Consider the following 57671-nt stretch of genomic DNA (forward strand, 5'->3'; position numbering starts at 1 on the left):
CCTCGGTCTGCGGCGTCAACGGGCACGCCAGCACGACCGCGTCCACCCTCGGCAGCACCGAGGTGAGCTCGTCGAAGCCCACCACCTCGGCCACGCCGGGCGCGCCGGACGTGCCGCCCGGCCGCACCGCGCCGACGACCTCGACACCGAGCCCGGCCAGCACCGCGGCGGTGTGCCGCCCGACCGCCCCCAACCCGACCACCAGCACGCGCTGACCGGACAGCGTGCGGCTGGTGTAGCGGTTCCAACGGTGCTCGGCCTGCCACGCCTTGAGCTGCGGCACGTCCTTCACGAAGTGCAGCAGCCCGGTCAGCACGAACTCGGCCAGCGGCACCGCGTGCACCCCGGCGGCCGTGGTCACCGCGACCTCGGACAGGTCCAGCGGGAACCGGTCGGTGAGCCTGCCCAGGCCCGCGCTGGTGGCCTGGACCCACCGCAGCAACGGGAAGTTCTCGTTGACCTCGGCGGGCGCGCGCCGGTCGAAGTCGAACGCCACCTCGGCCGTGGAGGTGAGCGCGAACCACCGTCGCCGCTGCTCGTCGGTCAGTTCCGGCAGCACGCCCACGTGGTCGCCGGCGTAGCGCGGCACGGGCAGCAGCTCGGGCTCGTAGAGCACCTCGACCCGTGGGTCCACTGCCGCGATGCGCGCCACCAGTTCGGGTTCCAGCGGCGAGCAGATCACCACCCGGGTCACGAGGCCACCGCCTTCGCGGCGTGGTTGAGCGCGTCCACGACCCGGTCCAGCGCGGCGGACCACCCGGTCTCCTCGCGGGCGTAGCACACCCGGAACCGGCCGTGGCCCGACGGACCGAACTGGTAGCCGGGGCTGACGACCACCCCGGCCCGGCTCTGCAACACCTTCGCCACCTCCACGTCGTCCATCCCCAGCGCCGACACGTCCGGCCACAGGTAGGCGGTGCCCGGGCCGGGCCGCACGACCAGCCCGTCGACCCGGCGCAGCCGCTCGGCCGTCATCTCCCGCAGTGCCCGGAGTTCGCCGATGCGGGTGCGCACGAACTCCACGTCGTCGACCAGCCACCGCGTCAGCACGTGCTGGGAGTACGCCGGAGCGCGCAGGCACGAGATCGCCATGACCTGCTCGATGGCGTCCACCACCTCGGCGGGGCCTATTGCCACGCCGACCCGGTAGCCGCTGAGCGACTCCGTCTTCGACCCGCCGAGCAGGGTCACGGTCCGCTGCGCCATCCCCGGCTCCGCCGCGAGGTGCGTGTACGGCGTCTCGTCGTACACCAGCCGGCAGTACAGCTCGTCCACGACCACCAGCAGGTCGTGCCGCACGGCGAGCGCGGCCAGGCCGCGGACGGTCTCGGGCGTGTAGACGGTCCCGGTGGGGTTGTTCGGGTTCGAGGTGAGCAGGAGCGTGACGCCCTCGTTCACCACGGCCTCCTCCAGCGCGGTCAGGTCCAGCTGCGGACCGGCGGGGTCCTCGACCATGCCCACGCGCACCACGCGCGCGCCCAGGAACCGCAGCATCCGTTCCACGAACAGGTATTCGGGGTCGGCCAGCGCCACCACGTCCCCGGAGTCGACCAGGGCGCTCAGCGTGGCGAACAGGCCGCCCTGGGTGCCGGTGGTGATCACGATCTCGCGGTCCGGGTCGACGTCGACGCCCAGCAGGCCCGACACCGACCGCGCGCACGTCGCCCGCACCTCGGCGTTGCCCCGGTACCCGGTGTAGGCGAGTTCCCCGTCTTCCGCCGCGGCGGTGAACGCGGCCAACGCCCACGGCGGCGGCGGGAAGCGGACCGTGTCGAAGTGCGTGGTGTCCAGCAGGCCGTGCCCGGCGCCGTCCAACCGCAGTTCCAGGTCCGCCTCCCGCACGGACGTGCCCAGCGTGTCCGCCCGCTCCGGCAGGTGCGTGCGCAGCACCCGCCGCGATTCGACGGGGTGACGGCTTGCCGCCATGTCGGTGTCTCCTGTCGTCTGGTTCACGCCGGGCCGGCCAGGATGGACGACCCCGTCACGCCGCGCGCCTCGTCCGAGGCCAGGTAGAGCACGGCGTCGGCGACCGCCGCCTGCCCGGTGCCGTCGAGCGGGCCGGGGTCGACGCTGTTGGCCCGCACGCCCGTGCCCGCCAGTTCCAGCGCGAACGACCGCGCCAGCCCCCAGACGCCGTGCTCGGCCGCGACGAGGTGCGCGTGGCCGGCCGCGGGCCGGTGCGCCGGGTCCGGGCCGATGAACACGATCGACCCGGATCGCTGGGCGACCATCACGGGCGCCACGGCCTTCGCCGTCTGCCACACCCCGGTGAGGTTGACCTCGATCACCGCCCGCCACTGGTTCTCCGGCATGGTCCACGCGCCGCCGCGGGACCGGACCACGGCCGCGGGCACCGCGATGTCCACCGACCCGAGGACGGCCACGCCCGCCCGCACGGCCGCGCCCAGGGCGTCGCCGTCGCGCACGTCCACGAACCGCGACACCACCCGCCGGCCCAGCGCCCGCACCTCGTCGGCCACCCCGGACAGCTCGTCGGCCCCGGCCAGGCCCCTGGGCACGGTGGCCATCCGGCTGACCACCCCGATGTCGAGCAGCACCAGGTCCGCGCCCTGCTCGGCCAACCGCACCGCGCACGCCCGGCCGATGCCCCGTGCCGCGCCGGTGACCAGCGCGACCCTGCCGGCCAGCGGCCCGCTCACCGCTCGACCCAGTGGCACGCCACGCCGTCCAGCAGCGCGGGGGTCTCGCCGGCGCAGCGGGAGCGCTGCTCGTCGGTCAGCCGGCCGAGGTGCAGCGGGCACCGCGTGCGGAACCGGCACCCCGACGGCGGGTTCACCGGGCTGGGCACGTCGCCGGTCAGGATGATCCGCTCGCGGGCCCGTTCCTTGCGCGGGTCGGGCAGCGGCACGGCCGAGACCAGCGCCCGCGTGTAGGGGTGGCGGGGGTGGTCGAACACCGTGTCGCGGTCGCCGGTCTCCACGACCCGGCCGAGGTAGAGCACGGCCACCCGGTCGGCGATGTGCCGCACCACCGACAGGTCGTGCGCGATGAACAGGTACGCCAGGCCCAGCGAGTCCTGGAGGTCCTCCAGCAGGTTGATCACGTCCGCCTGGACCGACACGTCCAGCGCGGACACCGGTTCGTCGAGCACCAGCACGCGGGGCCGCAGCGCCAGGGCGCGGGCGATGCCGATGCGCTGGCGCTGACCGCCGGAGAACTCGTGCGGGTAGCGCTCGGACCGGGCGCCGGACAACCCGACCGATCCCAGCAGCTCCAGCGCCCGGGCCCGGGCCTCGCGGCGGCCTGCGCCGTTGATGCGCAGCGGTTCCGCGACCAGGTCCGCCGCGGTCATCCGCGGGTCGAGCGAGTTCATCGGGTCCTGGAACACGATCTGGAGGTCGCGGGCGTGCCCGCGCGGCGACAGCGGCCGGCCGTCGAGCAGCACCCCGCCGCCGGTCGGCTCCTCCAGCGACATCAACAGCTTCGCGATGGTCGACTTGCCCGAACCGGATTCGCCGACCAGCCCGAGCGTCTCGCCCGCCGACAGGTCGAACGACACGTCGCACACCGCGTGCAGCTCGCCCCGGTCTCGGCGGAACAGGCCCGTGCCGCGCACCCGGTAGTGCTTCACCAGGCTCGACGCGGTGATGATCGGCGTCGGCCGCCCGGACACGGGTCCGTCCGCGACAGCGCCCACGGCGACAGCGTTTGCAGCGACGGCGCTCACGGCGACAGCGTTTGCGGCGACGGCGTCCACGGCGGGCGCGGCACGCGGCGGGAACACGTCCTGGGGCCGTCTGCCGACCAGTTCCGCGCTGAAGTGGCACGCCGCCAGGTGCTCGCCGTCGACCGGCACCAGCGCGGGCTCCTCGGTGCGGCAGACGTCGCGGGCCAGCGGGCACCTCGGGGCGAACGCGCACCCGGTGATCGGCCGGTCCAGCGGGGGAGGGGTGCCGGCGATCGGGGTCAGCCGCGCGTCCTCCCGGCCGTCGAGCCGGGGCAGGCTGCCCAGCAGCCCCAGCGTGTACGGCATCCGCGGCGAGTAGAAGACCTCCTCGACCGTGCCGGACTCCACGACCTTGCCCGCGTACATCACGACCACGCGGTCCGCCTGCCCGGCGACCACCCCGAGGTCGTGCGTGATCAGCATGGTCGCGGCGCCGGTCTGCTCGCGGGCGGTGCGCAGCGCGTCGAGCACCTGGGCCTGGATCGTCACGTCGAGCGCGGTGGTCGGCTCGTCGGCGATGATCACGTCCGGGTCGTCGGCCATCGCGATGGCGATCACCACGCGCTGCCGCATCCCGCCGGAGAACTCGTGGGGGTAGTCCGCGGCCCGGTCCCGCGCGTTGGGGATGCCGACCAGTTCCAGCAGCGCGATCGCGCGTTCGACGGCCTGCTCGCGGCCTAGCCGCGGGTGGTGCGCCCGCACGGCTTCGGCGACCTGGAAACCCACCGAGTACACCGGGTTCAACGCCGACAGCGGGTCCTGGAACACCATCGCGACGGACCGGCCGCGCACCGAGGCCATCTCGTCGTCGCGCAGCCCCACCAGTTCCCGGTCCCGGAACCGGACCGACCCGCCGACCCGCGCGCCGGGCGGCAGCAGTCCCATCACGGCCAGCGCGGTCGCGGACTTGCCGCACCCGGACTCGCCGACCACGCCCAGCACCTCGCCGGCCCGCAGCGACCAGGACACCCCGCGCACCGCGCTGACCTGCCCCTGCTCGTCGGGGAAGGCCACGGTCAGGTCGCGGATGCCGAGCACCTCCGCGGTGGTCGCCGTCGTCATCGCCTGCTCCGTGACCTGGTGTTGTCGAAGGCGTCGCGCAGCCCGTCGCCGATGAAGTTGATGCTCAGGGCGATGACCACGATGAACAGCCCGGGGAAGTAGAACAGCCACGGCCGGGTGGACACCGCGGTCTGGTTCTGGCTGACCAGCAGGCCCAGCGAGGTGTCCGGCGGGCGCACGCCGAACCCGATGAACGACAGCGCCGTCTCGGCCAGGATCGCGACCGCGACGATGATCGTCACGGCGACGATGACGGTGCCCATCGCGTTGGGCAGCACGTGCCGGAAGATGATCCGCCACGAGCCGGCGCCGAAGGTGCGCGCGGCGGCGATGAACTCCCGCTCGCGCAGCGACAGCACCACCCCGCGCACCAGCCGCGCCACGTAGGGCCACGTGAGGGCGGCCAGCACCAGGCCGATCAGCAGCCAGCCCTGGCTGCTCGCGCCGACGTTGTTCGCCAGCACGGCGGCCACCGCGATCGCCGGGAAGATCAGCACCAGGTCCGCCACCCGCATCATCAGCGTGTCGACCTTCCCGCCGTGAAACCCGGCGACCGCGCCCCACACGCTGCCGAACACCCCGGAGACCGCGGCCACGAACAGCGCGATCTCGATCGACCGCTGCGTGCCGCGCAGCACCTGGGCCAGCAGGTCGTAGCCGGTGGCGTCGGTGCCGAACGGGTGCTCGGCCGACGGCGGCTGCGAGTTGTCCGGGGTGTACACGTCGTACCGGTAGTGCCACAGCTCGCCGCCGACGAAGGCGAGCAGCACCAGCAGCACGAACACGACCAGGCTGATCGTCGCGAGCCGGTGGCGCAGGAACCGGCGCACCACCAGCCGCCACCGGGGTGTGGCCACCGGCGCCTCGCCGTCCACGTCCGGCGCGAGGGGTGTCTGCACGGTCTCAGCCAAGGCGGATCCTCCTGTCCAGCACGGCGTAGAGCAGGTCGGCGATCAGGTTGAACACCACGACGATCAACGACACCAGCAGCAGCCAGGCCATGACGGCGTAGATGTCCTTGTCCCGCACCGAGGACAGCAGGAACGAGCCCATGCCGCGCCACTGGAACACGGTCTCCGTGATCACCGCGCCGGAGAACAGCACGGCCAGGTCCAGCGCCACGACCGTGGTCAGCGGCACGAGCGCGGTGCGCAACGCGTGGCGCACCAGCACGGTGCGCCGCTTGATCCCCTTGGCGCGGGCCAGCCGCACGTAGTCGCTCTGCTGCACCTCGATCATCGACGAGCGCACGAACCGGCTCCACGGCGCGAACGACGTCATCGCCAGCACGATCGTCGGCAGCACGACGTGCCCGAGCACGTCGAGCACCGTGGGCCACAGCCCCGGAGGCGGCGGGATCGACGCCTCGCCCACCGTGTAGACCAGCGTGGTCCCGGTGGCCTGGTTCAGCTCGATCGCCTGCTGCTTCAACAGCACCGCGAGCCAGAAGGCGGGCATCGACAGCAGCAGGAACCCGACGGCGGTGAACGCGTAGTCCACTGCGGAGTACCGCTTGACCGCGCTCACCACGCCGATCACCAGCGCGAGCACCAAGGCCAGCAGCACCGCCAGGGTGACCAGCCGGGCCGAGACCAGCAGCCTCGGCCAGATCTCCGCACCGATGTCGATCCGCTTGACCGACGGGCCCCAGTCACCGCTCAGGATCCCGGTCAGCCAGCGCCAGTAGCGCTCCAGCAGGGGCTGGTCGAGCCGCATCCGGTGCGCCTCGGCGTCCAGGATCGCCTGCGACACCGGCGGTTGCTTCGCCTTCAGGTCGCCCAGCGGGTCACCCGACGCGCTGACCATCACGAACGTGACGAACGAGCCGACCAGCACGATCGGGATCGTGTGCAGCAACCGCCGCAGCACGTAAGCCAACATCGCTGCCTGCCTTCCCCTGGCGCGGCGCGGGCGTCACACCCGCGCCGCGGCCTGTCATCCGGCGATGCCCCACTCGCCACCGTTGTAGGGCGGGCCGTAGTAGGTGCCGTTGGCCCGGACGTTGACCAGGTTCGCCTTGTACGCCAGCAGGTCCGGCACCTGGTAGAGCGGCAGGATGTAGGCGTCCTCGGTTAGCTGCGCGTCCACCCCGTTGAGGTGCGCGGCGACCTCGGCCTCGTCCGTGGCGGCGAGCGCCTTGGAAAGCAGGTCGTCCACGACCGGGTTGGAGTAGCCGCCGAAGTTGAGCCCGGCCTTGGTCTTGAACGCCTGGGAGTACTGGGAGGCCACGAACGCCTGCCCGATCCAGCCCATCGCGAACAGGTCGAAGTCCTTGCCCGCCTGGTGGGTCACGGTCGCGCCGACCGAGTCGGTGGTCTGCACGTCCACCGTCACCCCGAGCTTCTTCGCCGACTCGGCGAACAGCTGGCACACCGTCTGGAGGATCTGGTTGTTCTGGATGTAGCGCATGGTCAGCGTCGGCACCGGCTTGCCCTGCGGGTCGATCAGCCTGCCCGCGTCTATCTTGTAGCCGGCGTCGGTGAGGATGGTGGTGGCCTTGGTGACGTCACCGGTGCCCAGCGTGCCGAGGTTGTCCTTGTACCCGGGCTGCTGGGGGACGTAGATCCGGTTGCGCAGCGGTGTGGCGTCGGGGGAGAACTGGCCGACGGTCTTCCCGATCGCCTGTGGGACGTCCATCGCGGTGAACAACGCCTCGCGCAGCACGGGGTCCTGCATGGCCGGGTTGTTCAGGTTGGGCAGCACCATCTGCTTGCGCAGGCCCTGCACGAGCTGGTACTTCACGCCGCCCAGCGCCTGCACGTTGCGCAGCAGGTCGACCTGGGGGTCCGGGTTGATGATCTGGACCTCGTCGTTCTGCAGCGCGGGCACCTCCTGCGAGGTGTCGGTGACGACCCGGAACACCAGGCTGTCCAGGGTGACCGGCTTGCCCCACCACTTCGGGTTGGGCACCAGCGTCGCGGCCTGGTTGGTCTGCCAGGACTTGAACATGAACGGGCCGCCGGACCAGTCGGGGAAGGAGTCCTTGTAGCGGAACCCCTCGTTGAACGACTTGGCCAGGCCCTCCGGGGTGCCGTCGTCGCCGAGCTTGCGGGCCACGTGCGCGGGCAGGATCGGTCCGAACAGCGACTTCCAGTCGCCGAAGGGCTGGCTGAACGTCACGGTGACCGTGCGCCCGTCGTCCGAGCCGACCAGGGAGGTGATGTTCTCGTAGCCCATCGTGGAGGCGACCTCGCACGTCGGGCACGTGCCCGGGCTCGATGCCCGACGCACGTAGTCGAAGTCGGCCGCGGTGATCGGCGTCCCGTCGTTCCACACGGCCGCGGGGTTGATCCGGTAGACCAGGGTCTGCGGCGACTGGCTGGTCTGCTCGGCGCTGACCAGCAGGTCCTTGTTCAGCTCGATGGTCTTGAGGTCGGGCAGGGTGACGAACGCACCGGGGTCGTAGACGTCGGCGACCAGCTGGGTGGCCACCCCGATGTCCGCGCCCAGCGGGTTCCAGTTCAGGATGTTGCGCTCCAGGACGTAGGTGATCGTCCCGCCCTGCTTGGCGGTGCCGGTGTTGACCGTGTTGGCGTCGCCCCGCACCAGGTTGGTCGTGTCCCCGCCTCCCGGCGGCCCGGCCGAACAGGCGGACACCGCCAGGGCGGCGGCGAGCACGCCGGACATCCTTCGACGATTCATGCGCTGCTCCACAACTTTTCGACGGTGGCCTGGACCGCGGTTACCAGAGTGAACAGGCGAGCCGTCGGCAGTGGCAAGCAACAATCGGTGAAGACACCCCTTAATCTTTACTAAAGGGCTGCTGAGCTGGGCGTACGGGTTAAGTAAAAGTAATCGCCCGCGTTGTCGAAGTCTGTCTTGTGTTCCGTGCACCGGTCTGCGCAGAATTCGCCCACCGAATGTTCGAGTACGCCGGACGACAGGGAGCGAATATGCCCACACTCGCCGAAACGATCCAGTGGCGCGATCACCCGGTCACCTCGTCACTGGCCTACGGCTCCGTCGACGTGCGGATCGGGACCGTGGGCGAGGGCGGTCCGGTGGGGCTGCTGGTGGCGAGCGTGCACGGCGACGAGGGGCCCTGGGGCACGCTCGCGGTCAACCGGCTGCTGTCCGGCGTGCGACGGGAGGAACTGTTCGGCACGCTGCGGGTGGTGCCCGTCGCGCACCCGCTGGCCACCGAGGCCGACGCCCGCCAGACCCACCTGGACCTGCTCGACCTCAACAGCTCGTTCCCCGGCGACCCGCGCGGTTCGCACACCCAGCGGCTGGCCGCGGTGCTGGCCGAGCACGCGGTCGACGGCGCGGACGTGGTGCTGGACGTGCACGGCGGCGGCAGTTGGAACATCAACTGCTTCACCTACCGGTTCCCCGGCAGCGAGCACGTGGCCGAGTGGATGGGCACCCCGCTGATCCTCGACGGCCCCGACCGCGCCTCCAGCCTCACCGGGCACGCCCGCGCGCAGGGCGCGGTCGCCGTGTGGGTCGAGATGGGCGGGCGCGGGGAGTTCGAGGAGGACCGCGCCGCCGCCGTCACCCGCGGGCTGCGCCGGGCGCTGGGCAAGGCCGGCGTGCTCACCGAGGCCGACCTGCCCGACGAGCCGGGCACCGTGGCCACCGGCAAGGTGCCCCTGTCGACGTCCCGGCCGGGCATCTACCAGCCGGTCCTGCGGGAGGCCGCCCTCGGCACCGTGGTCGGCCGGGACACCGTCGTGGGCCACCTGCTCGACCCGGTGTCCAGCGAGGTCGTGGAGACCTTCCGCGCCCCGTTCCCGCGCACCGCGCTCGCGCTGCTGCGCCCCACCCTGGCCCGGATCGAGTCACCCGGCCAGGTCGTCGCCCTGGTCGCCGAGATCGCCTGAGGAGTCCCCACGATGATCGACCCCACCGGCCGCTTCGCCCTCGTCGCCGGCAACGCCGAGGACCTCGGCCACGCCGTCGCCCGCGAACTGGCCGCCGCCGGCATGACCGTCGCGATGCTGTGCGACCAGGCCGACGCCGTGCGCGCGCTGGCCGACGAACTGCCCTCCGTGCACGCGTTCGTCACCGACTTCACCGACGCGCACGTGCTGCGCGACTCGGCGCAGCAGGTCCTGGAGCGGTTCGGCACACCCCGGCTGCTCGTGCACAACTCGGCGGTGTTCCGCGAGACACCCGTGCTGGAACTCGACGTGCCGGGGTTCACCGCCGAGACCGACAGCATCCTGCAGAGCGCGTTCGTGCTGTCGAAAGCCGTGTGGCCCGGCATGGTCTCGGCGCGCGACGGCAGCATCGTGTTCGTCTCGTCGGGCTCGGCGCTGTCCGGGTTCGCCAACGAGGCCGCCTACGTGGCCGGGAAGCACGGCCAGGAGGGGCTGATGAAGGTGCTCGCCCTGGAGGGCGGGGAGCACGACGTCGCCGTCAACACCATCACCACCGGCGCGCCGATCGACGGCCCGCTGGCCTACACCTACTCCGACGCCCAGCGCGCGGTCATGGTGCCGCCCTCGCGGCTCGCACCCGCGTTCGCGTTCCTGGCCGGGATCGACGCGGACTTCGCGAGCGGCCACCGGTTCAACGCCTTCCAGCTGTCCGAGGCGATCCGGGTCACCAGGGAAGGGGCGTCCACGTGATCGACGTCGACGGCAAGGTGGCGTTCCTGACCGGCGCCGCCGAAGGGCTCGGCCGGGAGATCGCCCGCGAACTCGTCGCGGCCGGGATGCGCGTGGCGCTGATGGACGTGCAGGGCGAGAAGCTGGCCGCGCTGACCGGGGAGTTGCGCGCGGCGGGCGCGGACGTCCTGCCGCTCGTGGTCGACCTGGCCGACCCGGTGGCCACGCGCGCCGTGACGGAGACGGCACTGGCGCACTACGGCCCACCCAGGGCGTTGATCCACAACGCCGCCGTGCTCAAGGAGGTGTCCATGCTGGACGTCACCTTCGAGGACTGGCGGCGCGAGATCGACATCATCCTCGGCGCGGCGTACGTGCTCACCAGGACCGTGTGGCCGCACATGGTCGCCGCACGCGACGGGAGCATCGTGTTCCTGTCCTCCGGGTCGGCGCTGTCCGGGTTCGTCAAGGAGACCGCGTACACCCCCGGCAAGCACGCGCAGGAAGGCCTGATGAAGGTGCTCGCCCTGGAGGGCCGCGAGCACAACGTCGCGGTGAACACCATGTCCACCGGGCGACCCATCGACACCCCCATGTCCGATTCCCACTACACCGAGCAGATGCGGGTCGGGATCGTGCCGCCCTCGCGGCTCGCGCCCGCGTTCGCGTTCCTGGCCGGGATCGACGCGGACTTCGCCACCGGCCACCGGTTCAACGCCTTCCAGGTGTCCGAGGCGATCCGGGTGACCCGCGGATGATCCCGCCCGCTGGCCACTACCGGCCGTTCGTGCGCGCGGGGGACACCGTCTACGTGTCCGGTCAGGTGCCTCGCCTGCCCGACGGCTCCTACCGGCCCGCCGACGTGGCCACCGAGACCGCGCTCGCCCTGCGCAACCTCTCGGCGGTCGTCGAGGCGGCCGGCGGCGGCCCCACCTGCGTGGTGAAGGTGACCGCCTACCTCGCCGACGCCGCGGACTTCCCCGAGTTCGACCGCGCCTACGCCGCCCACTTCGGCCGGTGGAAACCGGCGCGCACGACGGTCGTCGCCGGCCTGCGGTCGGTCAAGGTCGAGGTGGACGCCGTGCTGCACCTTCCCGCCACCGGCGGTGACAGCGGGTGACAATGGTGGCGCGTGGGACGTGTCGTGCCAGGATGTCGGCGGTGACCGGACACCGGGAGTGAGGTGACGCCAGGGTGCTGACGGTGAGCCTGGCGGGGTTGCGCGCGATCGAGGCCCTCGCCATCCACGGTTCGATGACGGCCGCCGCCAGCGCGCTCGGCTACACCCCCTCGGCGATCTCCCAGCAGATCGCCAGGCTGAGCCGGGACGTGCACCAGCAGCTGGTGGAGCACCAGGCGGGCCGGACCACGCTGACCCCGGCCGGCCGCGTCCTGGCCGAGTCGGCCAGCCGGATCGTCATCGAGCTGGAGAGCATGAGCGCCGAACTCCAGGCGCACAGCGAGACGGTCACCGGGACGCTGACCATCGCCGCGTTCCCCACCGCCACCCGCGGCGTGCTGCCCTCCGCGACGGAGGACCTGACGCGGACGTGGTCCGACCTGTCGCTGCGGCTGATCGAGGTCGACTCGCACCGCGCGGTGGAACTGGTCGCCCGCGGCACGGCGGACCTGGCCGTGGCGCACGACTGGACGGCGATCCCGCTGACCCTGCCGGAGGGCCTGCAGGCCCGGCACCTCGGCAACGACCTGTCCGACGTGCTCGCCCACCACGCCCACCCGCTGGTCGGGCGGACGTCGGTGGACCTGGACGAGCTGCGCGCCGAGCGGTGGCTCTACGAACCCAACTCGGTGGCGCACGACTTCCTGCTCAACGCCTTCCAGCACACCCCGAACCCGACCAGGTTCACCCACATCGTCAGCGAGTACGCCAGCCAGATCGAACTGGTCGGCACCGGCCTCGGCCTGGCCCTGGTACCCCGCATGGGTCGAGGGCCGCTCCCGCCATCGGTGCGCGTGCTGCCCGTGACCTCCCCGCCGGTGCGCCGCATCTACGGCGTCTGGCGCACACCGACCGGCCGCCGCCCTGCCCTGACCGCAGCCCTCGGAGTGCTCGAAGCGGTGTGCGCGAGGCTGGAGCACGACACCTGACACCCCGGCGCCGAGAGCTGGATCAGGGGATCGTGATGCTCCACACCTGCTCGTCCATGGGCTGCCCGCCGGCGTAGCCGCTCTTCTGCCCGGGGTCCAACGTGAAGCGTTTCCCCTTGCAATCCGGGTTCCGGTGGAAAGTGATCCTCTTGTCGGTGCGGTTGTACACCGACCGCCCCGCCCACGGCAGATTGTGGCAGCGGCGCTCGTTCTGGTGCTTCGCCCATTGATTACCCTTGCCGAGAGGCTGCGAATAGGCGCACACGTGCTTGTCCGGACAGTTCTTGTAATCCCGTTCCGAGAACGCTGTCTCCTCACCGACCGGCGTCGGGGTGGTGTGCGCATGAGCGGCGGGAGCGAAGATGGCAGCCGCAGCGGCCACGGGCACGACCAAAGCCAGGCGGAGTGAGCCGAATGTCATCACCAGGACTTCCCTTCCGAGCGGTGGAAGCGGACCTCGGGGCTGTCGAACCCCGGCGGACACCGTGTCTACTACCTGCTCCCCGGCCTCGCCGACCAGCGCGGACGTCGATCATCGCGATCCGAAGCGGCGTGTGACGACTCCTGCCACCCGAAGCCGCGACACCCCCTACGGTGGTGCCCACACCGCGCTTGTGGGGGATGGCTCCGTCGCACCTCCGAACCACCTTCGCCACAAGGGGGAACACGTCACCTCGGCAGGTTGAAATCCGATGCGGTTCGTTGTCCGTCCACCCGCTCGGGTACATCTCCAAATCTTGTGTTGCCGATCGGCGAGGCCTTGATGCCATCCTTGGCCGTTCCGGGAAGACGACGGCTGGAGGCGATGAGATTGATCTTCGGAGGCAAGCGGACAGGTGGGGAAGCGCGTTCTGGTCGGTTCCGCCGACTTTCCACGAAGGCCATCGCTTCAGCGCTGGCCGTCACGGTCTGTTCGAGCGTGACGGCCGCGTCCTCGGTCAACGCCGAAGTCGGCGACGAAAGACGATCCGTCTACGCCATAGCGCACGGCGTGAACAATTACGAGTCGCTGGACCGTGCTCTCGCGGCCGGTGCCAACGGGATCGAGACGGATATCTGCGCCAACACCGCGGAACCCGGTATGGCACCGTGGTACGTGGCGCACGACTGCGACGGGCCGCGGGGCAAGCCGAGCACGTTCGACATGTTCACGAGACTCGCCGGCTTGCCGGTGGGGCACCGGCCGCTGTTGGTGTGGCTGGACATCAAGACCCCGGACGCCTGCGCGCACGCCAGGGACCTGTGCTCCACCCGGGGCCTCGCCGACCAGGCGAAACTGCTCACCCGGCGAAACATCCAGGTCCTCTACGACCTGACCGGCGAGGACTACGAGAAGAACAAGCCGACTCTCGGCGGTCCCGGGTACGCCAACCTCAAATCGACGATCAACGCCCAGGACCACAACGGGGTTCCCCTGGAAGGTGTCGGTTTCTGGGGTGACACGGAGACCGCGTTGAAGGTGTTCGGGGACGCCGGGGTTCCGCCGGGGCAACGGGCGCTCGAAGTCGGCGACTGCGGCAGCATCCACAGCGACGAAGTCGAGCGTGACGTCGACAGCGGAGTGGCAGAACGCGACAAACAAGCGCCCGTCGAGCCGCAACTCGCCGCGGTACTGGTCTGGACTATGTACACCCAAGGTATCGAGGAGTGCGACAACGTCCTCGACAGGATCGACGGCATCATCGCCGGGCACCACAACTTCGGCCAAGACGAGCGGGATGCGGCCACGCTCAAGTCGGTCACGGAAACCGGCGGCACCGATCTGGCACAGGAGGGCCACCGCTTGTTCCGCAAGTAGCAGGGCGTGGTCGCGCCCCGTCGTGCTACGGGTGACAGGACGGGAAACCGGGCGGCTGTGGGCGCTCGCCCGGTCCCGTCGCGGCTCGCCGGACACGGCGCGGTCGGTCCGCCGCCGTGGGAGGCCTGAGGCGCATCCCCATCGGCGACTGACTACAGACCGGTGAGATGAGATATCGGGTGACAAGGGGGTCACCGAGGAGTGATCCGCATATGCAGGTCGGCGCTTCGCGGGTACAGACAGGGTTGATCGTCAACACTCCGGGAGAACCGATGTCCGACGTGAAGACCGCTGTCGTCTACTACTCCGCCACCGGCAGCGTGTACGCGATGGCCGAGGCCGCCGCCAAGGCGGCCGAGGCGGCGGGAGCCGAAGTCCGGCTGCGCAAGGTCCGCGAGCTGGCGCCGGAAGAGGCCATTGCCAGTAACCAGGGCTGGGCCGCCCACGCCAAGCAGACCCAGGACGTCCCCGAAGCCGCCCTGGACGACCTGAGGTGGGCCGACCTGCTGATCTTCGGCGCGCCCACCCGCTTCGGGATGCCGGCGGCACAGCTCAAGCAGTTCCTGGACACCACCGGACCGCTGTGGGCGCAGGGCGAGCTGGTCGACAAGGTGGCCACGTCGTTCACCTCGGCGGCCACCGCGCACGGCGGTCAGGAGACCACCATCACCGCCCTGAACCACACCTTCTACCACTGGGGCTGCATCATCGTGCCGCCCGGCTACGCCGACCCGATCCAGTTCCAGGCCGGCAACCCCTACGGTTCCAGCCACGTCTCCGACAACGGTCAGACCCCGCCCGGACAGGTCGAGCTGGACGCGGTGGCGTTCCAGGCCCGACGCGCCGTGGGAATCGCCCGCGCGCTGAAGTCCGGCCGCACGGCGTAGCCGATCCGTCCGGTCCGGTTCGCGTGACCTCGGCGGTCAGCGGGCGCTCAACGCGCGTTCAGCGGTGGTTGCCACGCTCCGACTGCTCGGCACGGTCGTGATCGAACCGATCAGAGGGGTGGCAATGGAATTCCTGAGGCGGAACGAAAGGTCGTGGAGGTCGAACAAGTACCTGGCCGGCGTCGTCGGTGTCCTCCTGGTTGTCACGTCCGCACTGGCAGGAGCCCCGGCCCAGGCCGACACCCAGGCCCGGACCGGCACCCAGGCGGCGGAGTACTACTCCATCTTCAACCGGCTGGGCGGGAAGTGCCTGGACGCCGACGTGCACAACCTGAGCAGGAACGGCGCCAAGGTCCAGCTGTGGCAGTGCAACAACCAGAACCAACAGCGCTGGTTCCTGCAGCCCGCCGGGCCGGACAAGGGAACCTACCGGGACTACACCATCACCACGTTCAGCCATGACTACCGCAAATGCCTGGACGCGCACCTGCCCGACGCCGGCAAGAACGGCGGAAGGGTGCAGATCTGGACCTGCAACGGCAGCCCACAGCAGAAGTGGACCTTCTTCTACTCCAGTCGAACGCTGGTGAACCACGTCGCGTTCAAGTGCCTCGACGCGGATACCCACAGCATCAACCGGAACGGCACCAAGGTCCAGCTCTGGGGTTGCAACGGTCTCGACCAGCAAGTGTGGACGCCATACTTCCCACCGAAATGAGCTGTCCGGTCGAATGACGAGCGCCACGGGCCCCGCGACACCCGCGGGGCCCGCCGCACAGTTCGGCACGCCGCGCACGATCGGCCCACCTGGTGACCTTGCCGCCGCCACGGCCGCGGCCTCAGCCGAGGCAGGAGCGGACGGCTGCGGACAGGTCGGCCGCGCGCGGGTCGTCGGGGCGGAAGTTCCAGAGGTTGGTGACGTAGCCGAAGCCGACACCGGCATCGGGGTCGGCGAAGCCGATCGACCCGCCGGAGCCGGGGTGGCCGAAGGACCCCGGTCCGACCATCGGCATCGGCGGGCAGGCCCGCCAGAAGCCGAGCGACATGTTGAACGAGCGGTCGGCCGGGATGTGCAGCCCCGGCGGCAGGCCGTGCATGGGCGTCTTGTCGGTCTGGATCTCCGTCATCCGCTCGACCGTCGTCGGGTTGAGCAGCCGCACTCCGTCGACGTCGCTGACGGTCGCCGCGTACATCCGTGCGATCGAGTGCGCGTCGGCGATCATGTTCGCGGCCGGGAACTCGGCCGCGCGCCAGGCGCGCGTGGTGAAGTACGCGGTCGAGCTGTCCAGGGCGCCGCCGAGTTCGCCGGCGCGGGCCTGGACCGAGTCGGCGCCCCACACGGCTTCAACCCAGGCGGTGACCGTGTCCGCGTCGAGCCCGGTCGCCTTGATCATTCCGGCGAGCAGCTCCTCCACGCTGAACGGGGCGGCGTAGTGGATGCGGGAGAGGCGGTCCTCGTGTTCTTCGGGCAGTCCGATCCAGGCGCTGAGTCCGAGCGGGGCGGCGACCTCGTCGGCGAAGAACGTGCCGAGGGACTTGCCGGTGATCCGGCGCACGACCTCGCCGACGAGGTATCCGTAGGTGACGCTGTGGTAGACGTGTTCGGTGCCGGGCCGCCACAGCGGCTTCTGCGCTTCGAGCGCACGGATGACGGGATCCCAGGCGCACGCCTGCTCGAAGGTCAGCGGTCCGTCGACGATCGGCAGACCGACCTGGTGGGACAGCAGCCAGCGCACCGGGATCCCCTCCTTGCCTGCCGCGCCGAACTCCGGCCAGTACCGGGTCACCGGGGCGTCGAGGTCCAGCTCGCCGCGCTGGACCAGCATGTGGGCGCAGATCGCGGCGGCGCCCTTGGTCGTGGAGGCGACCTGGACGATCGTGTCGTCGCACCACGGCCGACCGGCCTCGCGGTCGGCCGAGCCGTCCCACAGGTCGACCACGGGCCGGCCGCCCACGTAGACGCTGCACGCCGCGCCGACCTCGCCGTCGCCCTCGAAGTTCCGGCGGAACACGTCGGCGACCTTGCCCCAGCCCTGCTCGACCTGTTCGGAGGTGACGTTCATCGTGGTGGTCCTTTCTCGGAGATCGGGAAGTGGGGACTCAGGCAGTCGCGCGGTGGATGACGATGTCGTCGAGGCGGGTGCGGGCGTAGACCTTGACGGTGTCGGCGAGGTCGTCCCGCGCGGGCAGGGTGTTGCGCACGACGCCCTTGGTGCTGTCGGCGTCCACCTCGGCGGTGGTGCCCTCGCCGATGCCGATCTCGATGCCGCCGGAGGCGTTGGCGAGCTCGGCGTGGCCGCGCGTGACGCGGCCGATGCGGATGGGGCAGCCGGCGGCTCGGGCGGTGAGGTCGCCGTCGGCGCGGTCGATGGTGAAACTGCCGTTGGAGCCGCCGAGGGCGACGTCGGAGCGGGCGTGGCCGATCCAGACCTTCCCGGTCGTGCCCTGGTACCGGACGGTGCCCTCCACCTCGCCGATGCGCAGCCCGGCAGCGCCGCCGTCGATGTCGACGGTTCCGGCGACGTGCGCGGTCTCGACACCGCCGTCGCCGAGGTTGCCGCGCAGGGAGGCGACGCGGTCGAGCCGGACCTGGCCCGAGACGGTGTTGAGGTCGCAGTCGCCGAGCGGGCCGGTGGCGTGCACGTCGGACCAGGCGGTGTCGAGGACCAGCTTGGACCCGGCCGGCAGCTCGATCGTGATGGCGACCGAACCGGTCTTGGCGCCGGACTTGGTCGTCTTGATCGACAGTTCGCCGCCGGCGAAGCCGACCTCGGTGTTCTGGGCGACCTTGACGTCGGTCTTGTTCGCGCTGTCGACGGGCTCGACGTGCACCACGGTGTCGGAGCGCTCGCCGGCGGTGACCCGGACCCGGGCGCCGGCGGTGGTCAGCGTGGCCGTGATCGGGTTCGGCGTGGCGAAAGCAGGCATGACCGGTCTCCCCTCGGTAGTGGCTCGACCGCGATCGCCGAGCCGTTCACTGGGGACCACGATCATCGGTCGCCCTGACACCGAGCAGTCACCGCTCTGACATCGCCCATGACACGAGGTCCGGTGCGGAAGTCGCCGTCGCAGCTCCGCCCGCAAGTCGAACCGGGTCGTTGCCTCCTCGGCCTCCGTGAAGCCCAACAGGGGCAATTGGTCGCCCTGCTTCAAGCAGGGTTGGCGGGTGTCGCGTTCGTACTGTGCAGCGGCCTCGGAGCACCGATCGACGGGCCCGATCGTGTGAACCGCTCGCGGAGTTCCGGTGTGCTCCCGCTCGGGGCGCTATTTCTTGGAGGAGGCGGAGGTGGTGGCGGTGTTGCGCCTGTTGGGCGAGGTGGCCGCGTACGTCGACGGGCGGGCGCTGGAGCTGGGACCGGCCAAGCAGCGATGCGTGCCGGCGGTGCCGGCGGTCGAAGCCGACCGGGTAGTGCCGGTGGACCGGCTGGTCGAGCGGGTCTGGGGCACCGACGCGTCCCGGCGGACCCGGGCGACGCTGCACAGCTACCTCTCCCGACTGCGCCGGGTCCTGGCGGAGGTGGAGGGTGTGGTCGTCGTACGGCGGTCGGGCGGCTACGTCCTGACCACCGACCCGACGCACCCGAGGGTCGACCTCCACCACTTCCGCGCGCTGTGTGCCGAGGCCCGCGAGGAGGACGGGGACCTGCGGGCGGCACGGTTGCTGGCCGAGGCGCTGGGACTGTGGCGGGGGCAGGCGTTGACCGGCGTGACCGGCGGGTGGGCCGAGGCCGAACGCGACCTGCTGGAACGGGAACGGCTGGCCGCGCAGCACGACTTGGCCGACACCCGGCTGCGCCTGGGTCAAGGCGCGCGGCTGGTGATCGAACTGGCGGACCGCACGGCACACCACCCGCTGGACGAACGGGTCGCCGGCCAGTACCTGCCGGCCCTGTGCCAGGCGGGGCGTGCCGCCGACGCGCTGGAGCACTATCGGGAGCTGCGGGAGCGGCTGGTGGAGCAGCTCGGCGCCGAACCCGGTCCGGCGCTGCGGGACCTGCACCGGCGGATTCTGGCCGCTGATCCGTCCTTGACCGGTCCCGCCGCGGTCGCGCCGGTCGCGCCGTTGGCCGTGCCCCGGCAACTGCCCGCCCCACCCACTGCGTTCGTCGGTCGGCGGGAGGAGGTGGACCGGCTCGACGCGGCCCTGCGCGACACGGCGACGAGCACGATGGCCGTCGCCGCGATCGCCGGGGCGGGCGGGATCGGCAAGACCTGGCTCGCCCTGGCGTGGGCCCACCGGAACCGGCACCGCTTCCCGGGCGGGCAACTGTTCGTGGACCTACGTGGTTTCAGCCCCACCGAACAGCCCGTCACACCCGAGACCGCCCTGTTCGGGTTCCTCACCGCGCTCGGTGTCGCTCCCGATCACATCCCGCCCGGCCTGGAAGCCAGGACAGCGCTCTACCGCAGTCTGGTCGCCGACCAGCGGATGCTCGTGGTGCTCGACAACGCCGCGACTCCCGACCAGGTCGAACCCCTGCTGCCGGGCGGGCACGGCTGCACCGCCCTGATCACCAGCCGCCGCACGCTCCACCGGCTGATCACCCGCTGCGGCGTTCGGCACCTCGGCCTGGGCACGCTCGCCGACACCGAGGCCCGCACCCTGCTGGAGCAGCGCCTCGGGCCCGATCGCCTGCTCGGCGAACCCGATGCGGTCGTCGGCCTGCTCGCCTTCTGCCAGGGCTTCCCGCTGGCCCTGGGTGTCCTGTCCACCCGCGCCCACACCGACCCCGACCGGCCCCTCGCCGAGCTGGCCGCCGAGCTGCGCGTCCACGGCATCGACGCGCTGGACGACACCGATCCCGCCGCCGGTCTGCCCGCCGTGCTGTCCTGGTCGCTGCGCGGCCTGACCGCCCTGCAGCGCACGCTGTTCGCACTGCTGGGCATCGCGCCCGGACCCGACATCGACATGCCCGCCGCCACCCACCTCGCCGGTTTGTCCGAGCGGGAGACGCGAGGCGGGCTGCGCGCACTGGTCGACGCCTCGCTGCTCGACCACCGCCCCGACGGTCGGTACGCGATGCACGACCTCGTCCGCGCCTACGCCGTGACCCAAGCCCACACCACGCTGCCCGAACCGGTGCGGGCAGCGGCGCTGGATCGCGTGCTGTACGTGCACACCGCCCTCACGGCCCACCACCTCGTGGCGCCGCAGGCTCCGGAGATCCGGCCGGAGCCGTCCGCGTCGGATGTGCGCCCGCAACCGCTGCCCGACCACTCGACGGCGATCGCCTGGCTGGAGGCCCACCACGCCCACCTGCTGGCCGCCCAGCACACCGCCGCCACCCGCCGCCGCCACGACACCGTGTGGCACCTCGCCTGGACTCTGACCACGTTGCACTGGTGGCGGGGACACCGCCACGACGAACTGGCCGTGTGGGAAGCCGCGCTGGACGCCGCCACCCACCTGCCCGACCCGGCCCTCCGCATCCGTGCCCACCGTCGGGTCGGTCTCGCCCATTCCCGTCTGGACCGGCTCGACCAGGCCCTCGGACACCTCCACCGCGGACTCGCGCTGGCCGAACACCACCACGACACCGGTCAGCAGGCGGACAACCACATCATCCTGGCGCGAATCCGGGAGCAGCGAGGAGACCACCAGCAGGCCCTCGAACACGCCCGACGCGCCCTGGACCTGCGCCGAACCCTCGACGACCCGATAGCCGAAGCCCACACCCTCAACTCGGTGGGCTGGTACACCGCCCGCCTGGGCGACTACGACACCGCCCGCGACCACTGCCAGGCCGCCCTCAGCCTGTTCCGACGCCACCACGACCGCGCCGGCGAGGCGTACGCCCGAGCCGGCCTGGGCTTCATCGCCCACCACACCGGTCGGCACCACGAGGCCGTCCACCACTACCAGCGGACCCTCGCCCTGCGCGGCGCCGTCGAAGACATCTACGAGATCACCGACCTGCTCGACGAAGCCGGCCACCCGTACGCCGTCCTAGGCCACCACGATCAGGCCCGCGCGACGTGGCAGGAAGCCCTCAGGCTGTACCGGGAGCAAGGCCGCGACACCGATGCCCGACGAGTCCGGCAGCGACTCGACGACCTCGCCGCGGGTGGGAAGACATCGACCACAACCCGGGAGCGGACCCGTTGACCGCGCCACGCGGCCGGGCACCGGCCGGGCTACCTGCCGGTGCCGCGCGGCGTCGTGTCCTCGGTGGACGTCAGCAGGCCCTGACGATGGCCGAGTGGGACCTGGGGCTGAGGTCGAGGATTCGCACGGTCTTGTTGCCGGCGGGCACGTAAACCTGGTAAGTGCCAGGGGCGACCGAGTATCCGAAGTAGCTGCCCGCCGGGGCGGCGCCGGTTCCCGCGATGGTCCGGCCGTTGATGTGGATGGTGGTGGAGACCGCTTTGCCGCAGTTGTTGGAGATGTAGATCTTGCCCTTGGTCGCGGCGGTGGCGGAACCCGCGCCGAGGACCGTGATGAACAGACCTGCGGTGGCCAGACCGGTGAGAACGCGCCGGGTGGTCGTCATGGTGCTCCTTTGGATGTTGTGGGGGTCGGCCGCAAGATATCCGCAGGCGCCTCCGCGCACTGTCGGTCGAACGACCGACACCGCCGTGATCCGGTCGGGTGATGTGGGTCTCGGCGCCCTGCCCGTCCTCGACGACCCCGTCGTCACCGTCGTGCTGTCCAGCCGGCTCCACCGAAGCCGGCCGGTCGACCGGTCGGTGAGCGGGGCAGGGGCTGCGGGCTGAAGTCCGATCGTGCCGCTGCTGCGGCTCGTCACGCCGGTCCTTTTTGGACATCGGGCGGTCGTCAAGGCGTCGAGATCCACCATCCACCGAGTAGTTCGGTGAACGGTCATGACCGGCCCGGCCTGGCGATTGTGGTGTGCGCAGGGTGGTGGTTCTCGTAAGGTGAGGGCCGGAGCCTTGGGGACTCCGCGGGGGCATCTTTCGCGCTATCCCTTGCAAAAGCGCACCCGTACCCGCGGTCTTCGCCAGTGCCGACGTATCACCAGTCGTTGAACACTTGGGGACGACCCGTATGCACAGCACTGTTCTGTCCCGGCGCTCGCTGATCGCGCTCGCCGCGGTCACCGTCGTCTCAAGCCTGCTCGCGCCCGCCGCCTCGGCAGCCGGCACGGAGTGCACTTGGCAGGTCGAGCACCTGCCCGTGCGGGCAGGCATGGACTCTGGGAACCTCCGGATCACCGGCGTGGACGGCCAGGGCAACGTCTCCGGCTTCCACGCCCCTGGCCGGACCGATCACACGCTGGTGCGCTGGACCTCCGCCGGTGTGGAGGTCGTGCCGAGGCCCGATGGTGCCGACAAGTTCGTCACCATCGCCGGGAACGCCTCGGGTGTGGTCATCGGTGTCGTCGACCGGCCTGGCGCGAGCAGCGTCCTGATGACCCACACGCCCGGCGTCGGCTACCGCGAGCTGCCTACCCCGGCCGGGTACGACCACGTCGCTGCGGAGGACATCAACGACCGGGGCGATGTGCTCGGCCGGGCGTAGTTCGTCACCAAGCTCCCGTTGCCCACCGGCGCGTTCTCCGGCCTGGCGGACGCTGTCGGCGCGGGTGGCGTGCTCAGCGGGTTCGCCGGCGGGAAAGCGGTTCGCTGGGCCTGCCGCTAGTCCAGTGCAGGATTCTCACATCCCACACCGCAGAACGGGGGAACGAAAGCCGCCGATCGCCCATCGAAGGCGGTGACTACGAAAACCGCGGAGGCCACATGACGTATCCGCAGCAGCCGTCCGGCGGGCAGGGCCCGTCGGGCGTGCCCCCGCAGCCCGGACCGCATCACGGGTACTACGACCCGTCCGCCCAGTACGGTGGCGGCTTCGGCGCGCCGCCGCCGCGGAAGAAGAACACCGCGGCGAACGTGGTGGCGATCGCGACCGCCGTGCTGATCGTGGTCGGTGTCGGGTTCACCGGATTCGTCGCGCCCGGCTTCTTCCTGGCAGGGAACGGCACCGTCGGAACCAGCACGACCGGCACGCCGCCGTCCACCACGTCCTCCGCGCCGGATTCGAACCCCGAGGAATACCTGCTCGCGCTGGTCGACGCCTTGAACTCCGGGAAAGCCGCCACCCTGAGGGGCATCACCTGCCCGGACACGCAGCCCGCCGTGCACCGGGCCATCAGCGACGTCTCCTCGGTGAGCAAGGCCGAACTGGTGGGCAGTCCGACCACCTCCGCCGACAAGGCCGTGGGGACCGTCGAGATCACCAGTGCCAAGCGGACGCGGGAGTTCGAGGTGACGCTCATCCCGAACGGCCGTGAATGGTGCTGGCAGGACATCGCCGCCGCCGGCGGCGGCGTGGCCACCGCTGAGCCGGTGCCCAAGCCGACCAGGCCGACGAAGGCCCCGACCGACCCCGGCACCCTGACCGCCGGCGGGAAGCCGGTCGACCCCGAGGCGCTGGCCGCCATGCGGACGTTCCTCGACAGCGTCAACGCGGGCGACGCCGCGAAGGCGGCGACCCAGCTCTGCGCCGACGCCATCAAGAAGCCGCGGGACATCGAGGAGCTGGTCGGCCACAAGCCGGAGCTGGAACTCAACCCGACGATGGACGGCCGGTCGTCGGGCCCCAAGTCCGTCATCATGTACCTGCGGGGCACGGCGAAGGGGCAGGTCGTCGACGGGCACTCCGGGAACCTCTGGATGAGCAAGTACGAGGGACCGTGGTGCGTGCACGCGTTCAGCGTCGTCGTCATCTGATGCGGTCACCACGGACGATCACCGTCTGCCCCAGCAGATGAACGGGCCGCGCCCCCAGCGCAGCCACATCCACGTGCACACGCAGGTACTACACGACCAGGCAAGGCGCGATTCGCGTCGGCGCTCGCGGCCGGTGGCCGGCTGGTCAACGACGCGTGGGCGCCCGAGTGGTAGCCGAGGCCCACGCCGAGGGCAACGAGGTCGACGTGGCCATCCAGGTGGCCGCGGCTGACCGCGCGGCTGAGGCGGGCGGAAAGAACAAGACTGTTTCTCACCTGGTCCGGCGGGCACGCTCGGTGGCACTGATCGCCGAGAAGCGGGGGAGCGCAGCAGGTTGACCGGTAGCGAGATCGACATCGAGCAGGAGTACCTGACCGCCCTGTACGCCCGGCTGGACGCCCTGCGCGAAGAGGCGTCCACGGCCGTGCGGCGGGCCGAGTGTGATCGGGACGCGGCGGACGTCTGGCGAGCGGAGGTGGCCCGCCTGGACACCGTGGAGCGAGGGTTGTGCTTCGGTCTGCTGGAGCTGTGCGACGGCCGCCGGCTCCACATCGGCCGGCTCGGCTTGTTCCGGGACGACGAGCCGTTGTTGGTGGACTGGCGTGCCCCCGTGGCCCAGCCCTTCTACACCGCGACCGCGTCCGCTCCGCAAGGTGTCCGGCGGCGACGGCACATCGCCACGCGAGGCCGGACGGTCGTCGCGCTGAACGACGAGGTGCTCGACCCGGACAGCGCCGACGAGGACGGTCTGGTCGGCGAGGCGGCGTTGCTCGCGGCGGTGACCGCCGAGCGGACCGGGCGGATGCGCGACATCGTGACCACCCTGCAAGCCGAGCAGGACCGGGTGATCCGGGACGACCACCGGGGCGTGCTGGTGGTACAGGGCGGCCCCGGCACGGGCAAGACGGCGGTCGCGTTGCACCGGGTCGCCTACCTGCTCTACACGCACCGACACCTCCGCACCCGCGGTGTGCTGGTGGTCGGCCCGAGCCGGATCTTCCTGGACTACATCGGCCAGGTCCTGCCCGGTCTCGGCGAGCACAGCGTGATGACGGCGACCATCGCCGACCTGTGCCCGGACCTCCAGGTCAGCCGGGTCGACCCGCCCGAGACCGCCGAAGCCAAGGGCCGCGCGGACATGGCCGGACGTCTCGCCGACGCGGTGCGCTCGCACGTCCGGATCCCGGAGGAGCCGGTCGACGTCGAGTTCGAGCGGCAGGTGCTGCGGCTCGACCCGGCGGCCTGCCGCCGTGCCGCCCGGAAGGCCAGGCAGAGCGGGTTGCCGCACAACCACGCCCGGATGGTCTTCCAGCGGGAGGTGGTGGACGTGCTGGCGCAGCACCTGGTCGACCGCATGGAAGCCGTCGTGCTCACCGACACCGGTGAGGCGATCGACGGCGGCACCTTGGACGGCCGACTCGGTGCCGCCGACCTGCGAGCACTGGCCGCCGCAGGCGTCGTGATCGGCCAGGACGACGACGGCCCGAGAACCATGCTGGACGAGACCGACAAGGCCGCCCTGCGGGACGCACTGCTCGCCGACACCGACGTCCAGGACGCGCTGAACGCGCTGTGGCCGCCACTGAACCCCCAGCACGTCGTATCGGACCTGTCGGCAACCGATGGCTGGAGCATCGCCGACATCCCACTGCTGGACGAGGCAGCCGCCCTGATCGGCCGCGACGACAGCCTGACCACATTCGGGCACGTCGTCGTGGACGAGGCACAGGAACTGTCCGAAATGGCCTGGCGGATGCTGATGCGCCGATGTCCCACCAGGTCCATGACCCTGGTCGGCGATCTCGCCCAGACCGGCAACCCGGCAGGCGCCACCTCGTGGGACCGCGTGCTGCGACCGCACGTGGGCGACCGCTGGCGATTCGCCCCGCTCACCGTCAACTACCGCACACCGGCGGAGATCATGGCCGCCACCACCGACCTCCTCGCCGCGCACCACCCCGGTATGCGGCCACCACGGTCGGTCCGCGCCACCGGGGAGGAACCGTGGCGCCACCGCACCACCCTCGCCGACCTGCCCCGAGCCGTCGCCGATGCCGCGACCCGTACCGGTGGCCGGCTCGCGATCATCAGCCCCGGCACGCACATCGCCGCCCTGTCCGCCGCACTGTCACTCACCACACCGATGGACCTGACGGACGACGTGGTGCTCCTGACCCCCGCCCAGGCCAAGGGACTGGAGTTCGACGCGGTCCTCATCGCCGACCCGGCATCAATCCTCGACGCACCGCTCGGCCACAACGACCTGTACGTCGCCATGACCAGGGCCACGCACCGGCTGGGCGTCATACACCCTGGCCCACCACCGACCGAACTGTCGGCGATGCGGGAGGTTCCGGCTCACCTTCCCTGATCAAGCGCGGCGGCGATGGTGGTGCTCACCGGGGCGGACCGACGAAGTGGACCTCGGGGAACCGTGGCGATGGGCCGTCCAGCAGCGGTTGAGAGCGGTGTCGCAGGTGCTTGTCGGCGAACGCCGCCACGTAGGTGCGGGTGATCTCGACGACCCGGGCGCCGGGTAGCGGTCCGGTGGGCAGGCCCAGCCATTCGACGACGACCGAGGCGTCGCTGAGCGAGGCGTGCCCCACGTCCGGCACGTGCAGCCAGCGCCGCCAGCCGGTCAGGTGCGGCCACGTCCGGTCCCAGTCCGGGCGCAGTCCCGGGCTCCGGTCTTCCGCGCTCACCAAGAGGAACGGGCGGGGCAGGTCCTGGGTGAGTGCCGGCTGGAACGAGCCGTCCAGGTTGACCCCGGCGTCCACGCGCGAGTCCGCGAGCATCGTCGTCGCGGCGGCGGCTCCGCCTATCGAGTGGCCCGCGGCCATGATCCGGTGTGGGTCGATCAGGTCGCGGTACCGGTCGAGCACCCGGTCGAGCACGAACGAGATGTCCAGGGCCCGACTTGCGATGATCGCGGCACCGCTCGTCCCGCCGGCGCAGACCACGCACACGGCCACGCGCCCGTCGGGGAACGTGACCGCCGCACCCTCGTAGGTGTGGTCGACGCCGACCACGACGTACCCGCGACTGGCCAGGTCCTCGGCCGGCGTCGTCAACGTCCAGCGCGGGAACGCCAAGCCCGGCGACAGCACGACCAGAGGGCGTCGGTGATGAGGTGTGCGCAGCGGCGGCGCCCCGACCCGTGCGTGGGTGCGGATCCTGGTCAGCGCATCCGAAGGCACGTCGGTGATCCCGTACTGGGCCAGCAGGAGCCGGGACTCTTCGGCGGTGGCGTACGGGACGCGGTCGCCGCGCGCCGCAGCGGCCGGATACCACACCGAGACCATCAGCTCCCGCGGTCCGGTCGGCACCCACGGGTCCGTTCGGTCCTCGTCGACCAGGTGCAGCCGAGCCCAGCCGATCGGGTGCCGCCCGGTCGGCGCGGGTAGCACCAACTCGCCCGGTGATGCGCCGATTCGCCTGGGCTGCACCGATTCTCCCGGTGAGGCGCCGGCCGGCGCGACGAGCGCCGCGACCGTCACCACACCGGCGATCACTGCCTGGAACCTGCGTGCCACTGTCGTGCCTCCTTGTCGGGTCAGGCGTCACGGCGGTTGAACCGCGTCCAGGCAACGGCCAGGACGATCCCGACGAACGCCGCGAAGACACCGCCGGACACCCACCGGTCGAAGAACTGGCCGTAGACCACGCCACCGAGGTGGACCAGCTGCTGGCCCGCGGTGAACGGCAGGAACGCGACCACCGGCGCCAGCCAGTCGAGCATCGGGACGAAGGACAGGCTGAAGATCAGCTGCTCGACGACCAGCGGCACCACCAGGATCACGACCAGCGCCGACGGCACACCGCGGAACAGCTGCCCCAAGGCCGCTCCCAGCACCGTCCACAGCAGCACCAGGACGACATGACCGGGTAGCACCTCGTTGAGCGGCCAGTCGGTCAGGCCGGGCAGGTCACCCCAGACCAGGAGCGCCACCACGACGTTGAGGAGCAGGGACACGAGTCCGACGACCAGCGCCGTGGCGGCCAGGACGACGAGCTTGGCGGTGAGCAACGTCGAACGTCGCGGCACGGTCGTCAACGTCGGCTGGATCGTGCCGTACCGGTACTCGTGACCGGTGGCGAAGATCCCGATGACAGCGAGGAAAACGGCGATCAACGGCACCGGCACGTTGGCGCCGCCCCCGGTCAGCACCACGCCGACGACCTCGTGGCCGCGCGGCTCGTCGTGGGTGGCGACGGCGACCGAGAGCGCCATGGCGAGGCCGAGGAGCAAAGCCGAGGCGATGAGCCACCAGGTGGAGGGGAGGGTGCGGATGCGCACCCATTCGAACCGCAGCGCGTCGTTCACGCGACACCCCCGACGTACTCCTCGACCGCCTCGGTCGCGGTGATGAAAGCAGCCTCCAGCGACGCGGTCTCGGCAGTCAGCTCCCGCAGCATCACGTTGTGGCGGAAGGCGATCTCGCCGACCTCGTCAACGTCCACTCCGGACACGCGCAGCTCGCCGCCGAGGAGATCGACGGTGACACCGCCGAGGCCGCGCAGCGCGTCCGCGAGCCGGTCGGCGTGCGGGCTGCGGACCAGGACCGTCGACCGGGTGAACTCGCGGACGAAGCCGTCGACGTCCCCGTTGTAGATCATCGCACCGCGGCCGATGACCACGAGGTCGTCGGCCATCAGCGACATCTCCGACAGCAGGTGGCTGGAGACGAAGATCGTGCGGCCCTCGGCGGCCAGCGACCTGAGCACGTCGCGCAGCCAGTGGATGCCGTGCGGGTCCAGGCCGTTGGCCGGTTCGTCGAGGATGAGCGTCGGCGGGTCGCCCAGCAGGGCTTGGGCCAGCCCGAGTCGCTGCGCCATGCCGAGCGAGAAACCGTCGGGCTTCTTGCGCTTCACCTCGGCCAGGCCGACGAGTTCGAGCACCTCGTCGGCCCGGGACGCCGGGATGCCGCTGCCCGCGGCGAGCATCCGCAGGTGGTCGCGCGCCGACCGGGTCGGGTGGAACGCCTTGGCTTCGAGCACCGCGCCGATCTCCCGCGCGGGGTGCCGGATGGCGCTGAAGCGGCGGCCGTCGAACAGCGTCACGCCACCTCCGTGGTCGAGGTCGAGCATGAGCCGCATGGTGGTGGACTTGCCGGCCCCGTTCGGGCCGAGGAAGCCGGTCACCGTGCCGGGACGGACTTCGAAGGACAGGTCGTCCACGGCGACCTTGTCGCCGTAGTGCTTGTGCAGTGCCTCAGCCGTGATCACGGCGTCGACGCTAGGAAAGCGGACCGGGCCGGGGCATCGGTCTTCCGTCAGGCAGGCACCCTGACTTTCGTCGGGGGCACGACGACCGCGCCGGCTTGTACCGTGGGCCGGTGCGGAACCGGCGAGCAGACCTGATCTGGGCGCCCCTGCTGGTCCTGTCGGCCGGGTTGTCCCTGTCGCAAGTGCTGCTGTTCGACGGCGGCGGCTGGCTGTCGTTGCCGATGGTCGTGCTGGCCTATCCGGTGGGCCGGCGGATGGCGTCTCTCCCGCTCGCCCTCTGGGTGTTCACCGCCGTGGCGTCCGCCGGCCTCGTGCTGGCGTTCTGGCGCACGTCCGACCCGCTCGCGGACTGGCTCTCGGTGGTGTCCGTCGAGTTCGCCTTGTCGGTGCTGCCGTGGTGGGCCGGCCGCTACCGGCGCCTGCGCGCGGAACAGCGCGAGCGTGAGCGGGGCATCGTCGCCGAGCAGGCCCGGCTTCGCGAGCGGGCCCGGATCGCGCGGGACATGCACGATTCGCTCGGGCACGAGCTGGCGCTGATCGCGCTGCACGGCGGCGCGCTGGAGCTCGCGGCCGACCTCGCCGACGAACAGCGCCGGACCGCCGGCGAGCTGCGGGCGTGCGCCGTCCGGGCCACCCACCGGCTGCACGAGATCGTCCAGGTGCTCGGCAGCGCGGACGCGGCGGCCGACCGGCAACCGGCGGACGAGAGCATCGACGACCTGGTCCGGCGGGCCACCGCGGCCGGCCTGCGGGTGCGGCTCCGGCATGACGGCCCGGTCCCCGGGTGGTCGCCGATGGTGAGCCAGGCGGCCCACCGCGTCGTCCAGGAGTCGCTGACCAACGCCGCCAGGCACGCGCCGGGCGCGTCGGTGACGGTCACGCTCGCCCGGCAGGACGACGGCACCCGGGTCGAGGTCGCGAACGACCCGGCGGAGCGACCGGGTGGCGGCGCGGGAAGCGGGCAAGGGCTGATCGGGCTGGACGAGCGGGTCCGGCTGGCCGGCGGCCGGCTGGTCGCCGGCGCACGGCCGGACGGCGGCTGGGCGGTGACTGCGGTGCTGCCCGACGGCGGACTCGCCGGTACGCCGCCGCGGCGGAGCGAGGCCGGCCCGCCCGCCTTCGAACTCGGGGTCAGCAGGCGGCAGACCCGGCGCCGGCTGCTCCAGACCGCCGCACTGCCGCTCGGCGGCGGGCTCGCGCTGCTCGCGGTGCTCCCCGTCATGCAGGCGCTCACCGTCGCCCGGACCGGGCTCGCGGACGAGCGCTACGAGACGCTGCGGCCCGGTCAACCACGCTCGGACGTCGAGTGGCTGCTGCCACCGCACGACATCGGCCGGGCGCCGGAGGTGATCGACATGCCGCCGCTGCCGGCCGGCGCGAGCTGCGTCTACTACCAGGTGGGCGACGACCTGCTGGACGTCGGCTCGGACGTGTACCAGCTCTGCTTCGTCGACGACGTGCTGGTCTCGAAGGACCGGCTGGAGAGGGCGTAGTGATCCAGGTACTGGTGGCCGACGACGAAGCCATGGTCCGCGCCGGCGTCCGGGCGATCTTGGCCACCGACGGCGGCGTCGAGGTCGTCGCCGAGGCCGCCGACGGCCACCAGGCCGTAGAACTGGTGCGGGTGCACCGCCCGCACGTGGCGCTGCTGGACATCCGGATGCCCGGGCTCGACGGCCTCGCCGCGGCGGACGAGATCGCAGTGGTGGCACCGGCGACGCGCGTCATCATGCTCACCACGTTCGGCCAGGACGACTACATCGCACGCGCTCTGGGCGGCGGCGCGGCCGGGTTCCTGCTCAAGGCGTCCGACCCGCGTGAGGTGATCAGCGCCGTGCACGCCGTCGCAGGCGGCGCGGCGTTCCTGTCACCGACCGTCGCCCACCGCGTCATCCGCAGGTACCGCGACGTGGGTGTCTCGGCAACGCAAGCACGGCAGCGGGTGGACACGCTGACCGAACGTGAACGCGACGTCCTGGCACTGCTCGGTGCCGGGCACTCCAACGCCGAGATCGCCCACACGCTCTACATCGTCGAGGGGACGGTGAAGGCCCACGTCAGCTCCATCCTGGACAAGCTCGGCGCACGCAACCGGGTCCAGGCCGCGGTCCTCGCCTACGAGGCAGGGCTGACCTGACCAGCTCTACAAAGGACTGTCGACGCACCGCAGCCCCACACTCCGACTTGCCGGTGCGGCTGCCCGTCCGCCGCAGCCGGCTGCTGCCGGAGCAAGTTCGCGGTCGGTGTCGGCACTTCGTTCAGTCCGGGCGCCGGCACGGCGGGGCCAGGGCGCGCAGGTGCCCGAGCAGTCGCCGAGCGCCGGCCGGGGCACGCAGCACGGAGTCCCGAGGTTCCGTGCCGCACCGGCTTTCCACCAGGACTTCCCCGGCGAACTGCACCCGCAGGCCGGGCAGGGTGAGCACGACCGGCCCGTGCCCGGAGGCGGCCACCAGCGCGCACCACACGGCCAGCCCGTCAGGTTCGCGGTCTTCCGGCAATCGTGCGCAGGTGCTGGGATCGTCTCCGGCGGCGGGCACCAGGGGACCGAACCGGGCGCTGAGCCACCGGGCAGCCGGCGTCAGGGAGCGCTCGTAGTGCCAACCAGCCGGGGTGCGCGGGGACAGTCCTCCGCCGTGCCAGGGCACGACCCGGACGCGGTGCGGCGCCGTGCCGGCCAGTTCCAGCGCGGTGTTCAGGGCACGGGCTCGCCGCCACGCGGCGCCCGGACCGAGCGGGGAGATCCGCTCGGTCCACAGCGCCGTCGGGGTGCCACAGGCTCCGCACACCGCTCAGGCCATCACGTCGCCGCTGTTGGGGCCGAGCGTCTGCCCGGTGTACAGGTTCCCGCCGGGGTCCGAGGCGAGGAGGACGGCCGTGGGCGCGACCTCCTCGGCCAGCCCGAACCTGCCCAGTGGCAGCTCGGCCTCCTTCTCCCGCCGCCACCGCGCGCTCAGCCCGTCGATCAGCGGGGTGCTGATCGGCCCCGGCGCGATCGCGTTCACCAGCACGCCCTTGGCCGAGACCTCCCTGGCCAGTGCCTTGGTGAAGCCGATGACCCCGGCCTTGGCCGCGCAGTAGTGGGTCAGCCCCGCGCCGCCCTTCTGCCCGAGCTGCGAGGCGACGTTGACGACACGGCCGCCACCCGCCGCGAGCATCCGCGGCACCACTGCCCGGCAGACCAGGAACACGCTGGTCAGGTCGACGTCGATCATCCGCTGCCAGGTGTCGAGGCTCATCTCCACCAGCGGCGTCTCGTCGAGTATCCCGGCGCAGTTCACCAGCACGTCGATCCGGCCGTGCGACTCGACCACCGCCTCCACGGTGGCCGTGACCGCCTCCGGGTCGGTCAGGTCGACCACGTGCCGGGTGTGCTCCTCGGCGCCAGGCAGCGCAGCCAGGGTCCGGGCGAGCCCCGGCTCGTCCCGGTCGGCCAGCGCGACCACCGCGCCCTCGCGGGCGTAGGCCACCGCGATCGCCGCGCCGATCCCACTGGCGGCGCCGGTGATCAGGCACCGGCGCCCGGCCAGCGCTCCTGGGGTGTCGTTCATCCCGTCAGTCCTCCTCATGCCTTTTCTTCCGCGGTTGCGAGCGCGCTGTGGTCGGCTTGCCGGCCGCGGCTCGACACAGGGCTGCTCATGCCCCGCTCAGTCCGGGAACCGCACGGTGAGCCCACCGTCCACGACGAGCTGCTGTCCGGTGACGTAGGCGGCATCGTCGGAGGTGAGGAAACGGATCACCCTGGCGACTTCGTCGGCACGGCCGACGCGCCCCGCGGGGATGCCCGCCCCCGCGGCGCGCAGCCCTTCCGGGCCGAGCGAGTTCCGCGCGTCCAGCGACTGCGGCGTCTCGATCAGGCCCGGGATCACCGCGTTCACCCGGATACCGCGCGGAGCCAGCTCCACGCCGAGTGAGCGCACCAACCCGAGCACCCCGGCCTTCGCGGCCGCGTAGTGGGCATGGCCGTCCCAGCCGTAGACGCCACCCGCGATCGAGGACACCGCGACCATCGCCCCGCCGGAGGCCATCCGGGTGCGGGCCGCGCGCAGCAGCCGGAGCACGCCGGTCAGGTCGACGTCGAGCATCGCGTGCCAGTCCTCGTCGGACAGGTCCGCCAGGTCGGCCTGGCGCAGGATGCCCGCGTTGGCCACGGCGATGTCCAGCCGGCCGAACTCGCGCACTGCGGTCTCGGCGAGTTCCTCGACCGCCGCGCGGTCACGCACGTCCGCGGGCACCGCCAGCACCCTGCCGCCCTGCTCCCGGACGGCGCCCACCGCCGCCTCGGGGTCGTGCGGGTCGCCCGGGTGGTAGCCCAGCACGGTGGCGACGCCGGCACGGGCGTATGCCTGCGCGAGTGCCAGCCCGATGCCGCTGACACCGCCGCTGATGACGGCGACCTTCCCCGGCAGCCCGTCGTCGCGCGGCATGGTCTCGCGCGGCATGGTTTCGTCGGTGGACAAGAGCTTTCTCCCTACACGGTGGTTCGGGCGGACGGGGTGGGGCCGGCCGAGGGGTTCCCGGCCGGTGACTCCGTGCCGGACTGGCTGACCCGGCGGGTGCCGGACATCGCGAGCGCCGAGCCGGCCAGGCCGAGCGAACCCGCGCACAGGGCGGCCACCGTCATCGACACCCCGGCACCGACCAGCAGCGAGAGCACGGCGGAGCCGAGGATGGCGCCGATCGGGCCCATGGTGTGCGCGGTGTTCGGTCCGATCCCGCGCAGGTGGGCGGGGAAGGACTCGCCCATGTAGAACAGCAGCGCCGCGTACGGGCCGGTGAGGAAGAACAGTCCCAGCGCGTACATGCCGATGACGAACGGGGCGTCGGCCGGGCCGAGCAACATCGTGGTCATCGCCACGCTGCCGATCGACCAGCCGATGATGATGGTGCGGCGACGGCCGATCCGGTCGCCGAGGTAGCCGTGGAAGAGGTAGCCGCCGAAACCCGCGGCGTTGGCCAGGATCAGCACCAGCAACGCGCTGTCGAAGCTCACCCCCTTGGCCTCCACCAGCACCGTGGTGCCGAGCACGGAGAACACCTGGATCGCCATCCAGTTCAGCAGCCAGGCCGCGGAAAGGCTGATGGTGTGCCGCCGCAGGCCGGGGGCGAACAGCTCGCGCAGGCTGCCGCCGCGCTCGTCCTCGACGCCGGCCGCCGCGGCGACCTCGGCGGCTTCCTCGTCGCGCCCGGCCGCTCGCAGCCGACGCAGGTGCCGCAGGTTGACGAACACCGGGGACTCCGGCAGCCGCCAGGCCAGCAGCACGATCACCAACGCCGGGAAGGTGGCGAACAGGAAGACCCCGCGCCAGCCGATGCCGGGCAACAGCAGTGCGGTGAGCAGTGCTCCGAGCAGCGCGCCGACCGGCCAACCGCTCTGCACGAAGCTGTACATGAAGCCACGCTTGCCGTGGCGGCCGTACACCTCGTTGAGGTAGACGCTGTTGACCACCTCCTCGGAGTAGCCGAGGCCGGAGAACGAGCGCACCAGCACGATCGAGAGCTTGCCGCCGGCCAGCGAGCTGAGTCCGGAGGTCAGCGCGGCCCCGGCGGTGGTGATCATCAGCGCCGGCCTGCGGCCGAAGCGGTCCAGCATCGGGCCGACGGTGAGGGAGACCACGAAGGTCCCGGCGGTCACCCAGGTCGCGACCACGGTGCTCTCCGTGGCGCTCCAGCCGAAGTCGGCCGCGATCTGCGGCAGCAGGGTGCCGAAGAGGGTGTGGTCGAACACGCTGAAGACCCAGGCGAGGAAGCAGACGAGGGATACGCGGCGCACCATGCGCGGGGCGAGCGGAGCGCCGCCCGGCGGGAGGACGGCGCGGGATTTCTCGGACATGGAGGAACTTTCGGAGTGGCTCGGGAAGGGGGAGACCGGGTCAACGGCGGGGGTGCCGGGCGGCGAAGTCGTCGGCGATCTCGTCGAACCGGACCCAGCGGACGCCCTGGTGACCGGAGATGTAGTCGATCAGTCGTTCGTGCATCAGCAGGTTCTGCGGCCTGCCGGAGACGTCGGGGTGCACCGTCATGGTGAACACGGCGTACTCGGACTCCCGGTAGACCCAGTCGAACTGGTCCCGCCACATCTGCTCCAGCTCGCGCGGGCTGACGAAGCCGTGGCTGTTCGGGCTGGCCTTGACGAACATCATCGGCGGCAGGTCGTCGAGGTACCAGGAGGCGGGGATCTCGATCAGGTCGGTCTCCGCACCCCGTTGCAGCGGCTTCATCCACGTCTGCGCGGGGCGGTCGTAGTCGATCTTCGTCCAGGTGTCGCCGACGCGCACGTAGTACGGCTCGAAGTCGCGGTGCATCAGGGAGTGGTCGTACTTGATCCCGCGCTCCAGCAACAGCTCGTTGGTGACCGGGGAGAACTCCCACCACGGCGCCACGTAACCGGTGGGGCGGCGACCGGTGCGGGACTGGATCAGCTCGATGCAGTGGTCCAGGATCGCGGACTCCTGCTCCCGGCTCATCGCGATGGGGTTCTCGTGGCTGTAGCCGTGCACGCCGATTTCGTGCCCGGCCTCGACACAGGCGTCGAACTGCTCGGGGAAGGTCTCGATCGAGTGGCCGGGCCAGAACCAGGTGCTCGGGATTTTCTTGCGGCGGAACAGCTCCAGCATGCGCGGCACGCCGACCTCCCCGGCGAAGAGGCCGCGGGAGATGTCGCACGGCGAGTCCTCGCCGCCGTAGGAACCGAGCCAGCCACCGACCGCGTCGACGTCGACGCCGTAGGCCACCAGTATTTCCTTGGTCATCGTGTTGGGTCCTTCCTGGGTGGTGATGTGGGATCCGGACTCGAGACGGTCCCGGTTTCGCGGAGCCAGTCCAGGCAGCGGTCGCGGACCGCGTCGAGGTCGCCCGGGGTGGTCCCGGCGAGCACGCAGGCCAGCAGCAGCCGGGCCTGCCACGGCGAGAGGTCACCGGCGAAGACGGCGCCGGCGGCGGCGAGGTCGGCGCCGCCCCCGGCGTAGAGGCCGACCACCGGCCCCTCGCCCACCCGGCTGGTGACCACCACCGGGACGCCGTCGGAGAGCAGGCGCAGGCAGGCCCGGGTGGCTTCCGGCGTGGTGTTGCCGGAGCCGAACGCGGCGACGACCACTCCGCGCACGCCCCGGGACCGGGCGTCGGTGAAAGCCGCGGCGTCCGCGCCGAGGTACTGGCCGACGATCTCCACGCGGGGCAGGTCGCGCACCCCTGGCGCCAGCAGCGGCGGCGCGGGCCGGACGGTGGCGAGGGCCCGGACCCCGGCCTCGTCCACCTGCCCCACCGGGCCGCGGCCGGGGGCGGCGAAGGCGCGCAGGGCGAGGGTGTGCGTCTTGCGCGCCCCGACCACCGGCAGGATCTGGTCGGCGAAGGCCAGGGTCACCCCGGTACCGCGCGACTGCGGGGACGCCGCCCAGCGCAGGGCGGCCGCGAGGTTGCGCGGACCGTCCGGGGCGGGGTCGTCGAAGGGCCGCTGCGCACCGGTGAACACCACCGGCACCGGCGAGGAGTGCGTCAACGAGACCAGGAAGGCGCTCTCCTCCAGGGTGTCGGTGCCGTGGGCGACCACCACCCCCTCGGCCACCGCGACGGCGGACGCGATCCGCCCGGCGAGGTCGAGCACGTCGGTGGGCCGGGCCGCGAAGCTGGCCCTCCCGGCCACGTCGTGCGGCTCGACGCGCACCCCGGGCCGGGGCCAGACCGCGTCGGCGGCCCGCAGCAGTTCCGCCGCGCCCACCTGGACGGCGCGGCCTTCGCCGGTCGCCCGGGTGGCGATGGTTCCGCCGGTGCCCAGCAGGACGAGATGCGCCACAAGTCCTCCGCTAACGATTGCGCAATCGATTTCGTAGCATCATGTGAGCTAGCTCGTCCGAGGTCAAGGGCTGAACCCGAACATCACCTACCGGTGACTCTGGCAGCCTGGTGCGCAGCCGGCCGGGGAACCCGCCAGGATTAGCGACAACGAGCGAAGGAACTGACACGGTGAGTGGCGACTGGGGTGAACCGGGCAGTGCCGCGGGAGCCGAGCCCGTGAAGCTGGCCGACGTCGCAGCGGCGGCCGGGGTCCATCCCACGACCGTCTCCCGCGCGCTCCGCGGCGGCGAGGGCGTCGGCAGCGCGACGGCCGAGCGGATCCGGGAGGTGGCCACCCGGCTCGGCTACCTGCCCCACCCGGTCGCGGCCAGCCTGCGCACCGGACGGTCCCGGGTGCTCGGCGTCGTGGTGCCGTCGCTGACCGACATCGTGCTCGCCACCATCTACGAGGGCATCGAGCAGGGGGCGGCCGAAGCCGGGTACCACGCGGTGGTGGCCAACAGCCAGGACCGGCCCGAGGTGCAGCGGAGCAGGGTGGCCACCCTGCTCGGCGCCCGGGTGGCCGGGTTGATCCTCGGGGACGCCCGCACCGATGCCACCCTGGTCGACGAACTGGTGGAGCGGGGCACGAAACTCGTGCTCACCTCGCGCAGGCTGCCCGGCGTGCTCTCGGTGACCTGCGATGACCTGCTCGGCGGTCGGCTGGCCGCCGAGCACCTGCTGGGGCTGGGGCACACCAGGCCGGCGGTGATCGCCGGCGAGCCGTACGCCTCGACCGGGGTCGAACGCACGCGGGGGTTCCTCGATGCCTGCACCGCCGCCGGTGTCGAGGTTCCGGTGGAAGCGGTGCTGCACTCGCGTTTCGACGTGGCGGGCGGCCGGGCGGCGGCCGAGTCCCTGCTGCGGCTCACCCCCCGGCCGACCGCCCTGTTCGCGGTCAACGACTTCGCCGCCATCGGCGCGATGGGCGCTGTGCGCGACGCCGGGCTCCGGGTCGGCGAGGACGTCGCTGTGGTCGGCTACAACGACGTACCCCCGGCCGCGGAACTACCGGTCGCGCTGACTTCGGTCCGCTCCCCGATGCGCGAGATGGGCACACGTGCGGCGCAGACGCTGATCGGACTGGTCGAGGGCAGATCGGACTGCGAGTCGGTACTGCTGCCGCCGACCCTTCTCGCCCGCCAGTCCACGCTCGGGCCGACATTCGCCGACATCGCATCCCCGGGCACCTCCGCGCGTTGATCCCGGTGTCGGCACGCCGTGCCGGAAACCTGGTGGACCTGATCGGGATTGATGGTGGCGATCTCCCTCGGCCGGCGATGCGGGACCGGTCCCGACGCGGCCGATTAGCGTCCCTGTGGCGTATGCGGCGCCGGTGACGGAAGTGAAGCGGGGAATGCATGGAATTGCAGAGGTCGATGGTTTGTGCGGCTGTCGTGGCGTTATCCCTCGGGGTGACGACGGGGCCGGTGGCGTCCGCGGCGGTTCGTCCTGCGCCGGACCGGGAAAGCGCGTCCCCGCACGGTTGCTTCCGTCCCGGGAGGGTGTTGGACCTGCGGAACTGGAAGATCACACTGCCGGTGGACGACCCGCGCCAATCCGGTGCGCAGCCGCTGGAGGTCGAACAGCCCCTGCTGGGCCACTTCGCGCTGCCGCCGTGGTTCGTCGCGAACCGTTCCTGTGACGGTGTCCGGTTCCGCAACGCCGTCACCGGGCTGCACACGCCGAACAGCAAGTACGCCAGGTCCGAGTTGCACGAGATGACGAATCACGGCACCAGCGAGATCAGTTGGTCACCCGTCTCCGGGAAGCACACGATGGTCGTCGACCAGTCGATCGACCACTTGCCCAACGACAAGCCGCACGTGGTGGCGGGCCAGATCCACGACAACAGCGACGACGTCACCGTCTTCCGGCTGGAGGGTACGACGCTCTACCTGACCGACGGGGACAACACCCACTACAAGATGATCACCGACGACTACGTGCTGGGCACCCGCTTCCAAGCGAAGTTCGCGGTGGAGCACGGTCGGATCGACGCTTACTACAACGGGGTGCTGCAGGCCACGCTTCCGGCGACGTTCGCGGGCGCCTACTTCAAGGCCGGGGCGTACACCCAGGCCAACTGCTCCAATTCCACGCCGTGCGACGAAACCAACTACGGCCAGGTGACCATCTACCAGGTCACCGTGACCCACGGTCGAGCTGCCGGACAAGGCGTACGCGAATCGATGCGACGTCAGTTGGAATGAAATCCGCATTAGGGCGGAAACGGCGGACAAGCCGGAATGGTCGACCACCGTGGGCTTCGCACCGGATTTTCACAGCTTCAGATTGACATCTGGCTGTGCGGGGCGAAATGACTACACTACGTCATGTGCGGACGGGCGATGTGATCGACGGGCGCTACGAACTCGCAGACGCCCGCGGTTCGGGGGCCGGTGGTGTCGTCTGGACCGCCTTCGACCGGAAGCTGAAACGAACGGTGGCGCTGAAGAGGCCGCACGCGGTGGCCAGCCAGGCCGACCGGCTGCAGTTCCGACGGGAGGCCGAGACCGCGGCGCGGGTGCAGCACCCGAACGCGATCTCGGTCTTCGACACCGTGGACGGCGACGACTGCTGGCTGGTGATGGAGTACTCGCCGGCGGACAGCCTGGACAAGGTGCTGGCGGCCGACGGCACGCTGCCGCCGGAACGGGCTGCCCGGATCGGTGTGCAGATCGCGGCCGCGCTGGCCGCCGTGCACGCGCACGGGATCGTGCACCGCGACGTCAAGCCGGGCAACATCCTGGTCACCGCCGACGGCAGCGCGAAGCTGACCGACTTCGGCATCTCCGTCTGGCGCGAGGTGACCCGGACCGAGGACGGGACGTTCTGCGGCACGCCCGGCTACACCGCTCCCGAGGTGGCGGCCGGTCGGCCGGCCACCGAGGCGTCGGACGTGTTCTCACTGGGCGCCACGCTGTTCGCGGCGGTGGAGGGCGTTCCGCCGGCCGGTGCCGGTGGTCCCGGCGAGGTGCCGGCACGCGAACGCGGGCAACGGGAGGTCGCGTCACCGCGGCACGCGGGTCCGCTCGCGCCGCTGCTGCGCGAGATGCTGGACCCGAACCCGACCAAGCGGCCGACCGCGCACGAGGCGGGGCGGCGGCTGGAGGAGTTCGTCGGCGATTGGAAGCCGCCGTCGTGGTCCACGGCGCCCGCGCCCGGCCGGAGACCGCTGTGGCGTCGCCCCCGGTACCGGGTGGCCGCCGTGGTGCTGACCCTCACGATCGCGGCCACGGTCGTCGCCGTGGTGGCCTCGCGTTCGCAAGCCGATGTGTTCGGCGCCGAACTCGTCGGCGACGAGCACGCGGCCGACCCGTGCGCGCTGCTCGACCCGGCCGCGCTGGCGCCGATGGGCCCGACCCGGTTGCACACCGCGAAGGGCAACTTCAACCGCTGCGACGTCGTGGTCGACATCGCGGACGGGAAGGAGCTGGACGTCGAGGTCCAGTTGCTCCTGCGCAAGCGGCACCCCGTGCAGGGACTGCCGTTCGAGGACGAAGGCCCGCCCGAGGACAGCGGGAACGAGTGCCACCGCGTGGTGATGCTGGGCGAGGAGTACGGTATCCAGGTGTCGGCGAAGATGCCCGATCCCGGCGTGGACCTGTGCGCGGTCGCCGACACCGGGGCGGACACCGTCAAGCGGGTGCTCCGCCGGGGTGTGCTGCAGCGCCGGAGCACGTCGTTGCCGCCCGACTCGCTGGCCCACGTGGACGCCTGCGGCCTGCTGGACCGTGCCGAGCTCGCTGTTCTCCCGTCCGTGGACGTCAGCACCAGGGCGAGGGGGTTCGGCCACTGGTCGTGCAAGTGGTACAGCACGGCCGACCGGGTCGGCATCCACCTCCGGTACGACCAGCACGCCGCGATGTCCCCGATCCGGGGCGACCCGATCCGGCTGGGAGACCACGAGACCTACGTCCGGTCCGACGCCGCGCGCGCCGAGTGCACGGTCATCGTGCGCCACCGGCCGCGGAACCCCTCGCCGCGCCCCACGATCGACCTGATGGTGCTCACCGTGCGGGGCGACCAGACCGGCGGCGACCGCTGCGCGACGGCTTCCCTGCTGGCGGGTGCCGCCGCCGACAGGCTGCCCCGCTGACCGGGGAGCGGTCCCGGCGCGGCCCCGGACACTGCAGCGGAGGAGGTCGGATGAACCACGAAACTCTCGCCCGCGGCGTCCCCCGCACCGCTCCCGGGGCGGTGGTCGTGCTCACGCTCACCGGGCGCGTCACCGTGGGGCCCGCCGAAGGGCGCGCGATCTGCTTCGGCCGCAACCGGCCCGAGGTCGACGTCTGCGTGGGCGAGACCGACCTGCGGGTCAGCCGCCGGCACGGTGCGCTGACCCGTCGTGACGGCTACTGGTGGGTGGACAACACCGGGCGCCTGCCGATCCGACTGCCGGGCACGCGGTGGCTGTTCCGGGACGAGGACCCGATTCCGCTGCCGGTCGGCTACACGCCGCTGTTCATCCGCGGTTCCCGCGACCGGGAGCACCTGCTCGAACTCTACGTGGCGGGCGAGGACGGCGGACAACCCGCCGTCCAGCACGGCGCGCCGACCCAGCCGCCCAGGCGGTGGCGGCTGACCGAGGAAGAACGCCTGCTGCTGGTCGTGCTGGGGCAGCGCTACCTGCTGCACGAGGCCAGCCCGCAGCCTATATCGCGCCAGCAGGCCGCGGAGGTGCTGGCCGAGTTGCGACCGGACGCCAACTGGAGCGTCAAGCGGGTCGAGCACATGGTCCACGACGTGCGTGCGCGGTTGTCCGCGCAGGGGGTGTACGGATTGCGCCGGGACGAGGTCGGCGAGCCGGTGGGCAACGCGCTCAACGAGAACCTGCTGCGCGAACTGGTGCTGTCCACCACCCTGGTGCCGCCCGACCTGGCGCTGCTGGACCCGTTGCCGTGACCGGTCGCGGTGCCGTTCGAGTACGCGATCACCACGCGGGAGTGGTCCCGGGCGGGTGCCGGGATCCTGAGCGCACTGCTGTCGACGAAGCGGGGGACTCATGAGGAGAAGCAGGATTTCTGTCGTGTCGGTGCTGTTCGCATTGGCCGTGTCGGGTGCGTGCCACCCGGTGGCGTCGGCGGTCGCGGGTTCCGCGCTGCCGGTCGAGGAGGTGACCGCCAGTGCGGACGACGGCAATGTCGCGACGAACACCGTGGACGGGGATCTGAGCACCCGGTGGTCTGCTCAGGGTGATGGGGTGTGGATTCGCTACGACCTGGGTTCGACGCAGGTCGTGGGTTCGGTGTCGATCGCGTGGCACAAGGGGGATGCACGGCGCAACACGTTCGACGTGGAGCTGTCCGCGGATGGTTCGTCGTGGACGACGGTGCTGGCGCGGAAGTCCAGCAGTGGCAGCACACTCGAATTGCAGGACTACGGTTTCCCCGACGCTTCGGCGCGGTTCCTGAAGATCGTCGGTCATGGCAACACGTCCAATGACTGGACCAGCATCACCGAGACGACCGTGCACGGCGCCGACGACGGCGGCAGTGGCGACTGCCGGTACCCGGCCGAGGTGCTGGACCTGACGAACTGGTACGTCGGTCTGCCCATCGGCCAGCCCGAGAAACCGCTCAACGTCAAGCAACCGCAACTCGACACGTACGCGATCGACCCGTGGTTCACCACCACCCCGGCTTGTGACGCGGTCCAGTTCCGCGCCGCCGTCAACGGCGTCACGACCAGCGGCTCCGACTACCCGCGCTCGGAGTTGCGCGAGATGACGGACTCGGGGCGGACCCAGGCGAGCTGGTCGTCGACATCGGGCACGCACACCATGGTGATCGACCAGGCCATCACGGCGGCGCCCACGGGCAGGCCGAACGTCGTCGCCGGGCAGATCCACGACGCCGAGAACGACGTCTCGGTCTTCCGGCTGGAGGGCGAGAAGCTCTACATCACCGAAGGCAACGACAAGCTCAAGCTCGTCAAGGACGACTACGTGCTCGGCACGAGGTTCCAGGCGAAGTTCGAGGTCGGCGGCGGGAAGATCAAGGCGTACTACAACGGTGAGCTCCAAGCCACGATCTCGAAGAAGTTCTCCGGCGCCTACTTCAAGGCCGGCGCCTACACGCAGGCCAACTGCGACAAGACCTCGCCCTGCAGCGAAAGCAACTACGGCGAGGTGAAGATCTACGGCCTGAACGTGACGCACGACGTGGGCGAGGCTCCCAGCCGCACCGTGGACGTGACGAACTCGACCCAGCTGCAGAACGCGATGGGCAACGCGCAGCCGGGGGACCGGATCGTGCTCGCCGACGGTCGGTACACGATCGGCAAGATGTCCGCCAAAAACGGCACCGCCGACCGACCCATCACCGTCGTCGCGGCGAACCGCGGCAAGGCGGTGGTCAGCGACGGGCAGCTGGACGTGACCGGCTCCTCGCACGTGACGTTCGAAGGTCTGCAATGGACCAACGGCAACACGCTGAAGATCACCGGGTCGAACAACATCCGGCTGACCCGCAACCACTTCCGGCTGACCGAGACATCCGCCCTCAAGTGGGTGCTCATCGGCGGGGCGAACAGCCACCACAACCGGATCGACCACAACCTGTTCGAGGACAAGCACCAGCTCGGCAACTTCATCACCATCGACGGATCGGACACCCGGCAGTCGCAGCACGACCGGATCGACCACAACCACTTCCGCGACATCGGTCCGCGGGCGCAGAATGAGATGGAGGCCATTCGGGTCGGCTGGAGCGCGATCTCCGGTTCGAGCGGGTTCACCGTCGTCGAGGCCAACCTGTTCGAGAACTGCGACGGCGACCCCGAGATCGTGTCGGTGAAGAGCAACGACAACACCGTCCGTTACAACACCTTCCGCACCTCGCAGGGCACGTTGACGCACCGGCACGGCAACCGCGGCGCGTTCTACGGCAACTTCTTCCTCGGCGGTGGGAAGGCGGAAACCGGCGGCATCCGGATCTACGGCCAGGACCACAAGGTCTACAACAACTACTTCGAGGGTCTGACCGGGTCCGGCCACGACGCCGCGCTGCAGGTCGACGGCGGCGACGTGGACAACTCGGGCGCGCTCAACGCGCACTGGCGCGTCTACCGCGCGACCGTCGTGAACAACACGTTCGTCGACAACGCCTCGAACATCGAGATCGGCGCCAACTACAAGTTCGCCCCGGTCGACTCGGTCTTCGCCGACAACGTGGTCACCGGCAGCCAGGGCAAGCTGATCAACGAGCGCAAGACGCCGGTGAACGCCACCTACGCCGGCAACATCGCCTGGCCGACCGGGTCGGCGACCGTCGGCGTCGCCAAGCCCACCGCTGCCGTCCGGGTGGTGGACCCGCTGCTGGCCCGCGCCGGGCAGGTGCACCGGATCGGCGCGGGCAGCCCGGCCGTCGACACCGGCACCGGCGCCCACGCGTTCGTGACCGACGACATGGACGGCCAGGCCCGCACCGGGGGCGTCGACGTCGGCGCGGACGAGCGCTCGTCGGCTCCGGCCACGCGCAGCCCGCTGAACGCGGCCGACGTCGGCCCGGACGCCCCGTAGGAACCAGTCCCCGCCCGGTTGTCGGGCTCGCGCATGCCGTCCAGCGCGTTCGGCGCGGACTTCATGCGCGAGCCCGACGGCGTCGTGGTGGGCGGAGTCCGCTTCGACTGGTCGGGAGTGGTCCCGGGCACAGCCGCCACTCTGCGCGCATGGGCGATTTCGAAGTGATCATCGAGACTCTCGACGAGGTGGTCGGCAGGCACGGCAAGGTGCGTGACGACCTGACCGCGGCCAACCGGCAGAGCCGGTTGCTCGCGCGGATCGAGCCTCCGATGCGGGATCCGGCGACCGACTCCTTCATCACCGCGGCCTGCCAGGCGGGCCGAACGCACCTCGACTCGGTCAGCAGGATCGAGCAGGAGCTGCAGACGCGGATCGAGGAGCTGAAGGCGTCGGTCGACCAGTACGCGAAGACCGAACAGGCCAACCATCGACGGATGGCGGTGGACGACTGATGACAGCGCTCAGCGGGTACGAGATCTACCAGATGGTGTCGCGGGGCGCGGGCCCCGGCGGGCTGAACCAGGCGGCGGACGTGTCGAAGGACGCGCGCACGCGAATCCAGTCCCTCGGCGACGAACTGCGCCGGCTCACCGCCGAGATGCAGGCCGCGTGGCAGGGCAAGGCGGCGGACCGGGCGGCGCAGGCCGTGCAGCCGATCGAACAGGCCCTCCAGCGCGCGCAGGAGACGTTGGACAAGGCCGACGCGTCGTTGCGGACCCAGGCGGAGACCTACGGCCTGCTCAAGCAGCAGGTGCTGCCGATGGCGACGCCGCAACCGCCGGAGCTGACCCTCTTCGACGAGCTGACGCCGTGGGACACCGACAACGAGATCGCGCGCAAGGAGTGGTTCGTGGCCGACGCGAACAACCGCCGCGTCTACGCGGAGTACGCCACGGCGACGGGCCGGAACGAGGCGATGCTGCCGCAGATGTCCCAGGCGGCGGGTGGCGCACAGGGTGCGAACACCGCCGTGCAGGGCGCGGGTGGAGGCGGCGTGCAGTCCGCGACGTCCCCGCCGCCACAGGTCGGGAACGCGGGTACCACCTCGCCGTCGTCTGCGGGATCGGCCGGTGGTGAGGCAGCGTCCGTGCCGCCGTCGATGAGCGGTGGTGGCGGGACTTCGGTCAGCAGCGCCGGCAGCGGCGGCGACGGCGTTCCCGCCGGTCGGGCGCCGGCCGCTCACGGGACCACCGCTCCGAAGCAGCGAGGTGACCGGACCGCGGTCGCCGACTGGTCCGCCGGTGTGCCGGGCGGCGTGCCGGTCGCGACGCGTCCGCTGTCGGCCAGGGACACCGCGCGCACGTCGAACGTCCCGAAGGGCGACCACCTTTCCGGTGCCGCTGCGGTGCTGCCGGGTGGGATCGGCATCGGCGATCCCACCGGCACCAGGGGGCAGCGGGCTCCTCTGGGCGCGGGCGACCGCTCCGCCGCTCTCGGCAGGACGCTGCCCAACGCTCCTGCCGCGGCCGGTGCCCGTGGTGTGGCAGGCAGGGTCGGAGTTGCCGGCATGGGAGGAGCGGCGGGCATCGGGGGAGCGGCGGGCATGGGTGGCTTCGCGCCACACGCCGCGCACGCGCGTGAGGAGGAGGACAGGGAGTACAAGCGCAGCGTGTATCTGGAGGAGGACTCGGACGCGCTCATCGGCCGGCTGCCCGGCACCGTGGCGCCCGTGATCGGGGAGGACTGATGTTGCGCGCGCCGCTGGTGTTGACCGACACGGAGTTCGACGTGCTGTGGCACCACGACGACCTCGGCGAGCACCACACCGTGCTGCACGTGCCGCCCGCCGAGGCCGACGCCCTGGAAGTCGAGCACGCGCTGTACCGCGAGGGCGTGCGGGTGGACGACGCGCTGGAGGCGTTGCGGGTGCTCGCGTTCGCGGACTCGGAGTGTTTCGGCTGGATCGCGTTCACCCGTGAGGTGACGCTGCCGGTCGTGGCCGCCACGGCCGGACGGCACGGCGTCTTCGCGTTGCGGGACAACGGGCACGTGCGGATCGGTGCGCTGGACGGCGATCCGGCGGACACCCTCGCGTCGTGCCTGCCGGAGATGCCGCCCGGTCGTGGTTCGTCGATCAACGCCCGTGCCGAGGAGGCACCGGGGTCACGGGCCCTGGTCGAGCTGATGCAGCGTCCGCGCACCGGCGTCGCGAAGTTCTTCGCGGCCAAGCGCGAACGGTACGGGCGACGCCGGCGTTCGGAGTCTTTCGTCACCACGATCGACTGCCCGGACGGCCGCTGGCTGGTCGTCCGCTACGCCGACAGCCGCGGCCAGCGCTGGGTGCACGCCACGCCCGCGACCCGCCCGATCATCAGGGAGTGGCTTCACCGCCTCGGCGACTGATGACCGGGAACGCCGAAGCAGCAGGCCTGCTGTGAAGCCGGCCTGCTGCTTCGAGGTCGATCGACGTCCGGCTTCCCCGCCGGCGTCCGCCACGCCGGGTCGGCCGGCGATGTCTCCCCTGGACTGCGGTGCTCCGGATCAGCCGGTTCCCCGGACGAACGCCCACGCGGTGCGGTTGACGGTGTCCTCGCTGCCGGTGAAGCCCTCGGCCGGGCTCAGCTCGTCCTCGACGAAGTCCAGGCCCGGGTCGCCGGCCGTGCCGCCACCCCGTCGGGCCGACCCCGAACATCACGGCCGGGTCGCCGCCCGGGTCCATGACGCCGTGGACGTCGTTCAGCGTCGGTATGCCGGCTGCCCGACATGTGCCCGGCCTCGTGGCTGGTGACGTTGCCGACCGCGCGGCCGATGAACGCGATCCGGTCGCTTCCCGGCCGGAGGTAGGAGTTGATCGACCACTCCGGCCCGGCCGGTGAGCTGATCTCGTCCAGCAGCACCAGCGCGGTCTCCTCCCGGCCGAAGTTGCCGGCGTCGATGGACTGCGCGATGCCGATGGTGAAGATGCCCGTCTCGGTGGAGGTGCCGCCGACGACGACCCGGCTGACGTTCGGCTGCCCCCCACGGGTCGGCGTGGTCGCGGCTGTTGAGGATGCGCAGCGCCACCCTCGGGTTGGTGCCCTTGACGGCGATGTCCTGTTCCAGGTTCTCCCGCACCGTCGCGATGACCGCGTCGATCAACGCGTGCTCGTCGCGTGCGGCGAGCCCCCATCGCGGCAGGAAGTCCGACAGCGGCGAGAGGTCGCGCAGACCGCCGCCGAGGCCGTAGATCGACGTGTTCACCCTGGCGCCGTCGAAGTCCAGGAAGATGGTGTGCACGGAGCCGCGGGGAGCGGTTTGGGGTCACGCGGCACCCCGAAGGGGGCCGAGCCCACCATGAGGTAGAGGTCCCGACCTGGCGGGATCGTGAGCATGATGGCGGAGTCGGTCGTACCGCCCACGTTGCTGTCGACCGCCCACACGGCGCCGTCGGCGTCGAACAGCGCGAGGAACGTGTCGAGGTCGCCGGTCGGGGTCGACGTCCGCGCCGTGAACGTCACCCCGGAGGCGCCCCCGCCCAGCCGGTAGAAGTCGACGTCGTCGGTGCCGTCGCCCGCGCTGCCGTGCGGGCCGTCGCCGATGGTCCCGCTGGTGCGGACGGCCCGACGGGCGTCCACGACACCGGTGTCGCCCGCGAGCCCGATCGCGTCGTCGGTCTCGGCGAACGGCGGGAGGCGACCCGCGGCCCGGGTCGGCCCGTTCATGCCAACTGACGGCGCGGTCGCGCACCAGGTGGCCCGACACCTTGCCGGGCCGTTCCCCACCGATCCGGTGCGGTGCGCCGCCCGGCGGTCCGCTCAGCGGACCGGAACCTGGTCACGCGCCCGTCGTTCGGCGAAGCTTCGGCCGGGGTAACGACCGAACGTCTTCACCGAAGGGGGAAACGTGAGTGGGATCAGGCGTATCGGAATGATTCTGTTCGCCGCTGTGCTGGTCGTCAGTGGCGCGTTCGTGTTCCCGTCCGCGTCGGCCAGGACCGACCGCGGGCAGGCCACGGAGGCGGTGGGGTTCATGTTCGCTTCGGACCTGAACAACAGGTGCCTCACCATTGCGCATTTCAACCGGGAGAACGGCGCCGGCCTGCACATGTACGACTGCAACGGCTCCGACAGCCAGCGCTGGTCGTGGGACGGTTCGCTGCTGCGCAGCGACCTCAACGGCAAGTGCCTCGACGCGTCGTTCGGCAACGGCGACAACGGGGCGATGATCAACATGTTCGACTGCCACGGGGAACCGGCGCAGCAGTGGTACCGGAACGGCGGCGAGCTGCGCAGCCGGACCGGCAACAGGTGCCTGACCATTCCGGGCGGCAACTGGTGGACCGGTGCTGCTGTCGTGCTGTGGGACTGCACCACCGCCCGTGAGCAGCAATGGCACCTGACGTAGGCGTCGGGCACCATTGATCGTGCACGGCGGGAGACCGCCCAGGGTGGCCGGAAGCCCCTTGGGCGGTTTTCTTCGTCCGGAGAACGGCTGGCCACGATCGGTGGATACCGCAGTGGCCGCGGTGGGGGATCGAATGGTTTCGCGGGACTTCGTGTCGGCGGAAGCGGGTGATCATGCCGGAACAACAGCCGGAACAGCCGGGATCGGCCGGCGGCGGGGATCTGTCGGGGCGCGGGGTGTTGGAGGGCGCGTTCTGGCTGCTGGAGGAACTCAGGCGCGTTGGCGAGGCCGGGTTGACCCGGCTCGCGGCCGACGCGGGGCTGCCGAAGGCCACCGCGCACCGGCTGCTCGACCAGCTGGTCGCGTTGGGCGCGGTGCAGCGCCGGGCCGGGCGGTACCGGATCGGGCCCCGCCTGTACTACCTGGGAGCCGGCTGGGAGCCCGCCGCCCTGCTGCGGACGGCGGCGCGGGAACCGCTGCGGGAACTCGCCGCGGTGGCTCCGGGGGCGAGTCTGGGCCTGTCGGTGCAGGAGGCGGGGCGTTCCACGCTCGTCGGCGGGCTGCGCGGCGAGCTGGACGGGATCCGACCGTGGCGGGCCGGAACCCGGCTCCCGCCCGGCTGCGCGGCGGACATCGTGTCGGCCACCGGCACGCCCGGCGCACCCCCGCCCGACCGCTACACCACCGGGGAGTGGCGGCGCCTGGTCTCCACCGCCGCGGACTGGGGTGTGGCGCTGGACTACGACCGGTCGGGACCGTGGGAGCGGCCTGCGTCGGGGCTCCGGTCTACGCGCCTTCCGGAGCGCTCGTCGCCGCCGTCGTCCTCGCGGTGCTCGACAGTGGTCGGCTGTCGTCCGTCGCGCCGGCCGTGCACCGGGCCGCCGCCATGACCAGCGCCAACCTCACCCGGCTCCGGCCCGCTCCGGCGACACTGGAGCCCTGGTCCGACCTCCGCTGAGCGGTCGGGCGCGGGTTCGCGCCCGTTGCGCGTGACCGGACGTCGGTGCCGCCGCGGGACGCCGGCCGGTGCTGCCGACCGGTGCTCGCCCGGCAGGCGGGGGAGTCGGTGCACGAGTGCGGCGAGCACCGGGGCGGGACCGACCAGCCGACGAGCCGGACGAAGATCGAGTACAGCGGTCACGTACCGCCACGTTGCACGGTCATGCCCTGTGGTCCACAGTGCACGGTCACCGCGGTTCAGCGGTGCGGTGCAGATTTGTGCTGTCCCACAGGGCATCGACGTGGTCGGGCAGGTGCTCGCAAGCCTCGACGGGCTCAGGCCCCGGGCAGCGTCGGCGCCTTCACAGGCGCCCCTTCGTGCTGGCCGCCCTTGCAAACCACACTCTTCCCGTCCTCCGCCGGCAACGGCAACCCTCCGCCGACGATGCACTCCAGGACCGTGATCTCCTCCGGCTGCGCCATCGCGGGCGCGGCGATCCCTGCCGCTGCGCCGAGCGCCAGTACCGCCGTTGCCAGCACCGTCATCATCCGTCGCATCATTTCCGCTCCTGTTCCGCTGCGGGTCAGCGGATCCACGATTACCCGGTCCAAACGCGACAGCCACCCGACTTCACCCCACCGTGTGACACCCAGGACGTCCCTGTCCGTGGTCGGTCAGCTCATCCCGGTGGGACCGAACGCCGCCGACCGCGCGGCACGGATTAGCGGTCCGGCTTCGATCAGGTGAGGCCGGTGCCGCCGAACTCCGCTTCGACGATCTTGAACGCGATGTCGAAGTCCCTCCAGTCGGTGTTGGTGTGCACGACGACGGTGTGGTCTCCCTCGGGGGTGGTCACCGCCATGGCGCCGGTTCCCCAGAAAGCGCCGGCCATGCCGCGCAGCGTTCGGCCGCCGGTCACCGCTTCGTCGAGCTCGAACATGCCGAGGCCGTAGCGGGTGTGGGGGATCCAGCCGCTGCCCTCGGTGGAGACGGTGGTCCACAGTGCACGGTGCTGAGCCGGCGGCAACAGGCTGCCGCTCGCCATCGCCTCCATGAACCGGATGAGGTCGCCGGTGGTGGAGACGACGTTGCCGGCCGACCAGAACAGGGAGGTGTTGAACCGGGTGACGTCGAGCGGCGGGGTGCCGGGGCCCTCCATCAGCGATACCCAGTTGACCGGGGTGAGCGACGCCGGGTCGGTGCCGTCCTTGAGGAACATCGACGAGTAGGCCCGGGGGTGCGGGTCCGGGTAGCCCGTGTCCTCGGTCGGGCGGACGTAGGTGTGGGTCAGGCCCAGCGGCCGGATGACCGTGCGCTCGACCTCCTCGGCATAGGTGTTGCCGGTGACCTTCTCGATGATCGCGCCGGCGAGGTAGTAGCCGCCGTTGGAGTAGACGAAGCGCTCTCCGGGCTCGCAGACCGGTGGCTGGGACAGCCCGAGCCTGAGCAGGTCGGACGTGGCCCAGGTGTCGAGGCGGTGCTGCTCCAAGCCCGCGCGGGTGGCGTAGTTGTCCGTCGTCTGCGGCGCGAGGCCGGTGGAGAACAGGCCGCCGGTGTTGCCGAGCAGGTGTCGGATGGTGACCTTGTCGCCGTCGTAGCCGTTGACGTCCATCACGCCGGGCAGCCACTTCTCCACCGTGTCCTCAAGACCCAGCCTGCCCTCGGCCTCCAGTCGCAGCACCGCGGCGGCGGTGAAGGCCTTGCCACCGCTGGCGGCGTGCAGGTACTCGCCGGGCCGGCGCGGTGCCCCGGTTTCGAGATCGGCCACGCCGGCCGTCCCGAACCAGGTGCCGTCGGCATCGTGCACCTCGGCGACGATGCCGGGAACACCCGCTTCGACCACCGCCCAGTCGAGGAGCCGCTGAACTTCGCTGTGCGTCATACCGGTACCTCTGCTCGGGGACTCTTTCCGACATGACGAAATTTACGTTGCATACGCGATCCGGTCGATCAGCTTTCGCTGATGCAACGAGGAAACTCGCAGGTTGACAGCTGGAAATCGTTGCGCGAGCTTGACGGCTAATGCAATGATCGTGTTGCGTTGGACCGCTCTCGACGACGAGGAGGCAGGGACTCGGGTGCCGAAGGGCAGACTCACCCAGCAGGACCGGCGGCAGATCGCCGCGGGACTGCGCGACGGGCAGACCTACGCCGCGATAGGCCGCCGCATCGGGCGGCCGACCTCGACCGTCACCCGCGAGGTGATGCGCAACGGCGGGCCGGGCGGCTACCACGCCGACCAGGCCCACCGAGCCGGCACGCGACCGGTGCACCGGCATCCGACGACTCCGCCGGCACGCTCACCGAAGCGCACCGACCTCGGCGGGCGCGACCCGCGGATCGTGAACGGGGTGGCCGCGCGCACCGCGGAGCTGTTCGTCCAAACCGGACTCCCGCCGATGATGGCCAGGGTGCTCGCCACGCTCCTCACCACCGACAGCGGCAGCCTCACCTCGGCCGAACTCGTGCAACGCCTGCGCGTCAGCCCCGCCTCCATCTCCAAGGCCGTCGGCTACCTGGAGGAGAGAGCGGTCGTCAAACGCGAACGCGACCCCCACCGCCGCGCGGAACGCTACGTCATCGACGACGACGCGTGGTTCCAAGCCATCATGGCCGGCGCACGCATCGACGCCCGGATCGCCGCTGTCTCCCGGAACAGCGCCCGAGCGCTCGACCCCACCACACCCGCCGGCGCCCGGCTGGAGAACCTGAGCCGGTTCCTGCACCACGTCAGCGACGACCTGGTCCGCTCGGCAGAGCATTGGCGCCAGGTCTACTTCACCCGTCCGCCCGCTGAGGTCGACGACTCCCCGACCGCCTGACCGCCGTGCGCCGGGGCGTCAGGCATCCTTTGAGGAGGCATGGCGCCGCGAGGTGCGTCATGACGAAGGACGGCCGCGGCCTGTACCACCGCGACGTCCGGAAAAGCACCTGTAGCCCGACACACCAGGGATGGCGATGAGACCACTGACCTTCAGCGACGACAAGGGCAATCAGCAGGAGTGGCTTCCGGGTGGCCCTCGATCGGCCGTTGACGCGTTCCTGGAGTTCGTCGACCGTCACCGTGATGTGGACAACGCGTCGTTCGGCATCGAGGACGGGGAGAACGAAGAGGCGCTGGTGCTCCTGTTCGACTCCGGGGCCATCCGCCGGACCAAGGGGGCACAGAACCCGCGGACCGAGTACCGCCTCGTCAAGAACGGCGGCGACTACCGGACCCAGGCAGCCAACTTCATCCGCGGCGGTTTCACCGCTCTCGACCGCCCCGGCCCTTGGTTGCCGGACGTCGCCGGCCTCGGGCGTGCACGACTCCGATCCGAGTTCGACGGGTCTGTGCTGCGGCGGACCCATCCGCGTGAGTTGCGTCGTCGGCTGGCGGTGTTGACCTTTGTCGACGGGCGTGAGCCGGTGCCGGTGGGCGGGGTCACCCACTTCGGTTTCGGCGACGGCCGTGGTGACACGGTCAACGCGTGGTTCGCCGCGGACGGTCGGGGTTTGGTGGTGACGTTCGACCGGTCCAGCGCGCTGGACTGTTCCGGTGACGCCCGTGCGCAGGCGGGGCTGTACGAGGGTGTTGCGGCGGATCTTGTCGAGTGGGTGCGGGACGTGCCGGAGACGGACACGACGTTCACCGTCGCGCATCCCGACGGCGGCACGCTGGTGGCGGCCACCGGTGTCTTCACCTTCTCAGGGCCCTGCGCCCTGGCCGAGGGCCTGGTGTCCCGCCTGCAGGAGACCGGGCTGGGTGTGGAGGCCACCGGGGTCGGCCGGCTGCTGGAGGGCTTCCTGACGGTGGGGGACTTCACCCCCGACGCGGTCGCGGCGGCGGTGGACTGGTGGAGCGCCGAGGACATCGCGAAAGGGTTCGCCGCCGCTGCCGCGCTCGAACCGGAGCGGTCCGGGGGCGCGCCGTTGGAGCGGGAGGCGGTGGACCGGTTCTGTCAGATCTGGGCGGACTCCGGGTACAACGATCGTTGGGATGTGCACTACGTGCTGTTCGACGGCGACACCGTCGAGGAGGCGGGCGAGGACCGGGACGAGTTGTTGGGTCTGGTCCGGACACTCGGGCTCGAACGCGTCGACGCCCCGCCGGGAGCCGCCACCGGCGAGGTCTGGGTCCGCACGGACCCCCGTATCGACGCCGAACTCGGACACTGGTCATGACGTCGAGAGGTCGAGGTCGTGACGAAGCGGAGGCGCACGAGGACGGAGCGGTCGCTCGCGGCGGTTCCACCTGAGACCTTCGCGCTGTGCGGACGTCCTCGGCGTTGATCTTCAAGCGATCCGGTGGGCGGCGCCACCGTTGTGCAGGAAGCGGGCGCGGCCGTGTTCGTCGGAGCCGACCAGGGAGAAGACCTGGTGGCCGTCGGCCTTCGGTTCGGCGGTGATGATCGAGTCGTCGTTGAGGCGGACCACCTCGACGCGGTCCTCGAACCTGCGGAGGGAGGACTTCGCGATGTCGTTGCGCGGGTGGTAGGTGAGGAACGCGCGGTCGTGCTCCCTGGTGAGGGTGATGTCGTACAGGGTGGAGCGGTAGGTGCCGCACATGCGGTCCGCGTCGATCCCGGTCGGGTTCGAGGGCGGCACGGGCGGGAGTGCCGTCTCGACGCCGGCAAGCTCTTCGAGCGCCGTGCCGAGGATCTCGTAGGCCAGTGGCTCGCCGCCCGTGCTGTCGGTCAGCACGGCCACCGCCACACCCGCTGACGGGACGACGCGGAGGAATGCCTTCTGCCCCTTGGCGACACCGGTGTGGCCGACGACGCCGTCCCGGTGGAGCGTCCAGCCGAGTCCCCAGCCGATGACGCCGCCGCCGAAGTCCGGGACGGAGTCGACCTGGGGTTCGCGCAGCGCCGCCAGCGCGTGGTCGGTGAGGTGCAGGCGGACGAACTCCAGCAGGTCGCGTGCGCTGATCGCGAGGTGCGAGCCGCTGGATCGGGTGTCACATCGGGACGCCATCGGGTCCGGGGATGCGGTGCCGAGCCAGTACTTCGTCGAAGTCGCCGCACTCGTGTGCGGCCACGAGGTCGTGTGCGATGTCGCGCAGCTTGCGGTTGGTGTGCTGGGAAGCCTGCCGCAGCAGCGTGAAGCTCCGGTCGGCGTCGTGGGCGAGGTGGCGCATCAGCAGACCCTGGGCCAGGCCGATGGTGTGGCGGGTGCCCAGCGCCGTGGTCAGGTGCCGCACCATCTGCTTGCTGTGGTGCAGCACCTCGATGTTGTCCAAGGCCGCGCCGGCGTGCAGGGCGATCAGCAGGATGATGTCGTAGGAGTGGTCGTTGAACCGATGGGGTTCCCTCGACAGCAGCACTGCCGCGGCGGCGGGGGAGTGCCGGGTGGGCAGGGGCAGCACGAGGCAGCTGCGGTGGCCGTGCACGGCGAGGCGGGACGCGAACAGCGGCCAGCGGTGGTCCTGCCCGGTGTCGCCCAGGCGGCGCGGCTCGCGGTAGCGCAGCACTTCACGGACCGGGTCACCCTCGCCCGCGGCGAGGTCGAGCGGCGGCTGACCGGTGGTCGCGGCGATGTCGACCTCGTCCCCGCGGCCGACCGCGAGGAACGCCAGGTCGCAACCCGCGACAGCGCGGACCAGGTGTTCGGTGAACCGCCGCCCGACCTCCTCGTGCTCCTCGTCTTCGACCAACCGGCCCATCTCGGCCAGTTCGGAAGCCAGTGTGCGGACGGAGGCGTCCGGGTCGCGTGTCATCGATGCACCCCTCGACAGGCCGTGCTCCGCGTGACGGCCGCGAGACCGGGCGGAGCTGGGAACCGGGATGCTGCACTGCTCAACACCCTTCAGGCGGCCAACATAACGCAATCCCCGAGCCGCGTTCCCCGACCCGTGCCGGATGTAGTCGGAAACGCCCCGCGGCGAATCCGGGCAGCAAGGCCGCGCGGGGCCGCCGAGACGGTTGTGGGCCGGGGTCGTCGACACCTCCGTAGGCAGCGGCTCGACGTCGATGGCGCACCGACCGGAGCGCGGTGCGCGCACGGCTGCTTCGCCACCCGCACCGCACGAGGTGGCGGGCGGCTGACCAGGCCGGACGTGTGCGGTTCGCGAGTCGCGGACGGCCTCGTCGCGTCCGGGCAGGTGAGCGGTGTGGTTGGGTGGACCCCCGAGTGGTCGGAGGTCGCCGTGGACGGTGGCGTGGTGGGAACGGGTGACGTGCTGGCGGCGGCGGAAAGCGCGCCGCCGGGGGAGTCGGTCGAGGTCGTCGCCCGGGACCTGGCGAAGCGGTTCGGGGCCTTCGACGTGTCGTACCTGCTGACCGATCTCGTCGACGAGCAGTTGGTGCGGTTGACCTCGACCTCGCTGGACCCGGACGGGCGCGGCGCGAAGCGGGTCGACCTGCGGGGCAGCGCCTACGAAGCGGTGCTGCGCACCCAGCAGCCGTGGCAGGAGCAGGACGGCGACGGGGTGCGGGTGGTGCTGCCGGTGACCAACCGCGGCGACTGCGTCGGCGTGCTGGAGGTGACCGTGCCTTCCCTGGACGAGGAGGTGCTGGCGCTGCTCTCCGAGGCCGCGCACGCGCTGGCCTACGTCATCGTCACCGACCGCCGCTTCACCGACCTCTACCACACCGGTCGCCGCACCACGGCGATGAGCCTGGCCGCGGAGATCCAGCACCAGCTGCTGCCCTCGGCGTCCTGCTGCGAGGCGGGGCAGTTCACCGTCGCCGGCGCCTTGGTGCCCGCCGACGACATCGGAGGCGACACCTACGACTACACCGTGGACCGCGACACCCTGCACCTGTCGATGACCGATGCCGTCGGTCACGACGTGGCCTCGGCGCTGACCGCGACCCTGCTGGTCGGTGCGCTGCGCGGAGCCCGCCGGGTCGGCCACGACCTGGCCGGTCAGGCCCGGCGGGCCAACCAGGCGATGCTGGAGCACGGCGGTGGGTCGTTGGCGACCGGGTTGCTGCTGCGCGTGGACCTGGGCGGGGGAGGGGCCGAGTTGGTCAACGCCGGTCACCCCGCACCGCTGCTGCTGCGCGACGGCGTGGTGGAGCCGGTCGAGCTGGAGGTCGACCGGCTGTTCGGCGTCGCCCCGTGCGAGTACCGGGTGCAACGGCTGGACCTGCGTCCCGGCGACCGGCTGGTGCTGCTCACCGATGGCATGTTCGAACGCGACGCCGAGGGCGTCGACCTGCCCGCATTGCTGCGCGACACCGAGGGGCTGCACTCCAGGGAGGTGGTGCGGGCGGCGACCAGGGCGGTGCGGCGCGCCTGCCGCGATCACCTCCGGGACGATGCCACCGTGCTCTGCCTGGACTGGCACGGGACCGGCCGCACCGAACGCCGGGCCGACAACGGCGCCGACATCGACACCGCCTCGCCCGCGCGGGACGACGGGAGCGAGCCGGCCTGAAGTGAGCAGGTGGTGTCCACGGTCGCGCGGCGAGCCGGGAGGTTCGCTGACCGGCGGCGCGGACATCGACGATCAGGGCGACGAGGAAGTCCGCCGCCGATCTCGGAGAGTCCGCCTCGGCCGCGGTTGTCGAGGCGCGGCCGAGGGGCCGAATGCGGGGCGCTGACGGGAACTGCCCGTCGGCGATGGGTCAGGACGTGGACTGCCACGCCTGTCCCATCGGTGAAGCCGGTGGCGCGGTCGGTCGGGTCCGGGACGACGCACGTGGTCAGGCGAGCTGCGTGATGGTGATGGCGGCGGGGCCGCTGGTGCCGGTGACTCCTTCAGGGGTGAGGCACTGCGTCGGCGTCGCGTTGACCAGCGCTGCGGTCATCACCACGGCGGCACCGGTGAACCTGCCCGCCGTCACCGTGCCCTGGTAGACCACGACGACCTCGTTCCCGGGGCGCAGCACCACGAGCCCGACCGCGGCCACGGTGGTGGTCTCTCCGGTGTTCCAGGTGATCGTGACCGTGATGGAGACACCTCCGGCCAGACAGGACACCAGGCCGTTCGCGACAATCCCGTAGCCACCGGAGGTGATCGTCGGCGTCCCGCTGGACACGCACGAGCTGTAGTCCGCGCTGGAAGTGATCGAGACGGTCCGGGGTTGCATCGTCACCCCCGGCTGATAGGTG

Annotated in this window: 54 protein-coding genes (2 of these 54 running past the window's edge); 27 read left to right on the forward strand and 27 right to left on the reverse strand. The window is 71.3% G+C overall.

The window, feature by feature from the left end:
• The 7 genes in view from FHS29_RS18705 to FHS29_RS18735 are tightly spaced (at most 54 nt apart) and all read right to left on the reverse strand, a layout consistent with a single transcriptional unit that may run on beyond the window.
• A protein-coding gene (locus FHS29_RS18705; RefSeq protein WP_312864976.1) for a D-2-hydroxyacid dehydrogenase crosses the window boundary here: on the reverse strand, positions 1-694 show its 5' portion. It extends 329 nt beyond the left edge of the window; only the first 694 of its 1023 coding nucleotides appear in the window; the start codon lies at positions 692-694; its stop codon lies off the left edge, out of view.
• The gene (locus tag FHS29_RS18710; protein WP_184692049.1) at positions 691-1926 is read right to left on the reverse strand and encodes a pyridoxal phosphate-dependent aminotransferase; all 1236 of its coding nucleotides are present in this window, start codon (positions 1924-1926) and stop codon (positions 691-693) included. The genes FHS29_RS18705 and FHS29_RS18710 overlap by 4 nt, the downstream gene beginning before the upstream one ends.
• A 23-nt stretch (positions 1927-1949) precedes the next feature.
• Positions 1950-2660: an SDR family NAD(P)-dependent oxidoreductase gene (locus FHS29_RS18715; protein WP_184692051.1), complete on the reverse strand. Its 711-nt coding sequence runs from the start codon at positions 2658-2660 to the stop codon at positions 1950-1952.
• Positions 2657-4750 (reverse strand): dipeptide ABC transporter ATP-binding protein, encoded by a 2094-nt coding sequence (locus tag FHS29_RS18720; protein ID WP_184692053.1) that lies wholly within the window; start codon positions 4748-4750, stop codon positions 2657-2659. The genes FHS29_RS18715 and FHS29_RS18720 overlap by 4 nt, the downstream gene beginning before the upstream one ends.
• Positions 4747-5661 carry an ABC transporter permease gene (locus FHS29_RS18725; RefSeq protein ID WP_221456219.1) on the reverse strand — a complete coding sequence of 305 codons (915 nt, stop codon included), beginning with the start codon at positions 5659-5661 and terminating at the stop codon, positions 4747-4749. Before FHS29_RS18725 ends, FHS29_RS18720 begins: the two co-directional genes overlap by 4 nt.
• On the reverse strand, positions 5654-6631 hold the full coding sequence (locus tag FHS29_RS18730; protein WP_184692054.1) for an ABC transporter permease: 978 nt from the start codon (positions 6629-6631) through the stop codon (positions 5654-5656). Before FHS29_RS18730 ends, FHS29_RS18725 begins: the two co-directional genes overlap by 8 nt.
• A gap of 54 nt (positions 6632-6685) precedes the next feature.
• The gene (locus FHS29_RS18735; RefSeq protein ID WP_184692056.1) at positions 6686-8392 is read right to left on the reverse strand and encodes an ABC transporter family substrate-binding protein; all 1707 of its coding nucleotides are present in this window, start codon (positions 8390-8392) and stop codon (positions 6686-6688) included.
• 251 nt (positions 8393-8643) lie between these two features.
• On the opposite strand from FHS29_RS18735, the gene FHS29_RS18740 reads away from it, so the two are divergent.
• The 5 genes from FHS29_RS18740 to FHS29_RS18760 all read left to right on the forward strand — a co-directional run bounded on the left by FHS29_RS18740 (position 8644) and on the right by FHS29_RS18760 (position 12411).
• A complete protein-coding gene (locus tag FHS29_RS18740) occupies positions 8644-9573 on the forward strand; it encodes a succinylglutamate desuccinylase/aspartoacylase family protein (RefSeq protein ID WP_184692058.1) in 930 nt (309 codons plus the stop codon).
• Positions 9574-9585: 12 nt separating this feature from the next.
• On the forward strand, positions 9586-10323 hold the full coding sequence (locus FHS29_RS18745; protein WP_184692060.1) for an SDR family NAD(P)-dependent oxidoreductase: 738 nt from the start codon (positions 9586-9588) through the stop codon (positions 10321-10323).
• Complete coding sequence (locus tag FHS29_RS18750) at positions 10320-11060, forward strand: SDR family NAD(P)-dependent oxidoreductase (RefSeq protein ID WP_184692062.1); 741 nt, start codon at positions 10320-10322, stop codon at positions 11058-11060. The genes FHS29_RS18745 and FHS29_RS18750 overlap by 4 nt, the downstream gene beginning before the upstream one ends.
• Positions 11057-11422 (forward strand): RidA family protein, encoded by a 366-nt coding sequence (locus tag FHS29_RS18755; protein ID WP_184692064.1) that lies wholly within the window; start codon positions 11057-11059, stop codon positions 11420-11422. The genes FHS29_RS18750 and FHS29_RS18755 overlap by 4 nt, the downstream gene beginning before the upstream one ends.
• A 74-nt stretch (positions 11423-11496) precedes the next feature.
• A complete protein-coding gene (locus FHS29_RS18760; RefSeq protein ID WP_184692066.1) occupies positions 11497-12411 on the forward strand; it encodes a LysR family transcriptional regulator in 915 nt (304 codons plus the stop codon).
• A gap of 22 nt (positions 12412-12433) precedes the next feature.
• Here the strand turns inward: FHS29_RS18760 and FHS29_RS18765 are convergent, their stop codons facing one another.
• A complete protein-coding gene (locus FHS29_RS18765) occupies positions 12434-12832 on the reverse strand; it encodes a peptidase inhibitor family I36 protein (RefSeq protein WP_246440566.1) in 399 nt (132 codons plus the stop codon).
• A gap of 321 nt (positions 12833-13153) precedes the next feature.
• Between FHS29_RS18765 and FHS29_RS18770 the strand changes: the two genes are divergently transcribed.
• The 3 genes from FHS29_RS18770 (at position 13154) to FHS29_RS18780 (ending at position 15814) form a co-directional block, all read left to right on the forward strand.
• The gene (locus FHS29_RS18770) at positions 13154-14209 is read left to right on the forward strand and encodes a PI-PLC domain-containing protein (protein WP_184692069.1); all 1056 of its coding nucleotides are present in this window, start codon (positions 13154-13156) and stop codon (positions 14207-14209) included.
• Between the two features lie 272 nt (positions 14210-14481).
• The gene (gene wrbA, locus FHS29_RS18775; RefSeq protein WP_184692071.1) at positions 14482-15096 is read left to right on the forward strand and encodes an NAD(P)H:quinone oxidoreductase; all 615 of its coding nucleotides are present in this window, start codon (positions 14482-14484) and stop codon (positions 15094-15096) included.
• Positions 15097-15220: 124 nt separating this feature from the next.
• Positions 15221-15814, forward strand: coding sequence for an RICIN domain-containing protein (locus FHS29_RS18780; protein WP_221456220.1), 594 nt, complete (start codon positions 15221-15223; stop codon positions 15812-15814).
• 121 nt (positions 15815-15935) lie between these two features.
• Here FHS29_RS18780 and FHS29_RS18785 read toward each other — a convergent pair whose 3' ends face one another.
• On the reverse strand, positions 15936-17159 hold the full coding sequence (locus FHS29_RS18785; RefSeq protein WP_184692075.1) for a serine hydrolase domain-containing protein: 1224 nt from the start codon (positions 17157-17159) through the stop codon (positions 15936-15938).
• A 37-nt stretch (positions 17160-17196) separates the two neighbouring features.
• Positions 17197-18024 carry a DUF4097 family beta strand repeat-containing protein gene (locus FHS29_RS18790; protein WP_184692077.1) on the reverse strand — a complete coding sequence of 276 codons (828 nt, stop codon included), beginning with the start codon at positions 18022-18024 and terminating at the stop codon, positions 17197-17199.
• A 367-nt stretch (positions 18025-18391) separates the two neighbouring features.
• Between FHS29_RS18790 and FHS29_RS18795 the strand changes: the two genes are divergently transcribed.
• Positions 18392-21202 carry an AfsR/SARP family transcriptional regulator gene (locus FHS29_RS18795; RefSeq protein ID WP_312864977.1) on the forward strand — a complete coding sequence of 937 codons (2811 nt, stop codon included), beginning with the start codon at positions 18392-18394 and terminating at the stop codon, positions 21200-21202.
• A gap of 70 nt (positions 21203-21272) precedes the next feature.
• Here the strand turns inward: FHS29_RS18795 and FHS29_RS18800 are convergent, their stop codons facing one another.
• Positions 21273-21587, reverse strand: coding sequence for a hypothetical protein (locus FHS29_RS18800; protein ID WP_184692080.1), 315 nt, complete (start codon positions 21585-21587; stop codon positions 21273-21275).
• A 515-nt stretch (positions 21588-22102) separates the two neighbouring features.
• Here FHS29_RS18800 and FHS29_RS18805 point away from each other — a divergent pair.
• The 3 genes from FHS29_RS18805 (at position 22103) to FHS29_RS18815 (ending at position 26155) form a co-directional block, all read left to right on the forward strand.
• Complete coding sequence (locus FHS29_RS18805) at positions 22103-22576, forward strand: hypothetical protein (protein WP_184692082.1); 474 nt, start codon at positions 22103-22105, stop codon at positions 22574-22576.
• A 218-nt stretch (positions 22577-22794) separates the two neighbouring features.
• Positions 22795-23784, forward strand: a complete 990-nt coding sequence (locus FHS29_RS18810; protein WP_184692084.1) for a hypothetical protein — start codon at positions 22795-22797, stop codon at positions 23782-23784.
• A gap of 334 nt (positions 23785-24118) precedes the next feature.
• The gene (locus FHS29_RS18815; RefSeq protein WP_184692086.1) at positions 24119-26155 is read left to right on the forward strand and encodes a HelD family protein; all 2037 of its coding nucleotides are present in this window, start codon (positions 24119-24121) and stop codon (positions 26153-26155) included.
• Positions 26156-26180: 25 nt separating this feature from the next.
• Here the strand turns inward: FHS29_RS18815 and FHS29_RS18820 are convergent, their stop codons facing one another.
• The 3 genes from FHS29_RS18820 to FHS29_RS18830 are packed head-to-tail and all read right to left on the reverse strand — an operon-like array spanning position 26181 to position 29010.
• A complete protein-coding gene (locus tag FHS29_RS18820; protein WP_184692088.1) occupies positions 26181-27317 on the reverse strand; it encodes an alpha/beta hydrolase family protein in 1137 nt (378 codons plus the stop codon).
• A 20-nt stretch (positions 27318-27337) separates the two neighbouring features.
• The gene (locus tag FHS29_RS18825) at positions 27338-28108 is read right to left on the reverse strand and encodes an ABC transporter permease (RefSeq protein WP_184692090.1); all 771 of its coding nucleotides are present in this window, start codon (positions 28106-28108) and stop codon (positions 27338-27340) included.
• Positions 28105-29010, reverse strand: coding sequence for an ATP-binding cassette domain-containing protein (locus tag FHS29_RS18830; protein WP_184692092.1), 906 nt, complete (start codon positions 29008-29010; stop codon positions 28105-28107). Before FHS29_RS18830 ends, FHS29_RS18825 begins: the two co-directional genes overlap by 4 nt.
• A 110-nt stretch (positions 29011-29120) precedes the next feature.
• Between FHS29_RS18830 and FHS29_RS18835 the strand changes: the two genes are divergently transcribed.
• Both FHS29_RS18835 and FHS29_RS18840 read left to right on the forward strand, forming a co-directional pair.
• Positions 29121-30503 (forward strand): sensor histidine kinase, encoded by a 1383-nt coding sequence (locus FHS29_RS18835; protein ID WP_184692094.1) that lies wholly within the window; start codon positions 29121-29123, stop codon positions 30501-30503.
• On the forward strand, positions 30503-31147 hold the full coding sequence (locus FHS29_RS18840) for a response regulator transcription factor (protein WP_184692096.1): 645 nt from the start codon (positions 30503-30505) through the stop codon (positions 31145-31147). The genes FHS29_RS18835 and FHS29_RS18840 overlap by 1 nt, the downstream gene beginning before the upstream one ends.
• A 121-nt stretch (positions 31148-31268) precedes the next feature.
• On the opposite strand, the gene FHS29_RS18845 is transcribed toward FHS29_RS18840, so the two are convergent.
• The 6 genes from FHS29_RS18845 to FHS29_RS18870 form a co-directional block, all read right to left on the reverse strand.
• Positions 31269-31796: a hypothetical protein gene (locus tag FHS29_RS18845; RefSeq protein ID WP_184692098.1), complete on the reverse strand. Its 528-nt coding sequence runs from the start codon at positions 31794-31796 to the stop codon at positions 31269-31271.
• A 3-nt stretch (positions 31797-31799) separates the two neighbouring features.
• Positions 31800-32558 carry an SDR family NAD(P)-dependent oxidoreductase gene (locus FHS29_RS18850; protein WP_184692100.1) on the reverse strand — a complete coding sequence of 253 codons (759 nt, stop codon included), beginning with the start codon at positions 32556-32558 and terminating at the stop codon, positions 31800-31802.
• 96 nt (positions 32559-32654) lie between these two features.
• Positions 32655-33467, reverse strand: a complete 813-nt coding sequence (locus FHS29_RS18855) for an SDR family NAD(P)-dependent oxidoreductase (RefSeq protein WP_221456222.1) — start codon at positions 33465-33467, stop codon at positions 32655-32657.
• A gap of 11 nt (positions 33468-33478) precedes the next feature.
• A complete protein-coding gene (locus FHS29_RS18860) occupies positions 33479-34840 on the reverse strand; it encodes an MFS transporter (protein WP_184692102.1) in 1362 nt (453 codons plus the stop codon).
• A gap of 40 nt (positions 34841-34880) precedes the next feature.
• Positions 34881-35759 carry a polysaccharide deacetylase family protein gene (locus FHS29_RS18865; RefSeq protein WP_184692105.1) on the reverse strand — a complete coding sequence of 293 codons (879 nt, stop codon included), beginning with the start codon at positions 35757-35759 and terminating at the stop codon, positions 34881-34883.
• The gene (locus FHS29_RS18870) at positions 35756-36799 is read right to left on the reverse strand and encodes an asparaginase (RefSeq protein ID WP_184692107.1); all 1044 of its coding nucleotides are present in this window, start codon (positions 36797-36799) and stop codon (positions 35756-35758) included. Before FHS29_RS18870 ends, FHS29_RS18865 begins: the two co-directional genes overlap by 4 nt.
• Before the next feature lie 170 nt (positions 36800-36969).
• Between FHS29_RS18870 and FHS29_RS18875 the strand changes: the two genes are divergently transcribed.
• The 8 genes from FHS29_RS18875 to FHS29_RS18910 all read left to right on the forward strand — a co-directional run bounded on the left by FHS29_RS18875 (position 36970) and on the right by FHS29_RS18910 (position 46711).
• Complete coding sequence (locus FHS29_RS18875) at positions 36970-38043, forward strand: LacI family DNA-binding transcriptional regulator (protein WP_312864978.1); 1074 nt, start codon at positions 36970-36972, stop codon at positions 38041-38043.
• 302 nt (positions 38044-38345) lie between these two features.
• Positions 38346-39053, forward strand: coding sequence for a polysaccharide lyase family 7 protein (locus tag FHS29_RS18880; protein WP_376774447.1), 708 nt, complete (start codon positions 38346-38348; stop codon positions 39051-39053).
• Between the two features lie 125 nt (positions 39054-39178).
• Positions 39179-40942: a serine/threonine-protein kinase gene (locus FHS29_RS18885; RefSeq protein WP_184692111.1), complete on the forward strand. Its 1764-nt coding sequence runs from the start codon at positions 39179-39181 to the stop codon at positions 40940-40942.
• 50 nt (positions 40943-40992) lie between these two features.
• Entirely contained in the window at positions 40993-41748 is a 756-nt protein-coding gene (locus tag FHS29_RS18890; protein WP_184692113.1) for an FHA domain-containing protein, read from the forward strand.
• A gap of 124 nt (positions 41749-41872) precedes the next feature.
• On the forward strand, positions 41873-44365 hold the full coding sequence (locus tag FHS29_RS18895; protein WP_312864979.1) for a chondroitinase-B domain-containing protein: 2493 nt from the start codon (positions 41873-41875) through the stop codon (positions 44363-44365).
• A gap of 149 nt (positions 44366-44514) precedes the next feature.
• The gene (locus FHS29_RS18900) at positions 44515-44820 is read left to right on the forward strand and encodes a hypothetical protein (RefSeq protein ID WP_184692117.1); all 306 of its coding nucleotides are present in this window, start codon (positions 44515-44517) and stop codon (positions 44818-44820) included.
• A complete protein-coding gene (locus FHS29_RS18905; RefSeq protein WP_184692119.1) occupies positions 44820-46055 on the forward strand; it encodes a WXG100 family type VII secretion target in 1236 nt (411 codons plus the stop codon). Before FHS29_RS18900 ends, FHS29_RS18905 begins: the two co-directional genes overlap by 1 nt.
• Complete coding sequence (locus tag FHS29_RS18910) at positions 46055-46711, forward strand: ESX secretion-associated protein EspG (protein ID WP_184692121.1); 657 nt, start codon at positions 46055-46057, stop codon at positions 46709-46711. The genes FHS29_RS18905 and FHS29_RS18910 overlap by 1 nt, the downstream gene beginning before the upstream one ends.
• A gap of 333 nt (positions 46712-47044) precedes the next feature.
• Here FHS29_RS18910 and FHS29_RS18915 read toward each other — a convergent pair whose 3' ends face one another.
• Both FHS29_RS18915 and FHS29_RS18920 read right to left on the reverse strand, forming a co-directional pair.
• Positions 47045-47584: a hypothetical protein gene (locus tag FHS29_RS18915; RefSeq protein ID WP_184692122.1), complete on the reverse strand. Its 540-nt coding sequence runs from the start codon at positions 47582-47584 to the stop codon at positions 47045-47047.
• Positions 47545-48009, reverse strand: coding sequence for a hypothetical protein (locus tag FHS29_RS18920; RefSeq protein WP_184692123.1), 465 nt, complete (start codon positions 48007-48009; stop codon positions 47545-47547). The genes FHS29_RS18915 and FHS29_RS18920 overlap by 40 nt, the downstream gene beginning before the upstream one ends.
• A gap of 223 nt (positions 48010-48232) precedes the next feature.
• Between FHS29_RS18920 and FHS29_RS18925 the strand changes: the two genes are divergently transcribed.
• Both FHS29_RS18925 and FHS29_RS18930 read left to right on the forward strand, forming a co-directional pair.
• Complete coding sequence (locus FHS29_RS18925; RefSeq protein WP_184692124.1) at positions 48233-48691, forward strand: RICIN domain-containing protein; 459 nt, start codon at positions 48233-48235, stop codon at positions 48689-48691.
• A 173-nt stretch (positions 48692-48864) separates the two neighbouring features.
• Positions 48865-49581 (forward strand): helix-turn-helix domain-containing protein, encoded by a 717-nt coding sequence (locus FHS29_RS18930; RefSeq protein WP_246440452.1) that lies wholly within the window; start codon positions 48865-48867, stop codon positions 49579-49581.
• A gap of 385 nt (positions 49582-49966) precedes the next feature.
• Here the strand turns inward: FHS29_RS18930 and FHS29_RS18935 are convergent, their stop codons facing one another.
• Entirely contained in the window at positions 49967-50227 is a 261-nt protein-coding gene (locus tag FHS29_RS18935) for a hypothetical protein (protein WP_184692125.1), read from the reverse strand.
• 143 nt (positions 50228-50370) lie between these two features.
• Complete coding sequence (locus FHS29_RS18940; RefSeq protein ID WP_184692126.1) at positions 50371-51513, reverse strand: serine hydrolase domain-containing protein; 1143 nt, start codon at positions 51511-51513, stop codon at positions 50371-50373.
• Positions 51514-51658: 145 nt separating this feature from the next.
• Between FHS29_RS18940 and FHS29_RS18945 the strand changes: the two genes are divergently transcribed.
• Both FHS29_RS18945 and FHS29_RS18950 read left to right on the forward strand, forming a co-directional pair.
• Positions 51659-52453: a GbsR/MarR family transcriptional regulator gene (locus tag FHS29_RS18945; protein ID WP_221456224.1), complete on the forward strand. Its 795-nt coding sequence runs from the start codon at positions 51659-51661 to the stop codon at positions 52451-52453.
• Between the two features lie 136 nt (positions 52454-52589).
• Entirely contained in the window at positions 52590-53795 is a 1206-nt protein-coding gene (locus FHS29_RS18950) for a DUF6357 family protein (protein ID WP_184692127.1), read from the forward strand.
• A 111-nt stretch (positions 53796-53906) separates the two neighbouring features.
• On the opposite strand, the gene FHS29_RS18955 is transcribed toward FHS29_RS18950, so the two are convergent.
• Both FHS29_RS18955 and FHS29_RS18960 read right to left on the reverse strand, forming a co-directional pair.
• On the reverse strand, positions 53907-54587 hold the full coding sequence (locus FHS29_RS18955) for a serine hydrolase (protein ID WP_184692128.1): 681 nt from the start codon (positions 54585-54587) through the stop codon (positions 53907-53909).
• Complete coding sequence (locus FHS29_RS18960; RefSeq protein ID WP_184692129.1) at positions 54571-55329, reverse strand: GAF and ANTAR domain-containing protein; 759 nt, start codon at positions 55327-55329, stop codon at positions 54571-54573. Before FHS29_RS18960 ends, FHS29_RS18955 begins: the two co-directional genes overlap by 17 nt.
• 393 nt (positions 55330-55722) lie before the next feature.
• On the opposite strand from FHS29_RS18960, the gene FHS29_RS18965 reads away from it, so the two are divergent.
• Positions 55723-56994: a PP2C family protein-serine/threonine phosphatase gene (locus FHS29_RS18965; protein ID WP_312864980.1), complete on the forward strand. Its 1272-nt coding sequence runs from the start codon at positions 55723-55725 to the stop codon at positions 56992-56994.
• Positions 56995-57262: 268 nt separating this feature from the next.
• Here FHS29_RS18965 and FHS29_RS18970 read toward each other — a convergent pair whose 3' ends face one another.
• A protein-coding gene (locus tag FHS29_RS18970; RefSeq protein WP_184692130.1) for a hypothetical protein crosses the window boundary here: on the reverse strand, positions 57263-57671 show its 3' portion. 299 nt of this gene lie beyond the right edge of the window; only the last 409 of its 708 coding nucleotides appear in the window; the start codon falls outside the window, past its right edge; the stop codon is at positions 57263-57265.

Source organism: Saccharothrix tamanrassetensis, from assembly GCF_014203665.1.
GTDB classification, from domain to species: Bacteria; Actinomycetota; Actinomycetes; order Mycobacteriales; family Pseudonocardiaceae; genus Actinosynnema; species Actinosynnema tamanrassetense.

Bases quoted from the DNA above. Each gene is read 5' to 3' on its own strand.
- FHS29_RS18710 (WP_184692049.1), bottom strand. From the start codon at position 1,926: ATGGCGGCAAGCCGTCACCCCGTCGAATCGCGGCGGGTGCTGCGCACG.
- FHS29_RS18735 (WP_184692056.1), bottom strand. From the start codon at position 8,392: ATGAATCGTCGAAGGATGTCCGGCGTGCTCGCCGCCGCCCTGGCGGTG.
- FHS29_RS18900 (WP_184692117.1), top strand. From the start codon at position 44,515: ATGGGCGATTTCGAAGTGATCATCGAGACTCTCGACGAGGTGGTCGGC.
- FHS29_RS18800 (WP_184692080.1), bottom strand. From the start codon at position 21,587: ATGACGACCACCCGGCGCGTTCTCACCGGTCTGGCCACCGCAGGTCTG.
- FHS29_RS18810 (WP_184692084.1), top strand. From the start codon at position 22,795: ATGACGTATCCGCAGCAGCCGTCCGGCGGGCAGGGCCCGTCGGGCGTG.
- FHS29_RS18780 (WP_221456220.1), top strand. From the start codon at position 15,221: ATGGAATTCCTGAGGCGGAACGAAAGGTCGTGGAGGTCGAACAAGTAC.
- FHS29_RS18730 (WP_184692054.1), bottom strand. From the start codon at position 6,631: ATGTTGGCTTACGTGCTGCGGCGGTTGCTGCACACGATCCCGATCGTG.
- FHS29_RS18740 (WP_184692058.1), top strand. From the start codon at position 8,644: ATGCCCACACTCGCCGAAACGATCCAGTGGCGCGATCACCCGGTCACC.
- FHS29_RS18910 (WP_184692121.1), top strand. From the start codon at position 46,055: ATGTTGCGCGCGCCGCTGGTGTTGACCGACACGGAGTTCGACGTGCTG.
- FHS29_RS18955 (WP_184692128.1), bottom strand. From the start codon at position 54,587: ATGGCGTCCCGATGTGACACCCGATCCAGCGGCTCGCACCTCGCGATC.
- wrbA (WP_184692071.1), top strand. From the start codon at position 14,482: ATGTCCGACGTGAAGACCGCTGTCGTCTACTACTCCGCCACCGGCAGC.
- FHS29_RS18930 (WP_246440452.1), top strand. From the start codon at position 48,865: ATGCCGGAACAACAGCCGGAACAGCCGGGATCGGCCGGCGGCGGGGAT.
- FHS29_RS18960 (WP_184692129.1), bottom strand. From the start codon at position 55,329: ATGACACGCGACCCGGACGCCTCCGTCCGCACACTGGCTTCCGAACTG.
- FHS29_RS18755 (WP_184692064.1), top strand. From the start codon at position 11,057: ATGATCCCGCCCGCTGGCCACTACCGGCCGTTCGTGCGCGCGGGGGAC.
- FHS29_RS18905 (WP_184692119.1), top strand. From the start codon at position 44,820: ATGACAGCGCTCAGCGGGTACGAGATCTACCAGATGGTGTCGCGGGGC.
- FHS29_RS18720 (WP_184692053.1), bottom strand. From the start codon at position 4,750: ATGACGACGGCGACCACCGCGGAGGTGCTCGGCATCCGCGACCTGACC.
- FHS29_RS18790 (WP_184692077.1), bottom strand. From the start codon at position 18,024: ATGCCTGCTTTCGCCACGCCGAACCCGATCACGGCCACGCTGACCACC.
- FHS29_RS18850 (WP_184692100.1), bottom strand. From the start codon at position 32,558: ATGAACGACACCCCAGGAGCGCTGGCCGGGCGCCGGTGCCTGATCACC.
- FHS29_RS18865 (WP_184692105.1), bottom strand. From the start codon at position 35,759: ATGACCAAGGAAATACTGGTGGCCTACGGCGTCGACGTCGACGCGGTC.
- FHS29_RS18950 (WP_184692127.1), top strand. From the start codon at position 52,590: ATGAGACCACTGACCTTCAGCGACGACAAGGGCAATCAGCAGGAGTGG.
- FHS29_RS18920 (WP_184692123.1), bottom strand. From the start codon at position 48,009: ATGAACGGGCCGACCCGGGCCGCGGGTCGCCTCCCGCCGTTCGCCGAG.
- FHS29_RS18765 (WP_246440566.1), bottom strand. From the start codon at position 12,832: ATGACATTCGGCTCACTCCGCCTGGCTTTGGTCGTGCCCGTGGCCGCT.
- FHS29_RS18860 (WP_184692102.1), bottom strand. From the start codon at position 34,840: ATGTCCGAGAAATCCCGCGCCGTCCTCCCGCCGGGCGGCGCTCCGCTC.
- FHS29_RS18745 (WP_184692060.1), top strand. From the start codon at position 9,586: ATGATCGACCCCACCGGCCGCTTCGCCCTCGTCGCCGGCAACGCCGAG.
- FHS29_RS18945 (WP_221456224.1), top strand. From the start codon at position 51,659: ATGATCGTGTTGCGTTGGACCGCTCTCGACGACGAGGAGGCAGGGACT.
- FHS29_RS18940 (WP_184692126.1), bottom strand. From the start codon at position 51,513: ATGACGCACAGCGAAGTTCAGCGGCTCCTCGACTGGGCGGTGGTCGAA.
- FHS29_RS18805 (WP_184692082.1), top strand. From the start codon at position 22,103: ATGCACAGCACTGTTCTGTCCCGGCGCTCGCTGATCGCGCTCGCCGCG.
- FHS29_RS18785 (WP_184692075.1), bottom strand. From the start codon at position 17,159: ATGAACGTCACCTCCGAACAGGTCGAGCAGGGCTGGGGCAAGGTCGCC.
- FHS29_RS18890 (WP_184692113.1), top strand. From the start codon at position 40,993: ATGAACCACGAAACTCTCGCCCGCGGCGTCCCCCGCACCGCTCCCGGG.